Annotated in this window: 37 protein-coding genes, 6 tRNA genes and 1 riboswitch (1 of these 44 running past the window's edge); of the genes, 5 read left to right on the forward strand and 38 right to left on the reverse strand. The window is 60.1% G+C overall.

Annotated features, from left to right (window positions below):
* The 6 genes from rpmG to AAAV21_RS04535 all read right to left on the reverse strand — a co-directional run.
* Positions 1 to 84: the 5' portion of a 50S ribosomal protein L33 gene (rpmG, locus tag AAAV21_RS04510; RefSeq protein ID WP_022093895.1), read on the reverse strand. It extends 66 nt beyond the left edge of the window; only the first 84 of its 150 coding nucleotides appear in the window; its start codon is at positions 82 to 84; its stop codon lies off the left edge, out of view.
* Positions 85 to 363: 279 nt separating this feature from the next.
* Positions 364 to 1,554: an elongation factor Tu gene (gene tuf, locus AAAV21_RS04515; protein WP_117563790.1), complete on the reverse strand. Its 1,191-nt coding sequence runs from the start codon at positions 1,552 to 1,554 to the stop codon at positions 364 to 366.
* 96 nt (positions 1,555 to 1,650) lie between these two features.
* Positions 1,651 to 1,727 (reverse strand) — tRNA-Met (locus AAAV21_RS04520).
* 3 nt (positions 1,728 to 1,730) lie between these two features.
* Positions 1,731 to 1,806: transfer RNA gene (locus tag AAAV21_RS04525), tRNA-Thr, on the reverse strand.
* A 10-nt stretch (positions 1,807 to 1,816) separates the two neighbouring features.
* A tRNA-Tyr gene (locus tag AAAV21_RS04530) sits at positions 1,817 to 1,898 on the reverse strand.
* Positions 1,899 to 2,609: 711 nt separating this feature from the next.
* A tRNA-Thr gene (locus AAAV21_RS04535) sits at positions 2,610 to 2,684 on the reverse strand.
* 161 nt (positions 2,685 to 2,845) lie between these two features.
* On the opposite strand from AAAV21_RS04535, the gene AAAV21_RS04540 reads away from it, so the two are divergent.
* Entirely contained in the window at positions 2,846 to 4,186 is a 1,341-nt protein-coding gene (locus tag AAAV21_RS04540) for a DNA-binding protein (protein WP_349107750.1), read from the forward strand.
* 27 nt (positions 4,187 to 4,213) lie between these two features.
* Here the strand turns inward: AAAV21_RS04540 and AAAV21_RS04545 are convergent, their stop codons facing one another.
* The 6 genes from AAAV21_RS04545 to disA all read right to left on the reverse strand — a co-directional run bounded on the left by AAAV21_RS04545 (position 4,214) and on the right by disA (position 9,732).
* Complete coding sequence (locus AAAV21_RS04545) at positions 4,214 to 4,891, reverse strand: NYN domain-containing protein (RefSeq protein WP_055309418.1); 678 nt, start codon at positions 4,889 to 4,891, stop codon at positions 4,214 to 4,216.
* Between the two features lie 3 nt (positions 4,892 to 4,894).
* A complete protein-coding gene (gene rlmB, locus AAAV21_RS04550) occupies positions 4,895 to 5,815 on the reverse strand; it encodes a 23S rRNA (guanosine(2251)-2'-O)-methyltransferase RlmB (protein ID WP_349107753.1) in 921 nt (306 codons plus the stop codon).
* Positions 5,816 to 5,982: 167 nt separating this feature from the next.
* Positions 5,983 to 7,449 carry a cysteine--tRNA ligase gene (cysS, locus tag AAAV21_RS04555; protein ID WP_349107755.1) on the reverse strand — a complete coding sequence of 489 codons (1,467 nt, stop codon included), beginning with the start codon at positions 7,447 to 7,449 and terminating at the stop codon, positions 5,983 to 5,985.
* 3 nt (positions 7,450 to 7,452) lie between these two features.
* Positions 7,453 to 7,947: a 2-C-methyl-D-erythritol 2,4-cyclodiphosphate synthase gene (gene ispF / locus AAAV21_RS04560; RefSeq protein ID WP_006234975.1), complete on the reverse strand. Its 495-nt coding sequence runs from the start codon at positions 7,945 to 7,947 to the stop codon at positions 7,453 to 7,455.
* The gene (ispD, locus tag AAAV21_RS04565) at positions 7,937 to 8,665 is read right to left on the reverse strand and encodes a 2-C-methyl-D-erythritol 4-phosphate cytidylyltransferase (RefSeq protein WP_349107757.1); all 729 of its coding nucleotides are present in this window, start codon (positions 8,663 to 8,665) and stop codon (positions 7,937 to 7,939) included. Before ispD ends, ispF begins: the two co-directional genes overlap by 11 nt.
* Positions 8,665 to 9,732 carry a DNA integrity scanning diadenylate cyclase DisA gene (disA, locus tag AAAV21_RS04570; RefSeq protein ID WP_089572525.1) on the reverse strand — a complete coding sequence of 356 codons (1,068 nt, stop codon included), beginning with the start codon at positions 9,730 to 9,732 and terminating at the stop codon, positions 8,665 to 8,667. Before disA ends, ispD begins: the two co-directional genes overlap by 1 nt.
* A 347-nt stretch (positions 9,733 to 10,079) precedes the next feature.
* Here disA and AAAV21_RS04575 point away from each other — a divergent pair, with 347 nt between their 5' ends.
* The 3 genes from AAAV21_RS04575 (at position 10,080) to AAAV21_RS04585 (ending at position 12,523) form a co-directional block, all read left to right on the forward strand.
* Positions 10,080 to 10,658 (forward strand): manganese efflux pump MntP family protein, encoded by a 579-nt coding sequence (locus tag AAAV21_RS04575; RefSeq protein WP_349107760.1) that lies wholly within the window; start codon positions 10,080 to 10,082, stop codon positions 10,656 to 10,658.
* Between the two features lie 128 nt (positions 10,659 to 10,786).
* Positions 10,787 to 11,218 carry a helix-turn-helix domain-containing protein gene (locus AAAV21_RS04580; RefSeq protein ID WP_349107762.1) on the forward strand — a complete coding sequence of 144 codons (432 nt, stop codon included), beginning with the start codon at positions 10,787 to 10,789 and terminating at the stop codon, positions 11,216 to 11,218.
* The gene (locus AAAV21_RS04585) at positions 11,219 to 12,523 is read left to right on the forward strand and encodes a type II toxin-antitoxin system HipA family toxin (RefSeq protein ID WP_349107765.1); all 1,305 of its coding nucleotides are present in this window, start codon (positions 11,219 to 11,221) and stop codon (positions 12,521 to 12,523) included.
* 126 nt (positions 12,524 to 12,649) lie between these two features.
* On the opposite strand, the gene AAAV21_RS04590 is transcribed toward AAAV21_RS04585, so the two are convergent.
* From AAAV21_RS04590 to asnB, 17 genes are all read right to left on the reverse strand, one after another.
* Positions 12,650 to 14,107, reverse strand: coding sequence for an aminoacyl-histidine dipeptidase (locus tag AAAV21_RS04590; protein WP_349107767.1), 1,458 nt, complete (start codon positions 14,105 to 14,107; stop codon positions 12,650 to 12,652).
* 325 nt (positions 14,108 to 14,432) lie between these two features.
* Entirely contained in the window at positions 14,433 to 17,075 is a 2,643-nt protein-coding gene (locus AAAV21_RS04595; RefSeq protein WP_349107768.1) for an ATP-dependent Clp protease ATP-binding subunit, read from the reverse strand.
* A gap of 187 nt (positions 17,076 to 17,262) precedes the next feature.
* Positions 17,263 to 17,856 (reverse strand): DUF2798 domain-containing protein, encoded by a 594-nt coding sequence (locus tag AAAV21_RS04600; protein WP_349107771.1) that lies wholly within the window; start codon positions 17,854 to 17,856, stop codon positions 17,263 to 17,265.
* Positions 17,857 to 18,169: 313 nt separating this feature from the next.
* Positions 18,170 to 19,738, reverse strand: coding sequence for a threonine/serine exporter family protein (locus AAAV21_RS04605; RefSeq protein ID WP_349107773.1), 1,569 nt, complete (start codon positions 19,736 to 19,738; stop codon positions 18,170 to 18,172).
* Positions 19,739 to 20,058: 320 nt separating this feature from the next.
* The gene (gene lysS / locus AAAV21_RS04610; protein WP_349107775.1) at positions 20,059 to 22,023 is read right to left on the reverse strand and encodes a lysine--tRNA ligase; all 1,965 of its coding nucleotides are present in this window, start codon (positions 22,021 to 22,023) and stop codon (positions 20,059 to 20,061) included.
* A gap of 79 nt (positions 22,024 to 22,102) precedes the next feature.
* Positions 22,103 to 22,573, reverse strand: coding sequence for a transcription elongation factor GreA (gene greA, locus AAAV21_RS04615; protein WP_006234960.1), 471 nt, complete (start codon positions 22,571 to 22,573; stop codon positions 22,103 to 22,105).
* A 106-nt stretch (positions 22,574 to 22,679) separates the two neighbouring features.
* Positions 22,680 to 22,949 (reverse strand): twin-arginine translocase TatA/TatE family subunit, encoded by a 270-nt coding sequence (gene tatA / locus AAAV21_RS04620; RefSeq protein WP_040358998.1) that lies wholly within the window; start codon positions 22,947 to 22,949, stop codon positions 22,680 to 22,682.
* A 135-nt stretch (positions 22,950 to 23,084) separates the two neighbouring features.
* Positions 23,085 to 23,161, reverse strand: a tRNA-Pro gene (locus AAAV21_RS04625).
* A gap of 49 nt (positions 23,162 to 23,210) precedes the next feature.
* A complete protein-coding gene (gene ispE, locus AAAV21_RS04630; protein WP_349107778.1) occupies positions 23,211 to 24,107 on the reverse strand; it encodes a 4-(cytidine 5'-diphospho)-2-C-methyl-D-erythritol kinase in 897 nt (298 codons plus the stop codon).
* A gap of 2 nt (positions 24,108 to 24,109) precedes the next feature.
* Positions 24,110 to 24,406 carry a Veg family protein gene (locus AAAV21_RS04635; RefSeq protein ID WP_006234957.1) on the reverse strand — a complete coding sequence of 99 codons (297 nt, stop codon included), beginning with the start codon at positions 24,404 to 24,406 and terminating at the stop codon, positions 24,110 to 24,112.
* Between the two features lie 183 nt (positions 24,407 to 24,589).
* On the reverse strand, positions 24,590 to 25,036 hold the full coding sequence (gene dtd, locus AAAV21_RS04640; RefSeq protein ID WP_349107780.1) for a D-aminoacyl-tRNA deacylase: 447 nt from the start codon (positions 25,034 to 25,036) through the stop codon (positions 24,590 to 24,592).
* 3 nt (positions 25,037 to 25,039) lie between these two features.
* Complete coding sequence (gene rdgB / locus AAAV21_RS04645; RefSeq protein ID WP_022094898.1) at positions 25,040 to 25,681, reverse strand: RdgB/HAM1 family non-canonical purine NTP pyrophosphatase; 642 nt, start codon at positions 25,679 to 25,681, stop codon at positions 25,040 to 25,042.
* 143 nt (positions 25,682 to 25,824) lie between these two features.
* Positions 25,825 to 26,550: a ribonuclease PH gene (gene rph / locus AAAV21_RS04650; RefSeq protein ID WP_117790142.1), complete on the reverse strand. Its 726-nt coding sequence runs from the start codon at positions 26,548 to 26,550 to the stop codon at positions 25,825 to 25,827.
* A gap of 55 nt (positions 26,551 to 26,605) precedes the next feature.
* The gene (murI, locus tag AAAV21_RS04655) at positions 26,606 to 27,490 is read right to left on the reverse strand and encodes a glutamate racemase (RefSeq protein ID WP_349107783.1); all 885 of its coding nucleotides are present in this window, start codon (positions 27,488 to 27,490) and stop codon (positions 26,606 to 26,608) included.
* Positions 27,491 to 27,541: 51 nt separating this feature from the next.
* Positions 27,542 to 28,453 (reverse strand): HAD-IIB family hydrolase, encoded by a 912-nt coding sequence (locus AAAV21_RS04660; RefSeq protein WP_349107785.1) that lies wholly within the window; start codon positions 28,451 to 28,453, stop codon positions 27,542 to 27,544.
* A 107-nt stretch (positions 28,454 to 28,560) separates the two neighbouring features.
* On the reverse strand, positions 28,561 to 30,123 hold the full coding sequence (locus AAAV21_RS04665) for a UDP-N-acetylmuramoyl-L-alanyl-D-glutamate--2,6-diaminopimelate ligase (protein ID WP_349107787.1): 1,563 nt from the start codon (positions 30,121 to 30,123) through the stop codon (positions 28,561 to 28,563).
* Between the two features lie 112 nt (positions 30,124 to 30,235).
* Entirely contained in the window at positions 30,236 to 32,116 is a 1,881-nt protein-coding gene (asnB, locus tag AAAV21_RS04670; protein WP_349107790.1) for an asparagine synthase (glutamine-hydrolyzing), read from the reverse strand.
* Between the two features lie 187 nt (positions 32,117 to 32,303).
* On the opposite strand from asnB, the gene AAAV21_RS04675 reads away from it, so the two are divergent.
* A tRNA-Val gene (locus AAAV21_RS04675) sits at positions 32,304 to 32,379 on the forward strand.
* Between the two features lie 425 nt (positions 32,380 to 32,804).
* Here the strand turns inward: AAAV21_RS04675 and AAAV21_RS04680 are convergent.
* The 9 genes from AAAV21_RS04680 to AAAV21_RS04720 all read right to left on the reverse strand — a co-directional run bounded on the left by AAAV21_RS04680 (position 32,805) and on the right by AAAV21_RS04720 (position 42,171).
* A complete protein-coding gene (locus AAAV21_RS04680) occupies positions 32,805 to 34,088 on the reverse strand; it encodes an aminotransferase class III-fold pyridoxal phosphate-dependent enzyme (RefSeq protein ID WP_349107793.1) in 1,284 nt (427 codons plus the stop codon).
* Positions 34,089 to 34,157: 69 nt separating this feature from the next.
* Positions 34,158 to 35,138, reverse strand: coding sequence for an acetylglutamate kinase (gene argB / locus AAAV21_RS04685; RefSeq protein WP_349107795.1), 981 nt, complete (start codon positions 35,136 to 35,138; stop codon positions 34,158 to 34,160).
* 81 nt (positions 35,139 to 35,219) lie between these two features.
* On the reverse strand, positions 35,220 to 36,488 hold the full coding sequence (argJ, locus tag AAAV21_RS04690; protein ID WP_349107798.1) for a bifunctional glutamate N-acetyltransferase/amino-acid acetyltransferase ArgJ: 1,269 nt from the start codon (positions 36,486 to 36,488) through the stop codon (positions 35,220 to 35,222).
* A 134-nt stretch (positions 36,489 to 36,622) separates the two neighbouring features.
* Entirely contained in the window at positions 36,623 to 37,693 is a 1,071-nt protein-coding gene (gene argC / locus AAAV21_RS04695) for an N-acetyl-gamma-glutamyl-phosphate reductase (RefSeq protein WP_349107800.1), read from the reverse strand.
* Positions 37,694 to 37,947: 254 nt separating this feature from the next.
* A complete protein-coding gene (locus tag AAAV21_RS04700; RefSeq protein ID WP_349107803.1) occupies positions 37,948 to 38,358 on the reverse strand; it encodes a pyridoxamine 5'-phosphate oxidase family protein in 411 nt (136 codons plus the stop codon).
* A 44-nt stretch (positions 38,359 to 38,402) separates the two neighbouring features.
* Positions 38,403 to 38,849 carry a pyridoxamine 5'-phosphate oxidase family protein gene (locus tag AAAV21_RS04705; RefSeq protein ID WP_349107804.1) on the reverse strand — a complete coding sequence of 149 codons (447 nt, stop codon included), beginning with the start codon at positions 38,847 to 38,849 and terminating at the stop codon, positions 38,403 to 38,405.
* Between the two features lie 30 nt (positions 38,850 to 38,879).
* Positions 38,880 to 39,680 (reverse strand): energy-coupling factor transporter transmembrane component T, encoded by an 801-nt coding sequence (locus AAAV21_RS04710; RefSeq protein ID WP_349107805.1) that lies wholly within the window; start codon positions 39,678 to 39,680, stop codon positions 38,880 to 38,882.
* On the reverse strand, positions 39,680 to 41,584 hold the full coding sequence (locus AAAV21_RS04715; RefSeq protein WP_349107808.1) for an energy-coupling factor transporter ATPase: 1,905 nt from the start codon (positions 41,582 to 41,584) through the stop codon (positions 39,680 to 39,682). The genes AAAV21_RS04710 and AAAV21_RS04715 overlap by 1 nt, the downstream gene beginning before the upstream one ends.
* A complete protein-coding gene (locus tag AAAV21_RS04720) occupies positions 41,581 to 42,171 on the reverse strand; it encodes an ECF transporter S component (RefSeq protein WP_118098990.1) in 591 nt (196 codons plus the stop codon). The genes AAAV21_RS04715 and AAAV21_RS04720 overlap by 4 nt, the downstream gene beginning before the upstream one ends.
* Positions 42,172 to 42,176: 5 nt before the next feature.
* Positions 42,177 to 42,369: riboswitch (FMN riboswitch) on the reverse strand.
* Positions 42,370 to 42,787: the final 418 nt, after the last annotated feature.

Genomic DNA, 42,787 nt, shown 5'->3' on the forward strand with positions numbered 1-42,787 from the left:
ATCAGGCATGGTCGACTTGTTCTTGGTGGTCGTATAGTTGCGGCGCTTGCACTCAGTGCACGCAAGAGTAACTAGAGTACGCATGTATCCTGAACCTTTCATTTCCGCCCCGTACGGGCACGAGTTGTTACTTTATCAGCTCCACGTAAGTGCTGTCAATGAAAACCTCGAGTCAATTGGTTCTCGGTGGATCCATTCATATTAGGAACACATCAATGAAGCCATCGAAAGCTAATCGACGGTGCATCCAGGACCATTATCGATCCTCTCGACACCAGCAACGGCTCAATATCCATTGCAGAAAAGAACCCGGCACCCATATAAGTGCCGGGTTCTCTAAGTCAACTATATCAGAGAGCTAATTTACTCAATGATCGTGGAGACGATGCCCGAACCGACGGTGTGGCCACCCTCGCGGATAGCGAAGCGCAGGCCCTCCTCCATGGCGATCGGGTGGATGAGGTCGCCCTCGATGGTGATGTGGTCACCAGGCATAGCCATCTCGGTGCCCTCGGGGAGCTTGACCGTACCGGTAACGTCGGTGGTACGGAAGTAGAACTGAGGACGATAACCATCGAAGAACGGGGTGTGACGGCCGCCCTCCTCCTTGGTCAGAACGTAAATCTCACCGGTGAACTTGGTGTGCGGGGTAACCGAACCGGGCTTGCAGAGAACCTGGCCGCGCTCGATGTCCTCGCGCTTGATGCCGCGGAGCAGCAGACCGACGTTGTCGCCAGCCTCGCAGAAGTCCATGGACTTACGGAACATCTCGATACCGGTAACGACGGTGTTCTGGGTATCCTTGATGCCGACGATCTCGACGGGCTCATTGAGCTTGAGCTCACCGCGCTCGACACGGCCGGTAGCAACGGTACCACGGCCGGAGATGGTCATAACGTCCTCAACGGCCATCAGGAACGGGAGGTCGTTGTTACGAGCAGGCGTCGGGATGTACTCGTCGACGGCGTTCATGAGCTCGCGGATAGCGTCCATCCACTTGGCGTCGCCCTCGAGAGCGCCCAGAGCGGAACCACGGATGACGGGGATGTCGTCGCCGGGGAAATCGTACTCGGAGAGGAGCTCACGGGTCTCCATCTCGACGAGGTCGATGAGCTCGTCATCGTCGACCATGTCGCACTTGTTCAGGAAGACGACGATGTAGGGAACGCCGACCTGACGGGCGAGCAGGATGTGCTCGCGGGTCTGAGCCATGGGGCCGTCGGTAGCGGCGATGACCAGGATAGCGCCGTCCATCTGAGCAGCACCGGAGATCATGTTCTTGACGTAGTCAGCGTGGCCCGGGCAGTCAACGTGAGCGTAGTGACGGGCAGCAGTCTCGTACTCGACGTGGGAGACGGAGATCGTAATGCCGCGCTCGCGCTCCTCGGGAGCCTTGTCGATGTTCTCGAACGCAGTGAAGTCAGCCTTGCAGCCCTCGGTCTCGGAGAGAACCTTGGTGATGGCGGCGGTCAGCGTGGTCTTGCCGTGGTCGACGTGACCAATGGTGCCGATGTTAACATGCGGCTTAGTGCGCTCAAACTTCTCTTTGGCCATAAAGCCCTCCTCTAAACAGGTCGTCCCCGGACGGGACTTTGCCTTTATACCATAGTGGCCTCTCAACATACTATTGAGAAGCCACCGTGTTACCTATGGTAGCGGTGACTGGATTCGAACCAGTGACGCCACGGGTATGAACCGTGTGCTCTAACCAACTGAGCTACACCGCCGGATGGAGCCTGCAACCAGACTTGAACTGGTGACCTCTTCGTTACCAACGAAGTGCTCTACCGACTGAGCTATACAGGCACTTGACGGGTGGGAGCTATAGGATTCGAACCTATGTAGGCAGAGCCAACGGGTTTACAGCCCGTCCCCATTAACCACTCGGGCAAACTCCCAATCGTTCAAGTATCCGCAGGTCCTTTGGTCTTTTGGACCGCCGCCCCCGCGAACGAAAAAGATAATACGATGCAACCTTGGGGGCTGTCAACGAAAACCTCTAGATACACGGTACCGGGCGTATCTATATACCTTTGACCTGCAGTTTTGTTGAGTTTGGTTATGAAGAACGGTGGATTTGGCCGCGCTGGTGACATTTCCCGAGGTAACACTTTGGCACGGTGGAGTACACCTACAGCATCGACCTTTGATAACGACCCTCTCGCACTATTACATAGATCGCGATCAGGCTTCCACGACACGATTGAGCGTGGATAATCTCCCGTTTGAAATCGAGCGTGGATAATCTCCCGTTTGAAATCGAGCGTGGATAATCTCCCACTTTTGGCGTGCCACTGGGCCCAAAGTGGCAGATTATCCACGCTCATTCGTCCGAAAATCCACGCTTGATGAGGACGATGAGCCCCACCCCGGCTTCCGTCTCGATCTGTAACACTAAGAGGATTATTCCTCCTCTATCTGTTACAGATCGAGATGTTTCCCTGGCGGCTTGTCTGTTTATCTAAATCTATAACAGCAAGAACGGCTTTCAGCCTCTTCGTGTTACAGATCGAGACAAACCTGAAGCCTGGTGGAAGTTAAACCCGCTGACATGTCAACATAAATAGAAACGGGCCCTGTCCCACATAAGACAGAGCCCGAAACTTTCATGGAGCCAGTGACAGGAATCGAACCTGCAACCCACTGATTACAAATCAGTTGCGCTACCGTTGCGCCACACTGGCACACTTGGCGCTTTCGCGCGAAGCCAGTTAAGAATAAAGGAATTACGGACGGGGCGCAACAGACCCTTCGACCGACCACATCTCAAAACTATTCGTCAGAACGAATAGTTTTAATTACAATGGAATAGATAAAACTGTTCGTTCTAACGAAGGGTTTCGCGATGCTTACTACCAAGGAAGCCGCCGAACTGCTCGGCATCACTCCGCGCAGGGTGCAGGAGCTCATAAAAAACGGAGCACTTGAGGCCCGGAAGGCTTCTGGCGTGTGGCTTATCGACAAAGACAGCATCGACACGCGACTCCGCTCCATGACCAAAACGGGAGGACGTCCCCGCCGCGGCCACGGTAAGAGCGAGATCGCGTTCACCCTCATGAATCGCACGCACGAGGTCGCTCAGCTGGTCTACAGCACATCGCGAAAAGACTTTACCCACATCGGTGCCGACATCGATTACGCCCACGCCCCTATTGGAGTATTTGGCCCTAATAGCCCCATATCGCTCGACTCCTTCCGCATCTGGTGGCGCGGCCGCGGTATCCCGCTCGCACGCATTGGGCTAGCCTCCCTGCTTGCAGAAGCCGCAGTCGATGTTTCCGACGAACTTGTCCAGCGAAATCTCGGCCTCTCCCTATCCGATCAGTATTGGATTAGACCCCAAGGTTCCGGTCTCGCTTGGGAGGATATCAACTTCTTCAATAATGCCTTCGACGACGTCTCGTTGACCATTGCGCCCTTTGCCCCCGAGGGTAAAGCGGCCGTTGCAAAGCCCGACAACACCTCGGACGGCAATCTTCAAAAGTACTGGACATGCGAGGGCGGGCGTCGAATTCTGCATAAGGCAGGTGCGCACCTGAACCAAGAACCATATAACGAGCTGGTAGCGACCGCGCTCCATCGTCGCATCCTAAACGCCTGCGATTATGTGCCTTACTCGCTCGAGGGCACGGGCACTTCCGCCCTGAGCATATGCGATGTCTTCTTAACTGATGAAGAAGAGTATGTCCCTGCGTTCTATGTAAACCAGCACGCAAACGCAGATGAACGGCTAACCGACTACGAGCGATATGTAACAAACTGCGAGGAGCTCGGAGTGACAGGCGTCAAGGATGCCCTTGACCGCATGATCGTATGCGACGACATCATCGCCAACTATGACCGCCATTGGCGTAACTTTGGCCTTGTACGAAACGTCAACACGCTAACCTGCAGACCTGCCCCCATCTTCGATTCGGGCTCATCGCTCTGGTGCAACATTTCTCTTGAGGAGCTTCGGGCAGGAGAGCACAGTTTTACCAGCGCGCAGTTTCATTCAAGTCCCGCGAAACAAATGCTGCTTGTTGAGGATATGAGCTGGTTTGACGGCGACAAACTCGAAGGCTTCGTTGACGAGGCAATCGAGACTCTGTCCAGAAACGACGCACTCACGGCAAGGCTGCCATATCTAAAAGAGGCGCTTACATGGCGCCTCCGTAGAATGATCGACATCGCTGAATGGAGCTAGCGAGACAGCGTCGCGCCGTCAGCTCCCTTACCTCCCGCGCAACGCCTTGAGCTTGGCTAGGGCATCGGGGCTCAGGCGACTGCCCAGAGTCATCTTGATCTGCGGGGCTTCCTCTGCCTCGTGAACGTCGTTATCGATCTGTTTGATCTCGTCCACCAGCATGCGGCTCGAGATGCGCGTGACGCCCTTGCCCATGACGACGGCCTGAATCGTACCGTCGCTCGATACCACGGAGCACGCGCGGCCTTCCTCGCGTGCCTCGATGCAGAGCTTCTGCACCACGGTATCGGCAGAGACGCCCGTCGGCGAGAACTCGATGCGCACGCCGCGAGCCGGTAGGTTGGGGCGCTCGTTGGAGATGTTGCCCGCGCCGTCGAACACGATCACGGCCTCGTAACGGCCCTGGGCAAACGCCGCGACATCGTTGATAAGCGCAGTACGAGCCATATCGTGGACGTCGCTGGAATATGGATCGTCGGAATGGTCGTAGACGAGCTTTTCGTAGCGCGGTGTGCAGTGGATCACGTTGTAGCCGTCGACCACCAGCAGCTCGGGCTTATTGGAGTGCACCGTCGAGACCGGGTCGGCGATGGCCTGCGCAAACGCATTGCCGCCCACGCCATAGGTCGCGGCCGAAACAATCGGCTTGGCCGAGCCCTCACCAAAACGCTTGGCCTTGGACTTGGCGCGGTTCTTCTTGGACATGCGCTACTCCTCCCCCATGAGCTCGTCGGCATTGCGGCGCAGCCACTCAAAGCACAGCGCGGTGGTCGCCTGGGCAACATTGAGGCTCTCGGTCATGCCGCGCTGGGGAAGCTTGGTCAAAAAGTCGCATTTCTCGAGCACCAGGCGCGAGATGCCGTCGCCCTCGGAGCCCATGACGAGCGCCACGCGGCCCTCGAAGGGAGCATCCCAGCAACTGCCTTCGGCGTGCTCGGAGGCGCCGCCCACCCAAAAGCCGGCGGCCTTGAGGTCGTCAAGCGCACGGGCGATGTTGGGCACCTGCGCGATGGGCAGGTGCATGACAGCGCCGGCGGAGGTCTTGTAACTGCCGACGGTCACACCGGCGGCGCGCTTGTTGGCAATGATGACACCCGCCGCGCCCACGACCTCGGCGGAGCGCACGATCGCACCAAAGTTGCCATCGTCGGTCACATGGTCGAGCACGATGACGAGCGCAGGTCCGTCACCCGCGCGGTCGAGGATATCGGCGACATCAGCATAGGGGAAATTACCCACCTCGAGCGCAATGCCCTGGTGAGCGCCATGGCTCGACAGCGCATCGAGCTGCGCGCGCGGCACATACTTAATGCGGACACCCGCGGCGTTGAGGTCATCGACCAGACGAGACAAAGCAGCATCGCGCTCCCCGCCCTCGGCGATGAGCGCGCACTTGACGGGAAAGCCGGTGCGCAGGGCCTCGGCGGCAGCACGGCGACCTTCGATAAACTCGCCCTTGGGGACCTGAATGTTGTCGCGGTTGCGATCTCGCTGCGGACGCGCAGCCTGGGCTTGGGAGCGCTCGCGCTGGCCCTTGGAAGCGGCAGCGCGGTCATTGCGGCGAATCGGGCGCGAGCCAGAAGCAGTATGTTTGCCTCCACGCGGCGCACGCTTGCGATTGTCGGCCATAAAGCGACCTCCTAAATACAACTATCAAACGAAACAAATAGACCGACCGCCCGAGGTGCGGCAGATTGCCTTGAAAGAGGAGGGCATAGACCTTGAGGTCATGCCCGACGATTGAAAGGCAAGGTGCCGTGGCTCGGGCGGCCGGGTGCTTGGGAAACCCGCAGGGATTAGAGAGTCTTAATACGGGTGCCGGCGGCGGTATCCTCGATCGTCAGCCCGAGGTCCTTGAGCTGGTCGCGGATGGCGTCGGCCAGATCCCAGTTCTTGGCGGCGCGGGCCTCGGCACGAGCCTCGAGAATCTTGGCAGCGGCCTCGTCCACGTCGTCACCCGTGTAGGCAACCAAACCGGCGGCAACGCCCAGCAGGCCCAGCGGCAGCTCGACCTTGGGCTCGGGAAGCTCGACGCCAAATGTGTCGAGCAGCTCGACCAGCGTATCGGCGGCAGCAAGCGCGGCGGCTTTGTCGGCAGCATCGCCCGCCTGCTCCAGGTACTGGTTGCACTCGGTCACAAAGCCAAAGACAGCACCCATGGCACCGGCAGTGTTAAAGTCGTCGTCCATGCACTCCTTAAAGGCGGCACGGGTCTCGGCGGCCTTGGCGGCAAACGCCTCAGATGCTGCCTCATCGGCATCGGCCGCCGCATGGTTCGCGGCCCAGCGCAGGTTCTCGACCGTACCGGCGATACGCGTAAGCGAGTTCTCGGCACCCTCCAGGCGCTCCCAAGAAAAGTCGAGCGGCGAGCGATAGCTCGTCTGCAGCATCAGCAGGCGCAGGGCCGCGGCAGAGTGCTGTTCGAGCACCTCGGCCAGCGTAAAGAAGTTTCCGAGCGACTTGGACATCTTCTCGCCGTCTACCAGCAGCATGCCCGTGTGCATCCAGGTGTTGGAGAAACCCTGGTGCCAGGCGCAGGTGGCCTGGGCGCACTCGTTCTCGTGATGCGGGAAGGCAAGGTCGGAGCCGCCGCCGTGGATGTCGATCGGGGTGCCCAGGTAGCGGTGCACCATGGCGGCGCACTCGGTGTGCCAACCGGGACGGCCTTCGCCCCAGGGGCTCGGCCAGCTGGGTTCGCCGGGCTTAGCGGCCTTCCACAGGGCAAAGTCGAGCGGGTCGTTCTTGTCCTCGTTCTCCTCGATGCGCGCGCCAACCATGAGGTCGTCGATGTTGCGGCCCGAGACCTGACCATAGTTGGGATCGCTGCGCACGGCAAAGTACACGTCGCCGTTATCGGCGGCGTAAGCGTGGCCCTGCTCGACAAGCGTCTTGATCATGGCGATCATGGGGCCGATCTCCTTGGTGGCGCGGGGGCGCACATCGGGATCGAGCACGTTGGCAGCACGCATGATGCCGATGAACTTGTCGGAGAACTCCGTCGCGACCTCGGCGGCCGTGCGGCCCTGCTCGTTGGCGCGTTTGATGATCTTGTCATCGACATCGGTGAGGTTCTGGGCGAACGTGACCTCGTAGCCGCTCGCGATGAGCCAGCGACGAATCACGTCAAAGCTGATGAACGTGCGGGCATTGCCGATGTGGATGTTGTCGTAGACCGTGGGGCCGCACACGTACATGCGGACCTTGCCGGACTCGATGGGCTGGAACTCTTCCTTTTTATGGGTAGCGCTGTTGTAGATACGCATTCGTTACTCCTTAACGGTTTTTTGTAGCAGGCAGACGGCCCAGGCACCGATTCCCTCGCCCTGGCCTTCCCAACCGAGCTTTTCGGTCGTAGTGGCGGCGACGCCCACGTTTTCGACGTCAACGCCCAGAGCATGGGCGAGGTTGGCGCGCATGGCATCGCGGTGCGGGGTGATCTTAGGCTGCTGACAGGCAATGGTGCAGTCGGCATCGACAAACTCAAAGCCCAGCTCACGCGCATAGTCCATCACGCGGGCAAGCAGCACCATCGAGTCGGCACCCTCGTAGGCGGGATCGGTGTCGGGGAACAGTTTGCCAATGTCTCCCCCGCGGCAGGCGCCCAGAATGGCGTCGGCCAAGGCGTGCGCAAGCACATCGGCATCCGAGTGGCCCAGCAGGCCGCGCTCGTAGGGGATGTCAACCCCGCCGATGATACATCGACGCCCCTCCACCAGACGGTGAACGTCGTAGCCATGGCCAATGCGCAGGTTACTGAACATGGGGAAGGTCCTCTCCCTCGGCCATGCGACCGAGCAGAATCGCGGTTACGGGACGCAGGTCCTCGGGCACCGTCACCTTAAGGTTATCGCGCGGGCTCTGGACACAGCGAACGCGTCCTCCCATGCGCTCGACCAGTGACGAATCGTCCGTACCGATAAAGCCCTCAGCAATCGCCGCGGCATGGGCGCGTTTCATGGCGTCGACACTAAAGATCTGCGGCGTCTGCGCGGCCCAGTACAGCTCGCGCGGCGGCGTCTCGACGATGTTGTCGCCATCGACGATCTTGAGTGTGTCGATGGCAGGCTGGCCGCACACGACACCGTCGAGGGCACGGTCGCTCACGAGCACGTCGATAGCGTGATCGATGGCCTCGGTCGTAATGAGCGGACGAGCGCCATCGTGAATGGCGACGTATTCAAAGCCCGCCGGCACCGCGTGCACGCCTGCGCGGGTGGAATCCTGGCGGGTCTCGCCGGCATCGGCAAAGCTAATGGGCGTGTCATAGTCAAACGGGTCGATGGCCAGGCGGCGCATCTCGGCACGGCGCTCGGCAGGACACACCACCACGATGTGGCCGACCTTATCGCTACGATCGAACGCGCGGATGGACCAGCTCATAAGCGGACGGCCCGCTACATTGACGAGCTGCTTGCCACCGGGGTTACCAAAGCGCTGGCCGCTGCCACCGGCAACGACCACGGCGCATACGGGCGCCATTATGCGTTCCCCTGTTTGGTGCCCTTCATGCGGTACAGGGAGTCCGCAAGAATGGCAGGGTTGTTAACGCCAAAGTCGCCCAGGCGCTCCGGATCTTCGCTGATGTCATCCATGAGCTCCTGCAGCGAGCCGTACTCGTCGACAATCTTTTCGGCCACGCCGTCGCGCACGACGGACACACGCGAAAGCGTACGCAGGCCCAGCGGTGTCATGACGGAGTCCTCGTCCAGGTCGTCGTAACCCAGAACCGCCGCCACATGCTGCGGGTCGGACAGGTCCTTGGGCGTCATGCGGCTCAGGTTGGCGCGGATCTTCTCGGCGTTGGCCTCGGAGGAATCGCTCGCGTAGTCGCGAATCATCAGGTCGTACTCGGTATCCATGCTGGAGCCGGCGAGCTGCTCGAGCTGCATCTGCACGAGCTTGCCCTGGTTGCCCAGCTTGACAATGCAATCCTTAAGCTCGGTCTTTGCCTGCTGCATGATCTCGAAGCTCGAGAAAATACCGGTAATGTCGGCGAGCGTAACGTAGTCGTCGAGCTCGAGGGCCGTCAGGCGCAGCAGGGAGCGATCGAGCGACTGACGGGTGGTCTGGAGCGTGGCGACGAGCTGGTTGACCGAGCTCATGATGGTGGTGACGGGCTGGATCTCGTAGCTCTTGCCGTGAACGTACACGTTGACGACGGCACGACGGGCCGAGACCGAGATCACGATGGCGTCGGTGAGCACCGACATGCGAGCGGCGGTGCGGTGACGCATGCCCGTCTCGCTCGTGGCAAGCGAGGGATCGGGATTGAGGTGGAAGTTGGCGCGCAGGATCTGGGTGAGGTCGCCGTCGATAACGATGGCGCCGTCCATCTTGGAGAGCTCGAACAGACGGTTCGAGGTGAACGAAATGTTGAGCGGGAAGCCGTCGTTACCGGCAGCGAGCACGTTTTCAGTGTCGCCGACGCAGATAAGGGCGCCCAGGTGACCGGCGATGATCATGTCGAGGGCGGTACGGATCGGCTGACCAGGTGCCGTCAGGCGAATAGCCTGTTCCATACGCTTTTGCAGCTCGTTCTTATCCAAGGCATCGCTCCCATCGTATACGCTCCATAAACGCTAAATAGTCTCTCACGGTTTGTCCCCGCGGCGCTCGCGAAATCCGATGCTTACAGAATGAGCGAACACAGCTGAGAGCCCCAATCCAAATGAGCTGCTTATGTGGTAGCATCGGGATTCGCATAAATGAGGGAGTAGTCGCGTGATCGGGTTCGCCTCCGGTGGCGCGGTAAGTCAACACACTGGCCGATGCGGCCTGGCTTGCCTTAATGAACGAGACTCGTGGCTGTGCGCGCAACGCGTACGCCACGGGTCTTTTTTGTTACTCCCCCAAGAGGTACACGCGGGCCTGCCCGCAGAGAGGGAGCCAGACTATGGGACTCGCAGAGCTCGTGTTGCTCGCTGTTGGCCTTTCGATGGACGCTTTTGCCGTTTCCATCTGCAAGGGTCTCGGCATGAAAAAGATCAACCTTAAAGTCGCCGTGGTGCTCGGCCTGTTCTTCGGCGGATTTCAGGCCGGCATGCCCGTAATCGGATGGGCGCTCGGAAGTCAATTCATGGCCATCATCGGACCCATCGACCATTGGATCGCCTTTATCCTTTTGGCCTTTATCGGCGGCAAGATGCTGTGGGAAGCCTTTACCGAGGACGAGGATGAAGGCGACGACAAGGATGCCGAAAAGATTGACCTGAGCGAGTACCTGATCCTCGCCATCGCCACCTCAATCGACGCCCTAGCCGTAGGCATCTCGTTTGCCGCGCTCTCGGTCGACATCGTTCCCGCCGTATCGCTTATAGGCATCACAACCTTTATCTTCTCCATCGCCGGCGTGGCGATCGGCCATACCTTTGGCGCGCGCTACGAAAAGCCTGCCACCATCGTGGGCGGCGTCGTGCTCATTCTCATCGGGCTTAAGATCTTGCTTGAGCATCTGGGGATTTTGGCGCTGTGACGCCAAACACAATCGCTCAAAACTCAACGCCAGCACAAGGCCTCATGCAGAGTTTTGCATAATGCCTTTTCGTGCAGACTTTTGCATGTCATACTGATATGCAAAAGTCTGCACGTTAGGAGATCGCCATGGATACCCTTCCCATCACCACACCGCGTCAAGCTGGCATCTACGTGCGCCAAGCGCGCGAGGCACAGGGGATCACTCGTGCGACCCTCGCTAAAAAAGCCGGTGTTTCGGAGCGCCTGCTCGCATCGCTCGAGCTGGGCGACGCCACGGGCATTCGGCTCGACAAGTTACTGACCGTCTTTAACGCACTCGGCATAAGTCTCTTTGTGCAAAGCGATAACGACCCAATCGCATCACCCTTTAAACATCCGACGACGATAGCGGACCTCCCTATCGCGAACTCGAATGCCCTGCCCAAGCCAAGTGTAGGCAGACGACCCGCCCGACAAGGAACGCCATCTTCCTATGGTGCCTTGCTGGCCCAAATCGCAGCCGAGCAAGGCCTTTCCGACACTTCAGACCTCTCCTTTGGCTGTAAGGTTGTGAAATAAATGGCAGAGATGGAGCTTGCGACCCTCATTTGTGGCGAAATCGCAGGCACTCTCCGGCAAGACGAGCATGGACTCTGCAGCTTTGTATACGCCCCAACCTATCGCGGGGCACCGCTATCGCTAACAATGCCGCTTTCCAATCGCACGTATGGCCATAACATCGTCCGCCCGTTCCTATTTGGCCTTTTGCCCGACAGTCAAGAGCAGCGTCGCGCTATTGCCGCCGAGCATGACGTTGCATCCAACAACCCCGTCGCCCTCTTGTGCCATATCGGTCTTGACTGCGCGGGGGCCGTTCAGTTTTGTCGAACCGATCAATTAGACGCCGTCCGTGGCAGGGTCTCCGCATACCGCCCGCTTTCCAATTCTCAAATCGCTCACAAGCTTAAAGCAATTCGCGATGACGAAAGAGAGACATGGATGGGCTCCAACGAAAGCTGGTCCCTGGGCGGCAACCAAGGCAAATTTGCACTAGCTTGCCATGATGGCCAATGGTACGAATGTCTAGGGTCATCCCCCACTACCCATATCTTCAAAAATGGTGTCGTTGGGTTCAAACATCAGGCCTTAAACGAATTCGTCTGCATGAAAACGGCTCGGCGTGTTGGCATTCCAACTGCCAACGTCTCCTATTGCACATTTGAAGACGAAGCCGCACTCGTCGTTGAACGGTACGACAGAATGGACAATAACAGCGGAAGTATCGAAAGGCTGCATCAGGAGGACTTTTGCCAGGCGCTCGGTGTATTGCCAAGCCAGAAATACACCGCCGACGGAGGACCGACTACACGAGACATCCAAGAACGACTGATTAACACAGTCCCCCACCACATGAATCTTGTGCTTTTTACCTATATGTTGTTCTATAACGCCATTATCGGAGCGCCTGACGCACACGCTAAAAACTATTCGCTCATCCTAGGCAAAGGCACAAACGCGGCACTCGCACCCATGTACGATGTCGCATCGGGCTTGGCGTATGAGCGCATGCGACGTCGGGCACGCCTTGCTATGAGCGTTGGCGGCGAAAATCGTGTGGGGCGCATCGGTCCAGGTGCTATCCGCCGATACCACGGTATGGGCGACCCCGCTCTGGAGACGGCGCTCACCGATGCCGGGCTATCCGAGAAGTTTTGCTTTGCGACCATGATGGACCTCGCCTACGAGGTACCCATTTGCATGGAAGAGGTCATGGACGAATACGCCGACCTGCCCGGCATGGCGGACCTGCGCGAGCATATGCTCGGCCCCGTCCGCGAAAACTGCCAGCGAACCCTCGACCTCATCAAGGCGGATATGGGCTAGGCGCCAATCAATTCACATTTCTTAAAAGAAGAAAGGGGGCACCCGTCGCAAAAGTTCGGATGCCCCCTCTGATAATGTCATTTGCAATCCGCCAGCACATGGCTCGGACTGCTGCTAGCGCGACCTTTACGCAGCGAGGCGCTTGAGGACGTCGATGAGCAGCTCGTAGAAGCGCTCGGCAGAAGCGAGCTCCATGCTCTCGTCCGGGGTGTGGACATCGGAGAGCGTCGGACCCACGGCGATGGCGTCCAGGCCGTGCAGGGCCTCGGCAAACAGGCCGCACTCAAGGCCGGCGTGAATGGACTCGATGCGCAGCTCGGAGCCAAAGAGCTCGCGATAGCTCTCGACAAAGACGTCGCGGACCGGCGAATGCTCGGCATAGCTCCAGCCGGGATACTCGAACTCGAACTTGGCGTCGAAGCCCAGGACATCGGCCAACGTCTGCAGGCGGTCCTTGAACTCGTTCTGCAGCGAGGTGATCGAGGAGCGCGGGGACAGCATGATCTTGACCTCGTCGTCAGAAGTGGCAACAACACCGATGTTGGAGGAAACCTCGACGGAGCCGTCGGTGGCGACGTTGCGGCGGATCACGCCGTTAGGGGCAAGACGCAGGGCGCGGATGAGGGCAAGCGCGGACTTCTGGTCCATGGCCTCGACCTCGGCGTCGTCGGCAATCTCAACGGTGCAGGCAAAGCCGGGGTCGAAGACCTCGAGCTCGGCAGTGACGTCGGCGATGATGCCCTTTGCGATCTGGGCCGCGGCCTCGGCGGCAGCGTGGTCGGCGTAGACCAGAACAGCCTTGCACTCACGGTTGATGGCGTTGTCCTTGGTGCCGCCGTTAAAGCTAACGATGGCGGGCTCGCCGGCAACCATCAGACGGTCGATGATGCGAGCCATGATGAGGTTGCCGTTGCCGCGCTCCAGGTGGATATCGCTGCCGGAGTGACCGCCCAGCAGGCCGGAGATGTCGAGCGTGAGGGTGCTGCCGGTCTTGTGCTCACGCACGATGGGGCAGGTGTAGGTAACGACGACGCCGCCGGCGCAGCTAACGGTGGCCACGCCCTCTTCCTCGGAGTCAAGGTTAATCATGGTGCGGGCGCTAATCTGGGACTTGTCGAGCGTCTCGGCGCCGACCAGGCCAGTCTCCTCGTCGGTGGTGAATACGCACTCGAGGGCGGGGTGAACGATCGAATCGTCATCGAGAACAGTGAGCATCAGAGCGACGGCGATACCGTTGTCGGCGCCCAGGGTGGTGCCGTTAGCGGTGAGGACGCCGTCCTTGACGACCAGGTCGATACCGTCGGTCGTAAAGTCGTGCTCAACAGAGCCCAACTTGTCGCACACCATATCGATGTGGCCCTGCAACATCACGGTCGGGGCATTCTCGGCGCCGGCAGAAGCGGGCTTGCGAATGATGACGTTGTAGACCTCGTCCTGGTACACATCGAGGCCGTGCTCCTTAGCAAACGCAACCAAGAAATCGCTGATGCCCTTCTCGTTGCCAGACCCACGGGGGATCGCGCTGACCTCCTCAAAGAAATGGAACAGCCGGGCGGGCTCGTAGCCGGTAATCTTGTAATCCATGGTGCCTCCTTGGCGCAACTGGTTAGACAGTAAGACATGCGACTTGTATATTCCCAGACTTTGCGTGCATAAACCAGTCGAAAACGCCGAGCGCCCTTGCATCATCGGCTAACGGCGGGGAAACGCTACTTTATTAAAATAAAGCAGGCTAGACGGTCCGCGCCGAAGGGACGTTGGACCCTTCAACCAACTTCAACGCTTGATGAACGTTTATGCATACGCCATTGATATGTTTAATGAGATCTACTTTGAACGAAGGGGCCTTTCCAACAGAAAAAGGGCGCTCCTTTGGAACGCCCTCGTGGACACAAGGTTTTGTTACGCCCTACAGCGCGCCAGAGCCGGCTTGCATCATGCCGCCGGGGCCCGAGGTCACGCCGCCGCTCACGGGCGCGGCGTTGCCGGTGTGCGGTGCCGCCGGGGCGGTATCGCCACCGAGCGTGCCCGCCGGACGCGGCGCCGGGATCTCGCCCGTGCCGTGGCTAAAGACGAACTTGCCGTCGGCCACGTCGCACAGGACCGTATCGCCCTCGCCCCACTCGCCGGCCAGCAGCTCCTCGGACAACGGGTCCTCGATGAGCTTTTGGATGGCACGGCGCAACGGACGCGCGCCATTGGTAAGGTCGGTACCCTCCGCCACGATCTTGTCGTAGGCCGAATCGGTGAGCTTGATATTCATGCCGTTGGCGATCAGACGCTGACGTAGGTCGTCCACCAGCAGGTGCGCGATCTTGGTCAGGTTCTCGCCCGAAAGCTTCTGGAACACCACGATGTCGTCGATACGGTTGAGCAGCTCGGGGCGGAACAGGCGCTTGAGCTCGCCCATCGCACGGCCGCGGATCTCGCTCGAGGTAAGACCCTGCTCGCCCGTGGTACCAAAGCCAACGCTCGCATCCTGCGCGATCTCGCGGGCGCCCACGTTTGACGTCATGATGATCACCGTATTGCGGAAGTCGACCGTCTTGCCCTGACTATCGGTCAGGCGACCCTCCTCCAGCACCTGCAGCAGGATATTGAAGATGTCGGGATGCGCCTTCTCGATCTCGTCGAACAGCACGACCGAGTACGGATGACGGCGAACAGCCTTGGTGAGCTGGCCGCCCTCGTCGTGGCCCACATAGCCCGGAGGACTACCGATGAGCTTGGAGACCTCGAACTCACTGCCAAACTCTGACATATCGAAACTGATGAGCGCGTCCTTGCTGCCAAAGAGGTACTCGGCGAGCGTCTTGGCGAGCTCGGTCTTGCCCGTGCCGGTGGGGCCCAGGAAGATAAAGCTGCCGCCGGGGCGACGCGGGTCCTTGAGCGGCGAGCGGCTGCGGCGCACGGCCTTGGCAACTGCCTCGACAGCCTCATCCTGACCGATGATACGTGTCTTGAGCACGCTTTCGGCCTGCAGCAGGCGACGGCTCTCGCTCTCGGTAAGCGAGGACACCGGCACGCCCGAAGTCACGGACACGATATCGGCGATCTGGGAGACATCGATGGTGAGCGGGCTAGCGTCGAGCTCGGCCGTCCAGGCAGCCTTGGCCTCGGCGAGCTCAATCTCGGCGGCCTTCTGCTGCTCGGTGATCTCGGCGGCCTTGTTCATGTCGTCGCTCTCGGTGGCCTCCTGCGCGGCGGCCTTAAGCTCCTCCACGCGATGCTCGGCCTCGCGCACCGGCTCGGGCGCGCGGTTGGCGGCGATGCGGGCGCGGGCGCCGGCCTCGTCAATGAGGTCGATGGCCTTATCGGGCAGGAAGCGATCCTGGATATAGCGGTTGGACAAGTTCGCGGCAGCTTCGATGGCACCCTGCGTGTAGCGTACGTGATGGTGTTCCTCGTAGCGCGGCTTGAGCGCGGTCAGGATTTTGACCGTGTCCTCGACACTCGGCTCCTCGACATCGATCGTCTGGAAGCGGCGCTCGAAAGCCGGGTCCTTGGTGAGGTACTTGCGGAACTCCTCGGCCGTGGTGGCACCGATAATCTGGAAAGCGCCGCGCGCAAGCACCGGCTTGAGCATGGAGCTCGCATCGATAGAACCCTCGGCAGAACCCGCGCCGATGATGGTGTGCATCTCGTCGATAAACAAGATGACGTCGTCGGCTTCGGTTGCCTCCTGGATCACGTTCTTGAGGCGCTCCTCAAACTCACCGCGATACTTGGCGCCCGCGACAAGACCCGGCAGATCGAGCGTCCAGATATTCTGGTTCATGAGGTTTTCGGGCACATTGCCGGCAGCGATCTGCTGCGCCAGGCCCTCGACGATGGCCGTCTTGCCCACACCGGGGTCACCCAGGATAAGCGGGTTGTTCTTGGTGCGGCGCGAAAGGATCTCCATCATGCGCTGGACTTCCTTTTCGCGACCGATCACGGGATCGAGCTCGCCGTCGCGCGCCTTTTGCGTGAGGTTGGTAGCGAACTGCTTGAGCGTATCGGTGCCACTCCCCTTTTGCTGAGAGGCATCCGAGCCGCTAAAGAACGGCAGGCCTGCACCGGGACGACCGGCGCCGGCTCCGGCGAGCGGACGCTTCTTGTCCTGATCCTTGGCAGTAAGCTTTTCGATGGCCTTTTTGATAGAAGCAGACGACACACCTAGGCGCATGAGGATATCCATGGCCATGCCGTTGCCCTCTTCGACGATGCCGATGAGCAGGTGCTCGGTCGACACATACGTCTGGTTGTTCTCACGCGCCACGCGGAAGGAGCGCTCCATCACGCTAATGACGAGCGGCGTAAAGGCAAGCTTGGCAGCCTCGGTCTCCTCACTGGGCTCGGGAACCGTGGTCTGGACCTCCTTGAGGGTGTCCATGATGTCGTCGTAGGAGATATCAAGCGAGCGCAGCGCCTCGGCAGCGATACCCTCGTCCTCCTTGGCAAGCGCGAGCAGCAGGTGCTCGGTGCCCACCTTATTTGAGTGTAGATCGAGCGCCTCTTGCTTGGCCATGGACATGACCTTGCGCGCGCGATCGGTAAAACGGTCTAACATGCTAGTTCCTCTTAGACGAGCTAGTTTTTTCAAACGCAAAGCGCCGCCCCGCGGCAGCGCTTTGGTCTCTTTACCCATATGGAGTATATGTTAACCGTTGGGACCTTTCCCGCCCGTAGCCGCGCGACAACGTCTACAAAAAAGGAATTGCTCGGGTCCGTTTGGCGGTTTGGTTTTGAGCTGCTGTCTAGCAGGCGGGCTCGACACCCATGTCCTCGGCAACGTCATTGACAGCATCGGCAGCGGGAGCACCCGGCATGCGCACGAGCTCCATATGCTGCTCTTCGAAGACGGTTCCCATGGGAAAGGCGCGGCGGAAGACAAAGCGAGCAACCGGACCGGCCACCAGCAGGTTCCAGGGCAGGGCCATGATAAAGTTGCGCGGAATGTTGACGAACCACATCATCGGCAGCGCCTGCAAATTGGCAAGCGGGCCGCCGGGCATATGGAACAGGCCTTCGCACGCACCGTAGAGCGACATGATGATGACCATGGGAACGACCATGCAGGAGCTAACGGCGAGCGTCATGGCAAGAGGAGAGCTCTTGCCCGGCGTGACCAGGAATTTAAAAGCGAAACCCTTGGCGAGCGGGCTGGCGACGAACCAGTCGCAGCACATGGCAAAAACGTAGGCAACGGGGAAGCCGAGCCACGCGGCGGCAACAACCTCGCCGTTGATGACCCCACGCTGCAGAGCAACGTTGTAGATGCTCATCCAGAGCACCATGCAAAAGCACATGATAAAGGTGAACAGCAGGCTCTCTCGTTTGTTGATAGGCATAAAGGGCAGATTCCTCTCTGTGTTGTGCCGCGGCACCACGCAACAAAAACGGGCGGGCAAGATGGAGCTGTTGGGACTTCATCTCGCCCGCCCGTGATACGTGCGTCTGCGACTACTTATGTGGTGGAACCAGCCTAGCACGAAAACCCCGCGCTTCGTAAGCGTTGAGTTTATGAAGATGCAGGGCACCAATAATCCCCCGACCCCATAAGTTGCGGTGGAATACGGACTGTTTTGACCCTTTAAGCAGCAATTCAGTCCCTATTTCACCGCAACTCATTTGGTGCAAAGTAACCTGTCCCCCTTGCACCAATTAGCTGGTGTGGCGCCAGCGAGGGTCGGTGAGCGTACGCGCCACACCCAGGCCAACGGGCAAAAACGCCACGATGAGCACTGCACGCACAAACCAGCCGAGCATATTGATCGTGTCGAAGGTGCACATGTAATACATCGAGCGATACAGATACAAGCCCGGCACCATAATGACAATCGATGGCACCGTGAGGGCGATACGTGGGTAGGTGAGCCTGATTTCTGCCAGGCTTGCCAGCAAACCCGATACGAGCGCCCCGATAAATGCAGCCGCCTCGGGAGGCATTCCCGCGCTGAGGCCCAGGAAGGGAAGCATCGTCGGCCCATCGACAAGGGTCAGACGAAGGGTATTGGACACGGCGCCGATCAGCCCAGCTGCCGTGGCCATCTTTACCGGGCTGTTGAACATCACTGAGAAGCCGAATACGCCAACGAAGCTCATTACCACGCGCAAGAGCGTAAGGGCAAGCGGCGAAAGGCCGAGCGGCGCAAAGTCGTCCGGCGCCAGGCCAACACACTCGGCAACCATCCAACCTACGAGCGTCGCCATCACAATAATCGACACAGCATACGAAAGACGCTCAATGCCGCTTCGCATGTCGAGCTTAGCGATGTCGAGACCTGCCGTAATGAGAGGAAAGCCGGGGATCACAAAGAGCATAGCGCCGATATAGCCTTCTTGGTGCGACATTGTCCCCGGTATGACCTGGCCAAGACCGAGCAATGCCAGCAGATACGAGACGCAAGCGAGTGCAACGCCGATCGTCAGCGCGCTAAACTGGCCAAGGCCCTGCTTAAGAATATGGGAGCGAGCAAAGTTGCCGACACCAGCGCCCACAAATGCACAGGCCATCTCGATAGGGCCGCCGCCGAGCAAAAAGACGAAGGCGCCGCAAGCACAGGCCGCCGCAAGGCCCTGTTGCCAGGGAGTGTAATCAGGTTTTGAACTCTCAACGGTCTTGAGCATCTCGTGATACTCATGCACCGTAAAACGACGGCCATATGTCTCGATTTCCTTTAGGAAGCTCTCCATCATCCAAATGCGATGGGTATTGACGCCCGTTGTGGGCAAGCTGACGACTTCGTTAAAGCAGTGACCATCTTCAATACAAGTACACTCAAACGACAGAAGACTCAGGTCGACGTGAATCGTGACGCCGAGCACGGCGGCAACACGATTCATGGTATCGCGCACGCGCCAGGCACCTGTTCCGCTTGCCAGCATAAGCATGCCGGTGCGGCAGATGATGGATGACTTATCAGTGAGCGGCGCATCGACGGCAAGCTCATCGCCTGCCGTCACGATCTGGTGCCAGTCAGTTTTCATATGGAGCGCGCCGGCACGAACGCCGTGGTGCATGGGGACTCTTGAGAGCAACGAATCATGGTGCGAAGGCTGTGGGGGTTCCGTCGATTCGACCTCGTCCTCGTCGGGCTCTTCATCAACAAGGTCGAAAGCATCGAGCGACGCCGGCTCGCGACGGTCAATCAATTCCTCGTCCTCATCATCAAAGTAGTTGAACTGATCGAGCATGTCCTCTTCGATCGCACGCTCGCTCGCATCGTCCATCCCGGTGCTCCCTTCCCATCGACTAACCCCCATCCTAGGCAGCGACGGCTAAAGGAAACATAAAAGAGACGGCTGCCATGCGAGCCATGTGATCAATAGCCGTTGGGTAGTCGTTTAAGAACGTCCCCAATGACTATTGACGGCCAAGGCAACGCCGATGTATTGGCAACGTCAGCGAGCGGGCCGCATTTGAGACAAGGTGACGTGAAACGAAAGGGCGCTGACCTTCTGGTCGCGCCCTTGAAGTTGAACGTCAGATTGTCCAAATGCGGCCCGCGCAGCGTCGAGCCGTTACGCGGTTCGTAGAACCGCGTAACTAGTTAGTACATCTTTGCGCCGGCGGGGATGGAAGCGTCGAGCTGAATCAGGTTGAGGCGCTCCTCGCCCTCCTCCTCGTGGATAGCGCTGATCAACATACCACAGCTGGGGATGCCCATCATCTTGCGCGGAGGCAGATTGGTAATGGCAAGCAGGGTCTTGCCGACCAGGTCCTCGGGCTCATAGTAGCCATGGATGCCGGAAAGGATGGTGCGGTCGGTACCGGTACCGTCGTCGAGCGTAAAGTTCAGCAGCTTCTTGGACTTCTTGACGGCCTCGCATGCCTTGACCTTCACCGCGCGGAAATCGCTCTTGGAGAAGGTATCGAAGTCGACGAACTCCTCGAACAGCGGCTCAACGGCGATCTTGGAGTAATCGAGCGTGGGCTTAAGCGACGTAACGAACGGGCTCGCGGCGTTGCCGGCTTCTGCAGCCTTGGCGGCAGCGGCACCGGACTGGAAACCCTTCTCGGGCTTCATGTGCGGGAACAGCAGGACGTCGCGGATAGAAGCCTGGTTGGTGAGCAGCATGACCACGCGGTCGATACCAATGCCAATGCCGCCCGCGGGAGGCATACCGTACTCGAGGGCGCGCACGTAGTCCTCGTCATACTCCATGGCCTCATCGTCGCCGCCGGCCTTCTCGGCCATCTGGGCAGCAAAGCGCTCGGCCTGGTCGACCGGGTCGTTGAGCTCGGAGAATGCGTTGGCGTACTCGTGGCCGGCGATGACCAGCTCAAAGCGGTGGGTCAGACGCGGGTCGTCCTCAAAACGCTTGGCGAGCGGGCTGACCTCGATGGGGTAATCGCACACGAAGGTCGGGTTGACGATGGTGTCCTCGCCCAGCTCATCGTAAATCTCGGCGATGATCTTGCCGGCAGTCCACTCGGGCTTGATCTCCAGGCCCTTCTCGCGCGCGGCGGCAGCAAGCTCCTCGGCGGGCGTGTCGATGGTGACCTTCTTGCCGAGCACGTCAGAGACAATATCAGTCATGGGACGGCTTGCCCACTCACCGGAAAGATCGATAGTCTGGCCCTGATACTCGATGACCTCGGGGTTGCCGATGGCCTTGTTGGCAGCCTTGATGACGCCCTGGGCGAGCGCCTTCATGCCCTCGAGATCGGAGAAGGCACGGTAGGCCTCCATCGTGGTGAACTCGGGGTTGTGGGTGAGGTCCATACCCTCGTTACGGAAGATGCGGCCGATCTCGAAGACGCGCTCAAAACCGCCGACGATGCAGCGCTTGAGGTGCAGCTCGGTAGCGATGCGCAGGTAGCATTCTTGATCGAGAGCGTTGAAGTGCGTGATGAACGGCTTGGCCGTAGCGCCACCCTGGATGGTCTGCAGGATGGGGGTCTCGACCTCCATGTAGCCGTCGGACTCCATAAAGCGACGGAAGGTGGAGAGGATCTGCGAGCGCTTGCGGAAGGTCTCGCGAACATCATCGTTGGCAATGAGGTCGACGTAACGCTGACGATAACGGGTCTCCTTGTCCGAGAGGCCGTGGAACTTCTCGGGAAGCGGGCGAACGGCCTTGGAGAGCAGGGTCGCGCTCTTGGGGGCGACGGAAAGCTGGCCGCGCTTGGTGCGCACGACCACGCCGGTCACGCCCAGGATATCGCCCAAGTCGAGGGCCTTAAGCGTGCTCCAGGCCGCCTCGTCCATGTCGTTAATACGGCAGAACAGCTGAATCTCGCCAGTCGCGTCGCGGACGACGATGAACATGATCTTGCCCTGACCGCGCTTGGCAACCACGCGGCCGCCGATCTTCACGACGTCCTCGGTGTCCTCGCCATCGGCAAGCTCGGCATACTTAGCCTCGATGTCGGCAACGTAGTCCTCGATCTCGGAGTGCTCGGGGTACGGATTCTGGCCCGCCTCGAACAGGGAGGCGCGCTTGGCCAGACGGGTGGCGCGCTCGTCGTTGAGCGTCGATGCCTGATCGGCGACGTTCTGGTTCTCTGCCATAAGTTAGCTCCTCAAACTAAAACGCTCCCCAGGATTCGGTCCCAGGGAGCGAAAACATACCTTTACGCGGGACCGTGGTCTAGCGTGCAATCTTGGCGATGGTGTAGACGCGGGTCTTGCCAGAAGGCGTAACGACCTCGACGGAGTCGCCCTCACCGTGACCGATGATGGCGTGGCCGACCGGAGACTCGTTGGAGATCTTGTGCTCGAGCGAGTTGGTCTCGGTGGTACCGACGAGCGTGACTTCCATGACCTCACCGTTGGGATCAATCAACGAAACGGTGGAACCGATGGAGACGGTCAAATCACCCGTGGTGGCAGCAACCTGGGCGTTGGCGAGAATAGCCTGAATCTCGGCGATACGAGCGGCGTTCTGGGCCTGCTTGTCCTTAGCGGCATCGTACTCGGAGTTCTCCGAAAGGTCACCGAACGCGCGGGCTTCCTTGATGTCCTCGACGATCTCCTTGGCGTAATCGCCCTCACGCCAAGCGAGCTCCTCGACGAGCTTCTGGCGGCCCTCAGCGGTCAGTACGATCTGGCTTGCGTCCATACGGATATCTCCCCAACTATGATGTAACGATCAACTGTCAACAAAACGAAAAAGACCGGCTAGCCTGCGGGCAAGCCGGTCAGGTGCTCACCCCAAAGGGATGGGACTACTCTGCGTCCGCGTCGCCGTCCTCTGCCTTCTTTTTCTTGGCAGCAGCGAGCTTGGCCTCGAGGTCAGCGATCTCCTTGTCCTCCTCGGACTCCTCGACCACAACGTCCTCGGCCTGCTTGGACTCGCCCTTGTCGCCTTCCATGCCCTCACGGATGTTCTTGACGGTAGAGCCAAGCGACTTGCCGAGCTTCGGCAGGTTCTTAGGCCCAAAAATCAACAGGGCGACAATAAGGATAACTACCCACTCAAAGCCTTTAGGGAACATGTACTTTCCTCCCGGAATCAATGCAAACAAGCTCGATGGATTATACCGCAGCGGGCCTGCATGCAGCTTGGAATCACAACAAGAGCAACAATAGCTAAAAAAAGGGACCGCAAGAAGCGGTCCCTCCTCATGCTCTGGTCGGGTTGACTGGATTTGAACCAGCGACCCCTGCGTCCCGAACGCAGTGCTCTACCAAACTGAGCCACAACCCGTTAGCTCGACTATAGTAACAAAGATTTCCGCCATGTGCTAGAAAAATTTTTACTTCTTTGGCACTTCGATGCGAACCGTGTCGGAAATCAGCTCCGTTGCGCAGGCCCACCAGCCATTTTGCTGAGCGGATGCCGCGAGATTGGATGCCGTGGCTGCGGTGTCGCAAATGGCAAACGAGCAAGCGCCCGACCCACACACATCCACGGCAACAGTGCCGTCCTGCGCACGCAACCAATCGAGAACCGTTTGGATTTGAGGCTCCATTTGCGCAGAAATGACGCCCAAATTGTTGTGGATGAGCGTGTATGTCGTCTCGGCATCCCCAGCGCGCAGGGCCGAAGCGATTGCGCCAGGCCTGTCTGCCGGTACCGGGTTCTCATCAAAACGTCGATAGGCCTCAATTGTTGAAACGCTCGCCTCGCGCGGCTTGACCAGCACAACGGGCGTTGCGGGCAGCGCGGGATACTCGGTTGCCAGCACGTCTCCCCCGCCCACATAGAATGCGGGGCTCGCATGCAAAAAGAACGGCACATCGGCGCCAATACCGCGCGCGATGTCATCCAGCGCAGGATCGCCGCGATCGACGCCCCAAAGCTCCGCTAAGGCGACAATGACCGCCGCGGCATCCGTCGAGGGACCGCCCAGACCAGCACACAGCGGAATGTGCTTCTCGATCGTCACGCAAACGTTGGCCTCCCGACCATAACGCTCGGCCATAGCGGCCGCCGCACGATACGCCGTATTCTTTTGCATGGGAAAGTCGGATGCCGGAACCGTCTGGACGGTCAGCTCCTGCGCCGGGGCGACCGTCACGATATCGGCAAGACCGACGGCTGCCATCAGGGAATCGACCTTGTGGTAGCCGCGGTCGTCACGCTCGGTATGAACCCCCAGGTAGAGGTTGATCTTTGCCGGCGCAGAAAGGGTCAGGGACCAATCGGTCACCGTTAGTGCTCCTCGAGCTGATTGCCGAGCGGGGTAAAGATGTGCTCGCCGCTCTCGGGGTCGAACAGCTCGACCTGGCCGGTGAGGACATCGATATACTGGTAGGACTGGCGCGACTTGCGGCCACGGCGCTCGTCAACCTCGACGATAAAGACGGCGGGGTGAACACTCTTGATGGTGCCCATGCGCTCGACGACGCGGGTGCGGCCCATGTTGGCCTTCACCTTGACGCGATCGCCCACCATATCGGTCAGCTTCTCGTGGATGTCGTCGACGTGATTGACTTCCATCTCTTCCATGAACAGGGCCTCCAGAAGGTGCAATTCAAAAAGGGGATAATACCCCTAAGATAGACAAAACTCTAATACTATAGCACCCTGCTGTCGCCATACGCAAGTAGCTAAATAAGCCCCATCCCAAATACGTACCAGACGACGACCTCGCATGACCAGTTGTTATGCGGTTTGGTAAAACCGCGTAACCTAAAGGTTGTCTGTGTCCAGAACGATGGTGAATGGGCCGTCGTTGACCAAGTCGACTTTCATATCGGCGCCAAAGATGCCGTGCGCCACGTGTTCGACATCTTGACGAACGAGCGTCAGGAAGTACTCGTAGAGCTCGTTGGCGACATCGGGGGCGCCGGCATCCGTAAACGATGGGCGGCGGCCGTGACGGCAATCGGCGAACAGCGTGAACTGCGACACCACGAGAACCTCGCCGTCGACATCGGCAAGTGCCAGGTTGGTCTTACCGTTCTCGTCCTCGTTAATGCGCAAGCCCCGGAGCTTGACCCACAGCTTATCGGCCTCGGCGCGCGTGTCGCCATGGCCCACGCCCAGCAGCACCAGATAGCCGCGCCCAATTTTGCCCACGCACTCGCCGTCGACTGTCACGCCAGCATTGAGCACGCGCTGCACCACCGCACGCACGGTCTACTCCTCGCCCGTCAGTTTGGCAGACAGGTGCTCGAGCGCATGGAATCGATGACTGATGGCGTTCTTCTCGTCCGCCGTCAGCTCGGCCATGGTCTTGCCCGGCGTGTCGACCGGCAGGAACAGCGGGTCGTAGCCAAAGCCGTGATCGCCGCGGCCCTCGTGCGCGATAACGCCCTCGCAGGCGCCCTCGCCATAGGTGACCAAACCGTCCGTGTCGATGAGCGCGACGACGCTCATAAAGCGCGCAGTGCGGTCCTCGTCGGCCACGCCCTCCAGATTCACGAGCAGCTTGGCATTGTTGGCGGCATCGTCGCCGTGCACGCCCGCGTAGCGCGCGCTATACACACCCGGCTCGCCGTCCAGCGCGTCGACGACCAGGCCCGAATCATCGGCAATGGCCATGAGCCCCGTCTCTTCGACGGCAGCCTGCGCCTTGATGATGGCGTTCTCCAAAAACGTCGTGCCGTTTTCCTCGGGGTCCTCAAAATCACCTAGCTGGCCGAGCGCCACAAAGCGCACCTCGGGCATGACCTTGCCCAAAATGGCCTCGATCTCGGTGAGCTTATGGGCGTTGCCGGTTGCCACGACGATAGTCGCCGCCGGATCGAGGGTGTCGATGTCGATCTTCTCAAGTGCCATGAGTGGTCTCCTTGTCTCTATAGCAATGCCGCGCCGAGGACGACGAGGGCCCCTACCTCTCCCCTCTCAATCAACGGCAGTCTTGTGTCTAGACGTCTCCGCAGATAAAACCTACCAAAATAAACCTGTCCCTTTTTGGCAGGTTAGGCGAGGGCTTGGCGTTGAAGCTCGATGAGCTCGGCGATACCCTTGTCGCCCAGGTCGAGCAGGGCGTTGAGGCGTTTGCGGTCGAAGGGCGCCTGCTCGCCGGTGCCCTGGAGCTCGATCATCTCACCGGTGTCGGTGGCGACGAGGTTCATGTCGACTTCGGCATGGCTGTCCTCGGAATAATCGAGGTCAAGCAGCGTATTGCCGTCGACAACGCCCATGGAGATGGCAGCCACCTGGCCGGTAAGCGGGATGCGCTCGATCTTGCCTGCCTCGACCCACATGGCGAGGGCGTCGTGCAGCGCCACCCAGGCGCCGGTAATGCTCGCCGTACGCGTACCGCCATCGGCCTGGATCACGTCGCAGTCGACGGTGACGGTGTACTCGCCGAGTGCTTTCATGTTGACGACGGTACGCAGGCTGCGACCAATGAGGCGCTCGATCTCCATGGAGCGGCCTTTGCGGTTGGCGTGCTCGCGCTTGCAGCGCTTGCCGGTCGATGCCGGCAGCATGGCGTACTCCGCCGTTACCCAACCGGCCTTGGCGCCCTTGCGCCAGCCCGGCACGCCCTCCTCGATGGTGGCAGCGCACAGCACGCGCGTATCACCAAACTCGGCCAGGCACGAACCGTGGGCGTGCTTCATGACGCCGCGAGTAAGCTTGATGGGGCGCAGCTCATCGGCGGCGCGGCCGTTGGCGCGGTTGACCTGCATGTACTCCATAGAAATATCCTTTCGGCAAAAGGTGAACGTGAGCCTTTGGTCGGTGACCTTACATCTATTTCAGCTCATCGATATCGATATGTTCGATGCTCTTGAGCGGCTGACCAAAGATAAAGCTGCCCGCCACCGCAAACTCGGCAATGTTATCGGCCGTCGTCGCAAAGCGATGCTGCGGCTCGGCTGCGTCGCCCGCCAGCTGCTCGCGGCGCGTGAGGATATCGGTCAGCTCGCGCGTGGTCTCCTCGGCGGAGCTCACCACGCGCACTCCGGGACCCAGCGTATGGCGAATAGGCCCCACGAGCAGCGGAAAATGCGTGCAGCCGAGTACCACAGTATCGATACCGTGGCCGCGCAGCGGCTCAACCGTGGCACCCACCAGCGCACGCACGGCAGGCGTATCGAAGATGTCCTCGTTCTCAAGCCACTGTTCCTGCAGATGTGCACCCGAGGCGAGCTCGTGTTCGACAACCTCGACAAAGCTCGAGGCAGGACAGCCGTATACATCGACGCCGGCATCCAGGTCCTGAATGGCGCGCGTGTAGGCGCCCGAGCGAATGGTGAGGTTGGTGGCGAGCACGCCCACCCGGCGCGTGCGGGTGCTGTTGATTGCCGCGCGTGCGCCCGGTGCGATCACACCGATCACGGGAACGTCGAGCACCTGCTGGGCCAGACGCAACGCCGCGGCCGTTGCCGTGTTGCAGGCGATGACCATAATCTTGACGTCGTGCTTCGACAGCCAACGACCCGCCTGCAACGCAAACGAGCGCACCTCATCCTCGGTGCGGGTGCCGTAGGGGCAGCGCTTGGTGTCACCAAAGTAGTAGACGGACTCGTGCGGCAGCGCCGTCGCGATGGCGCGCGCAACCGTCAGACCGCCCAAACCAGAATCGAACACGCCTATCGGGCGCGTGTCGCCTGCCGGATTCTCGATATCGGACATTACCTCACCAGTCTCTCTCGAAAAGACATGTCCAAGTGCGGTGGCGGCGCGCTACGAACGCGCCGCGACCAGCAGCTCTGCCGTCGCCGCCCAACCGTCGACAATTTTGCCACGCGTAACGAAAGCGTTCTCGCAAGCAGCCAGGAACTCGGGCGCGCCGGCGCTGGTCAGGCCATTCTCGACCAGGCAGAACGTGCCCACGTGATCGGCCATGTAGAAGTCGGACTCGGAGTCGCCGAGCGCGAGCGTCTCTTCGCGCTCGATCCCCAGGTGCTCGCAGAAGCGCGCAATGGCGACGCCCTTGTTGAGGCCGGCGGGATTGATGTTAAACGCGCGGCCATCCTCGACGCGCTCGAGCTCGAGCGTCGTCGGCTTGGACAGATGCGTCAGGTGACCGTTACAGGCCCAGACCAGGCCGCAGCCGGCCTCGTCCAGGATGGCCTGGACCTCATCGTCGGGCACATCGCCGCGCATGCCGACGGTGACCTCGCGGTACTTGTAGCCGGTCGACATGTCGTTGTGATACTCGATCTTGTGCGGCCAGCGGACGAGAATCTTCTCGCACACGCCGGTCTGCTCGATCACCTGGTGCGGCGTGAGGCCGCAAGAAGGGTCGTAGGGCATATCGCCGGTCAGATACTCCCAATCGTTGGCCTTGAGGTCGTACATGACCAGGCCACCCATCTCGCCGATGTAGGAATTGAGGCCGAGCACGCGCGCATCCTCGTGGATCATGGTGCGGTTGCGGCCCGAGGTGGGAACCACCTGAATACCAGCGCGAGCGAGCGCCACGACGGCCTCGACGAGTTTGGTCGAGGGGTTGCCGTCGTTGTCGCGCAGCACGCACGAGCCGGGTGCGAGCATGGTGGCGTCCAGGTCGGTAAAGACGTACTTGACCTTGGCCAAGCGCTCGCGCATCTCGCCCGAAAGCTCGGCAACGGTCGGCAGGGTGTTGTGGGACATGGTTACTCCGTTTACGTAGAAGGGTTTGGACTTGGACGGCATGTTTTGATTGAGGGAACACGCTTATGGCGACAGCGCACTCAGGGCGCCGCCGCCATCATGGTTCATTAGTCAAACTGGGTAACATCGATCAGGCGATTGGCCAACGAAAGGTCGCTCTCGATGGGCACGAACTCGTCGCCCACGTGCATGAGCTCCTCGTCACCCTTTGCCAGCAGCAAGACAATGGTGGGAGCATCGGCGTTGACGTACTCCTCGCGCGCCGCCTTGAACGCCGCATGCACAGCGGCTTCGCGATCGAGAATGATCTTGTTCGGCGTATCGTCGGGAACATGTTCGGCAAGCTCGCGACAGACCTTCATCGGGTCCTCGTGAGCCGGGTCCTCGTTGGTAAAGATCATCAGGTCGGAATATGGTGCGGCCTCGCGCGGAAGCTGCTCGCGGCGCTCCTGCGCCTTGCCGCCGGCAGCGCCAAACACTGCAATGACTGGACTAGTGGGAAACGCGCGCTTAACCGACGAGAAAAGCGATCGGAACGAAAGCTGGTTGTGCGCATAGTCAACGACGCAGATCACGCGGCCGTCCTTCGACTCCACGACCTCCATACGGCCCGGCACACGCAGTTTGGAGAGGCCCTTCTTGATAGCCTCGATACCGATGCCGATCTCGCGCGCGGCGGCGATAGCGACCAGCGCGTTCTCCACGTTAAAGTCTCCCGCGATACCCAGCAGGACCTTCTCCCCCGCCTCGGGCTCGTCGGCGCTCATGCCATGCAGGTTAAACTCGATGCTAAAGCCGACCATGCGGACATCGCTTGCCCACAGGCTCGCCTCGGGATGTTCGACGCCAACGGTCACCAAGCGCTCGGCCGTCGACGCGGCCTCCAGCACGCGTTCGACTTCATCGGTGCCCAGATTCACTACGGCGGTCTTAGCCTGATCAAAGATCCTGAGCTTGCTCTCAAAATAATCCTCAAACGTGGGGTGTTCGATCGGCGAGATGTGGTCGCGGCCGATGTTGAGGAAGCACGCCACGTCAAACGGCAGATTCTCGACGCGTTGGTACTTGAGCGCCTGGCTCGAGACCTCCATGACCATGGACTGGCGACCGGACGTGCGGCAGTTGGCGATATGGCGCCAGACCTCGGGGGCCTCGGGCGTAGTATTGGTGCTCTCATAGCACTCGATGCCATCGTCGGTACTCACCGAGCCGATCATGCCGCAGGACTCGCCCGCCGCCTTGATAATCGACTGGAGCATAAAAGCGGCAGTGGTCTTTCCCTTGGTACCGGTGATGCCCACGATCTTGACGTCGTGGTCGGGACGGTCGTAGACCTCCGGCGGCAACAGGGCCATGGCCGTGCGAACGCTATCAACAACCAGCATCGCAGCACCGCTCTCCTGCGCCAGCGGTTCCAGAGACTCGACCAGCGACTCCTCGCACACAAATGCGACGGCGCCCGCATCGAGCGCCATGCTCAAAAACGCGGGCTTAAAGGCAGCGCCTTTGCAAAAGAACACGTCACCTGCCGAGACCGCGCGCGAATCAAACGAGCAGCCGGTCACGGCACGCTCGTCAACCTGCTCCGATGCGCGCAGCTCGCCGCACACATCGAGAAGCTTGGCAAGCGTATCGACCGTGGTCACGGTCGCGGAATCCGAATGGTGCATCTTTCACCTTTCTCAGCCATTTGGCAGGGACGGTTTTTATAGTAACTGAAACGCACCCACGCAAAAACGGCTCCCGGAGGAGCCGTTACGCGCAGGCGTTCGTAAGCCGAGGCTAGGCAGCCTGAACAGCGGGCTGGTCCTCGTCGATAAAGAAGCGCTTGTACCACACCAGGAACACGAGCGGCGTATAGATCTTGCGCTGGAAATCGCCCTTGCCCGCAAAGTGCAAATCGAGCAAGTGCATGAGCTCGTCGGTATCGAAGAACTCGCTTGCCCACGGCGCGGTGAAGTACTCCTTGACATAGTCGTACCACTTTTGCTCGCGCAGCCAGTAGACAATCGGCACCGGAAAGCCCACCTTGGGACGGGTGGCCCACTCATCGGGCAGCGACTTGTTGGCAGCGTGGCGGAGTACCTGTTTGTTGCCGTTCTCGTTGATGCGGTAGCGGTCGGGAATGTGCTCGGCGAACTCCATGACTTTACGGTCCAGGAAGGGCACGCGCAGCTCCAGCGAGTGCGCCATGCACATCTTGTCGGCCTTGAGCAGAATGTCGCCCGGGAGCCACATGTTCATGTCCAGGTACTGCTTCTTGACCAGCTCGGGCTGGCCCTTCACGCGTGCGTAGATGGGTGCAGCGAGCTCAAAGGCGCCGTCGCCGGTGTTGTACTCGGGCTTGAGCACGCCGTCGACCTCGCGCTCCGGCCATACCAGAGCCTGTCCCAGGAACGACTTCTCGGGGATCTCGGCACCCTTGACCAGGAAGTTATGTCCCTTGAAGTACGGCATATGCAGCGCCAGGTTACCGAGCGCGCGACGGATGGGCAGCGGCACCATCTTTTTGTACTTGCGGACCGGAACCGTGTCCTCGTAGTAGGCGTAGCCGCCAAAGAGCTCGTCGGCGCCTTCGCCCGAAAGCACGACGGTGACGTCCTTGCGGGCCATCTCGGCCAAGAACCACAGCGGCACGGAAGACAGGTTGGACTGCGGCTCGTCCATGTGATACTGGATGTCCTCGAGCGCACCGAAGAACTCGTCGGCGGTAATCATCTTGCAAACGTTCTCGACGCCGAGCTTGTCAGAAAGTTCCTTGGCGTAGTTAGTCTCGTTGAAATTCTTGTAATCGAAACCCACCGAGAAGGTCTTGTCGGGCATGAGGCAAGCGGCGATGTAGCTGGAGTCGACGCCGCCGGAGAGGAACGACGCGACCTTGACGTCGGCGATGCGATGGGCCTCGACGCTCTCGTGCACGACCTCATCCAGCTCGTCGACGTACTCCTCGAACGGCTTCTCGACGGCAGAGTAATCGCAATCCCAGTAGCGCTCGATGTTCATCTTGCCGGTCGGGATGTCTACGGTAAAGTAATGCGCCGGCGGCAGCTTGTAGACACCCTCGAAGAAGGTCTCCTCGGTTGCCGAATACTGCAGCGTCATGTACGGACGCAAGGCCTTTTTGTTGACCGCCTTGTGGAAGTGCGGGTAGTCCAGGAAGCTCTTGATCTCGGAACCAAAAAGCACGCCCGGAGCGCCGTCGCCCGCATCGGCCATGGGATAGTAGTAGAGCGGCTTGATGCCAAAGATATCGCGGGCGCCAAAGAGCTTGTTCTTCTTCTTGTCCCAGATGACGAAGGCGTACATACCGCGCAGGCGATCGAGGACGGCCTCGCCCCACTCCTCGTAGCCGTGTAGGAGACTCTCGGTGTCGGCGCCGCAGTGGAACTTGTAGCCCTTGGCCTCGAGCTCGGAGCGAAGCTCCTGGAAGTTGTAGATCTCGCCGTTGAAGACGATAACGACGCTGCCGTCCTCATTGGCCATAGGTTGAGCGCCTGCCTCGGTCAGGTCGAGGATCGACAGGCGGCGGAAGCCGAGGGCAACGCGGCCGTCGATAAACTGACCGCCCATGTCGGGACCGCGATGGACGATGCGGTCCATCATCTTGGTGAGCACCTCGGATTGGTTATCCGTCCCACCGACAAAACCGACAAAACCGCACATATACTATCCCCTCTGCTGTTGCTGGGCATCAAATCGAATCAGTAGCTTTTGAGTATACCCGAGGGCGTAAAGAGGGGCGGAATGTTCAGGCAATCTCAACTGAATCAGCTCCGCGCCGACACGCGCCGGTTACCTTTAATGGATATGAGGTGAATGGGGCGATTGTTTTGCTATACTCTCCCCGCACGGGCGATTGGCGCAACGGTTAGCGCAGGTGCTTTACACGCACAAGGCTGGGGGTTCGAATCCCTCATCGCCCACCACCGATTTATTAGGCCTCCAGCGATGGAGGCCTTTTCTTTTTCGGGCCCAGCGCATGGGATTCGAACCCGCCAGCACGTCTGTCACAAAGGCCGTGGCCAGAAAATGGCAAAAATGAGTACTGTTACCTTGCTTACAACATATCAAAAGATAGTATTTGCTTAAGTTACGCAACATATGTCCATTATAAGGACTAACAATTGGATCAAAATCGTGCATTCATCGCCATTTCGACTTGCCATCTGGTCTTATTAGTCCAAAATTGCTGCGACCAAATCGGTAACAGTACTCATATTTAATGTTTTTTGACCAGCTGGTCTCCCTGCCTTAGCAAATCTAAGGCAAAACGGGCTCCAGACCGCCGAATCGTGCCGCATATGGCACGTCCGCAGTCCGGAACCCGGTCCAAATTGAGTTATTGCGCCCGTTAGCCCAAGACACCCGCCAGGATCTCGATTAGGCTTTCCACGTCGGCCTCTTCGCACACGAGCGGCGGCAGGAAACGCAGCGTATGAGCACCTGTAGCGTTAATCACGGCACCGGCGGCCAGCGCGCGGGCAACAATATCATGCGCATCGCCCGCAGTATCGTCCAGATCACAGCCGAGCATCAAGCCGCGGCCACGCACCTCGGTCACGTGCGGCAGCTTGGAGAGCTTTGCCTCCATATAGGCGCCTACCTTGACAGCATGGTCGGCATAATCGCCGCGCACGAGCGCGGAGAGCGTCGCGGCACACGCCGCGACGGCCAAGCAGCTACCGCCAAAGGTCGAGCCGTGGTCGCCCGGCTTAAACACGTCGGCAATCTCCTTCTTAGCCACGACGGCACCCATGGGCACGCCGTCGGCAATGCCCTTGGCAAGACTCATAATGTCGGGTTCCACGCCATAGGTCTGGAACGCAAACGGCTTACCCGTGCGGAAGATGCCGCACTGGACCTCGTCGGCGATAAGCACGGCGCCCACTTCGTGTGCCAGGTCGCGCGCTGCCGCCATAAACTCCTCGGTCATGGGGTGCACACCGCTCTCGCCCTGGATCGGCTCGAGCATCACGGCACAAATTTCACTCCCCAGCTGCTTAAAGATCGCACGCAGTTCATCGATATCGTTGGGCGTACAGGCCACAAAGCCACCCGGCAGCGGGCGGAAACTATCCTGCAGCCAATCCTGCATGGTGGCGGCAATGGTCTCGAGCGTACGGCCGTGGAAGCCGCCGCGCATGCACACGATAGTGTTGCCGCCGTTACCGGCACGCTTGGAGTACAGGCGTGCGAGCTTCATCGAGCCCTCGTTGGCCTCGGCGCCGGAGTTGGCAAAGAAGGTCTCCCAAACCTGCTCATCCGCAGCCGGAGCACCAAGAGCAGCTGCCGTGGTCTCATCGCCGGCGGCAATGGCATCGGCAAGCACGCGCGCACCATCTACGTCGTCGTTGGCAAGCTTGGACAGCAGCGCCGCGACCTGTCCGCGCTGCTCGATGTAGAAGTAATTGGAGACATGCATGAGCTTTTTGGTCTGTGCCTCGAGCGCCGAGAGCACAGCCGGGTCGCCATGACCTAGGCTGCACACGCCGATGCCGGCAAGAAAGTCAAGGTACTCACGGCCATCGTCGCCGGTGAGTTTCATGCCGTGGCCCTCGACAAACTCGACCGGAGAGCGGCCAAAGGTATGCATAACGTAATGGGATTCAAGCGATTGCTGAGCTGCAAGTGACATGGGATGCCTTTCGTTGAGCGCCGGACGGCGCAGGCCTATGGGTGCAGGAATGGGGCGGCTGCGGGTCAGTTAGACCGTCTGAAGCTTCTCGACCTCGTCGAGGTTCTCGGCCAGACGCGCAGCAAACGTCGAAAGCGGATGTGGATGCGTATCGAACTCGTAAGCCGTCTCGGTGGAGTGGATCACGGTACCGACGCCGGCGTCGGTCAGCAGCTCCAGCAGCAGCGAATGCGGCGTGGTACCGTTGATGATGTGAGCGCGAAATACGCCTCCGGCAAGCGCATCGACGGCAGCACGCAGCTTGGGAATCATGCCCTTATCGACCTCGCCGCCGTAGAGCATCTCATTGACCTCGTCGAGCGTTAGGTTGGAGATAAGTGAATCCTTGTCGCTAAAGTCCTTGTACAGGCCGTCGACGTCGGTCAAAAAGATCGCCTTATGCGCATGCAGCGCCGCCGCAACGGCACCGGCGGCGGTATCGGCGTTGATGTTGAAGAAACCGCCGTCCTCCCCCGCCGCGACGGTAGCGATGACGGGGATGTACTCGCTATCGAGCAGGCGCTCGATATAGTCGGTGTTAACGTGCGTCACTTTGCCCACGCGACCGAGCTCGGGGTCGAGCGGCTCGGCGATGAGCGTGCCAGCATCGCTGCCCGACACGCCCACGGCCAGGTTGCCGTGGTGGTTGATGGCGGCAACCAGCTCCTGGTTAACCTTGCCGCCCAGCACCTCGCGCACGATATCCATAGTCGCCGGCGTGGTCACGCGCTGGCCGTTCTTAAACTCGACGGGGATGTCGTAATGGCTCAGCGCCTCGTTGATAGCCTTGCCGCCGCCATGCACGATAACGGGGCGCATGCCGATGATCTTAAGCAGGACGATGTCGCTCATCACGTCGCGGCGCAGCTGCTCGTCGACCATGGCGGCTCCGCCATATTTGATAACAACCGTCTTGCCGGTCAGGTTCTTAATCCACGGCAGCGCTTCGAACAGCAGCTGCGCGGTTGCTTCGTTGGATTCGCTCGATCGACAATCGCGTGCGAATTTCATAATCTGCCTCGTCTTTCGTATCGTTATCGCGCCGTGCTCCGCTGTCCGCAATCGCGGCAAGATGCGCAGCGTGCCTGGAATCTAGGAACGGTAGTCGCCGTTGATGGAGATGTACTCATGCGTGAGGTCGCAGGTCCACACGGTCGTTGCTGCATCGCCTGCGCCCAGGTCGGCCGAAATCACGATCTCGGGCGCCTCAAAACGTCGCAGGGCCTCGTCCTCGTCAAAGGGAACGGTCAGGCCGTCGCGGCAGACGGGCATGCCCATCATGTCAATGGAAACGTCTTCCTGATTAAACTTCACGCCGCACTTGCCAAGCGCCATAGCAACGCGGCCCCAGTTGCAGTCGTGGCCGGCGATGCAGGTCTTAACGAGCGGCGAGTTGGCAACGGCACGGGCGGCGATATCGGCCTCCTCGTCGTTCACGGCGCCGGTAACGTTGACCGTAACAAGCTTGGATGCGCCCTCACCATCGGCGGCGATATTGCGCGCCAGGCTCTCGCACACCTCGTGCACGGCAAATGCCAACTCGTTAAAGGCATTGGAGCCCTCGACGATAGGCTCGGCATCTGCGGCAGCGGCGCCGGAGGCAAGCATGATGCAGGTGTCGTTGGTCGAGGTGTCGGAATCGACCGTTACCTTGTTAAAGGTCTGCTTGACGGTCGAGAGCAGCAGGGCATGAAGTGCCGCAGGCTCGACGGGGGCATCGGTGGTGATAACTGCGATCATGGTGGCCATGTTGGGCATGATCATACCCGAGCCCTTGCACATGCCGCCTACCGTATAGACATTGCCCGCATGACCCGCAGCCTCACTGACGTAGGATACGGCGTACTCCTTGGAGTGTGTGTCGGTCGTCATGATGGCGCGAGCGGCATCGGCGCCACCGTGGGCGGAGAGCGCCTCGTAGGCAGCAGGAATGGCGGTCTCAAACGTGTCGATCGGCAGAATCTGGCCAATCACACCCGTGGAGGCAACCAGAATCTGCTGGGGCTCGCAGCCGATGACCTGCGATGCGATGCTGCACGTCTCGCGCGCGCATGCAAGGCCGGTCTCACCCGTGGCGGCGTTGGCATTGCCTGAGTTGACCGAAACGCCGGCAATGATGCCATAGCCCTTGTCCGCGCCGCCCAGGTTGGCACGGCTCACCTGCACGGGCGCCGCGCAAAAGCGGTTGGTCGTAAACACGCCGGCGCCGGGGCAGGGCTTATCGGGCACGACGAGCGCGTAATCCAGACGCTCGGGGTTCTTGCGGAACCCAGCGTGAATGCCTGCAGCTTTAAAACCAGCCGCAGCCGTAACGCCACCCTCGACGGCGCGAATCTTGATATCAAACAGCTCGGTATTCATCGTCTTTATGGCTCCTTATGTCAAACAAAAAACGGACATCGGTTGGTGCGCCATGCCAGTCGTGATCATGAGACCAGCTTAAGAGTGGCGCCCCACTCGATGCCCGACTACCAAATCGTTAACAATCGAATGTGCTACACCGGGCACGCCACTGTGGGCAAGCCTCGTCGCTCGTCAAAACCAAAGACGATGTTGGCGCACTGGACCGCCTGGCCTGCTGCACCCTTGCACAGATTGTCGATGGCGCCCGTAGCCACCAGAACGCCCGCACGCTTATTGAGCGCGAGGCCGATCTGGGCGGCGTTGGTGCCGACGACCGAAGCCGTCTTGGGTTGCTGACCGGCATCGAGCACACGCACAAAACTGCGTCCGGCGTAAAACTTCTTGTAGTGGTCGACGACGTCCTCAAGGGTCAAGGTATCGATAGCCTGCGGCGTAAGCGGCATCGTCACCGTAGAGAGCAGGCCGCGCTTGAGCGGCGCCAGGTGCGGAGTAAAAACGACGCGGTCGGTCAGGCCAAGGATTTGCTCAATCTCGGGCGTGTGGCGATGCTTGCCCACGCCGTAGGCCTCCAGGTTCTCGTCCGCGCTGCAAAAATGGGTGCGGGCGTTGCAGGACTTACCGGCGCCCGTCACGCCGCTAATGGCATCGACAATCACGGGGCCGTTCTCGGCCACCCAGCCCGCGCGCACGGCAGGAGCGGCGGCGAGGCTCGTTGCGGTGGGATAGCAGCCGGCGCAGGCAACCAGCACGGGCTTGCCGTCGGCATGGTCGGATGCGGCGGTCTCCAAGTCTTGGCAGAACAGCTCGGGCAGACCGAAGGCACGGGTCTTGAGCAGCTCGGGGCTCGTGTGCTCGGCGGCATACCATGCCTCAAAGACAGACGCGTCGCTCAGACGGTAATCGGCCGAAAGATCAAAGCAGGAGACGCCCGATGCGAGCAGCGCGGGCACCTGTGCCATGGCAGCCGTGTGCGGCACGGCAAGAAAAACCGCATCGCAGCTCTTGAGCTCGGGGGCGTCATGCGTGGTGAAAACCAGATCGCTCACGCCAGCAAAGCTCGGATACACCGCGGACAGCGGCTGACCGGCATCGGCGTTGGACGTAATGGCAACAAGTTCAAACTCGGGATGACCGAGGACGAGGCGAATGAGCTCGGCGCCGGCATATCCAGCCGCACCGACGATTCCAACCTTTACAGACATATCAGACTCCTTGTCTGCAGTTATGCACCAATGCGCATCCCGCAGCCGTCGTTATGAAGTGGGTTGAAACTTTAACACCAGAAGATGCATGAATACGTAAATAGCTTGCATATTCATGCATTGAAACATTCCCGACACATTCGCTTGAAGGAATTGACAAATAGAGCGGGACCGTATTGACCGGCGCTCCTAACGGCGCCGGGCAATACGGGCCCGCCCATGCGAAAACCAAGTTGTTAGGATGAGCCAGCTGGCTAGAGCTCGACTGGCACCCATTCGTCGTGATTGCAGATAAATGCCTCGGGATTCTCGACGCTAAAGAAGACGAGCGCGGGGTCGTTAGGCCCCTCATAGTGCTCGCTCAAGCGCTCAAGATGCTTCCATCCGGCCTCGCGCATATCGGGAGCGGCCTGGTCATCTAGGCCGGCACGCCCGCGCAAGATGAGCCAGCCATGGCCCGGCCACCAACTCGTGGCCTCAAAGCGCTGATTTTGCAGCAGCTCTTGCCACACATCCTTGGTGCGCGCCGTCACAAACCACAGCTTGTCGTCCTGAATCTGAGCAAACGAAAACGGACGCACATGCGGCTGTCCGTCAACGCTCGTCGCCAAATACCATGCCGGCACCGACGTCAGATACTCCAACACCGTATTCAATCCGTCCATGTGTCCTCCTGTACCAGCTAGTTTGGGAGCCTGGTTTGTGCGAGCTAGAGCTCCAGGCGCTCTTCGCTGCCGTCGATATCGCAGAAGCGCGCGGCAATGTTGCGGACCGAGAAGAACGCAAGGCGGCCGTCGTTGGCACTGTCGTGTTCCTCGCCGATGCCCACCATGTGCTTAAAACCCGCTTGACGCACCTTGTCGCTCACGACTGCATCATCCTCGAGCGCGGCCTCGCCAGTTAACACGATCCAGCACTCCCCCGGCTTCCAGCCCGATACCTCAAACTTGGGATTCGCGCTCAACTCCGCCCACACGTCCTTGTCGCGCGACGTGCAAAACCACAGCTTACCGTCATCGACCATGGCAAACGAAAACGGCCTCACGCGGGGCTGATGCCCATCGCTCACATCGGTCGTGGCAAGATACCACGCCGGAATGCGCCTGAGATACGAGCAGGCGCGCTCGAGCTGAGCCGTGCGATCGATGTCGGTCATAGCGACCCCTTTCTTGCGCTCGAATCGAGCTTAGACGAGTTGAAGATTGATAACGACAACGCATGTCACCAGCAGCGCCGTCGCCACCGCGGCCAGCGCATCCCCGCTGCCAAAGGCTAGCGTATGCAGGCGCGTGCGGCCCTGCTCGCCGTGATAGCAGCGCGCATCCATGGCGGCCGAAAGCGTCTCGGCATGACGGAACACGCCCGTGAACAGCGGAATCGCCACGCTACCGAGCATGCGCACGCCGCCGAGCGGGCCACCCGTCACGCGCGCGCCGCGGCTTGCCTGCGCGTCCGCCGTCTGCTTCATCTCAGTGGCGAACTGCGGCATAAAGCGCAACGCGATGCCCATGATCATGCCGAGCTCATGCGCAGGGAGCCCCACGCGCGCAAACGGTGCAAGCAGACGCTCAAAGCCCGCGGTGAGGTCGAGCGTGGGCGTGGTGAGCGTAATGGCGCTCATGCCGGCCATCATCAGGGTCAGGCGGCACGCCATAAAGGCGGCAGAACGCAGTGAGCCCTCGCTTATCTGCAGAAAGCCGAGCTGCCACAGGATGCGCCCACTCTGATCGGTAAACAAGTTGAGCACCGCGACCACGACGACGATTGCCAGCAGCGGCGCCATCGACGACAGAACGCGACGAACCGGCACCCGAGACACGGCATAGATCAGCACAACGAAAATTGCGACAGGGGCCAATCCGCGGAAGCCGCCGACGGTCAGCGTCGTGATCAAAAACACAAAGCCCAGGAGCAGCTTGGTGCGCGGATCCAGGCGGTGGATTGCACTATCGCCGGGATAGTAGCTGCCAAACGAAAACGCCTCCATCAGCAGTTCTCCTCTCGCGGGGCCGTCTTGGGTTTAGCAATGTCCGAGACGTTAGAAGAACCGCCTGAGCGACCGATCGGCAAATCTGCCAACTCGTCGGCCAACGACTCAACCGTATAGAGCCCGCCGCGACGCAGCGGCACGCCCGCTTCCGCGAGCGCCAACGCCATGCGCTGGGCAGCGGGAACACCCAAGCCGATTGATTTAAGCTCATCCGCATGCGCAAAAACCTGTGCGGGCGTTCCCTCGGCAAACACCGCGCCCTCGTTCATCACGATTATGCGGTCACAGCAATTTGCCAGGTCATCCATGCTGTGCGAGACCATGACAACGGTCAGGCCCTCGCGATGGAGCCGATCGATGAGCCCCAGGAAATCCCTGCGCGCGGCCGGATCGAGCCCCGCCATGGGCTCATCGAGCACCAGGACCTCGGGCTCCATGGCAAGCACGCCGGCAAAGGCCACGCGACGCTGTTGGCCGCCCGAAAGCTCAAAGGGACTCTTGTCGCCTATCGCTGCAAGGTCGAGGCCCACGCGCGCAAGCGATGCTGCGACACGGCGCTCAACCTCGTCTTGCGGCAAACCAAGGTTGCGCGGGCCAAACGCCACGTCCTGCGCCACGGTCTCGGCAAACAGCTGACGCTCGGGATATTGAAACACCACGCCGACCTTGGCCTTAACCGCGGCGGCATCTTTCTTGCTTGATAAGTCGAGCCCCAGCGCGCAAACGCTTCCCTCCTGCGGACGAATCAGCCCGTTGAGATGCTGGACCAGCGTCGACTTACCCGAACCGGTATGACCTGCTAAGCCCAGGAACTCGCCGCGACGCACCGTCAGCGATACATCGCGCAGCGCCCACGGGCTGCTGGGGTCGTTTCCCCAGAGAGCCTGTTTGCTCGATTTGCCCGCAACGGCCGAGCGCTTATGCCAGCGGCGGCGCTCGCGGGCGCTCAGCGAGTAACTATGCGAGAGGTGCGAAATCTCGATGACGGGCTCCGACGCGGCTGTCCCGTCGGTTGCAGAGGAGGCGTTGTCGAGCACACGAGAATCGGATGCAGAAGGCCGCCCTGCGGTGTCTTCCCCACTCCAGTCGGCATATGTCTGCGCAATCTCGGCGACCATATCCACCTCGCGCACCTGCGCATGAACGGGCACGCCCTTCGCACGAAGCGCCGTGCCCAAGCAGCACGACGCCGGCATATCCAAGTTGAACTGCGCAAGTTCGTCCGCCCGTGTCAAGATTTCCTCGGGCGTACCGAGCATGGCAACGCGCCCCGCCCGAAATACCGCAACACGATCGGCCTCGGCGGCCTCTTCCATAAAGTGCGTAATCATCACGATGGTCATGCCGCGATCGTGCAACGCGTGGCAAGCCTTCATGAGGCCCTTGCGTCCACGCGGATCGAGCATCGAGGAGGCCTCATCCAAAATGAGCACGCGCGGTTCCATGGCGAGCACACCGGCAAGCGCCACGCGCTGCTTTTGGCCACCCGAAAGTGCATGGGTCTCGTGGCGCTCAAAGCCCACCAGGCCCACGCCCTTCAGCGCCTCGCGTACACGCTGCGCAATTTGTGCCGATGGCACGCCAAGGTTTTCGGGACCAAACGCAACGTCATCTTCGACAAGTGTTGCCACCAGCTGGTCGTCGGGATTCTGGAACACCATGCCTGCGGTCGAACGAATGTCGTAGACCAGCTCGGGATCGGACGCATCCATACCGTTGATACGTACCGTGCCCGCATCGGGCTGCAGCAGCGCATTCAGATGCTTGGCAAACGTCGACTTGCCCGACCCATTGCCACCGAGGATGCAGAAAAACTCCCCGTCCTCGATGTTCAGATCGACACCGTCGAGTGCCGACACGGCACCGTCATAGCTAAAGGAAACGCCCCGACACTCAATCATGCGCGGCCTTTGACCTGGTCCTTTTTAGGCGTGATGAGGTTGGAGACTGCTTTATACACCGCTAGCGTCAACACCGAGTTAAGCACGGTCTTGATAAGGTTGAACGGCAGCACGGCAGGAATCATAAGCGGGGCGATCACATCGACCGAGCCATACCAGAACCATACGCCAATGGTAAGGTTTGCGACCATAGACAACGCCGTAGCGGCAATGACGCCGAGCACCAGGCCAATCACTGCACCCTTATAGGTATGCATCTTCTGGTAGACGATAGCCGCGGGCAGAATGTAGCCCAGCGTGGCAACCAGGTTCATAAGCGCGCCGACCCAGTCACCCGTGGTGAGCGCATGGATAACGATCGCCATAGCGGCAACAGCGGTACCGGCACCGGGGCCATACGCAAACCCGCACACCATCGCCGGCACCAGCGACGGGTCATACGTCAAAAACGGCGCCGAGGGAAGGATGGGTAGCTGCACATACATAAACAACGCGCTCAAGGCACACATCAGCGCCATGGTAACGAGCTGTTTGGTGCTCCACCTATTCGTGTTCTCAAAATGGATATGCTGCGACTGTTCAGACATAAGATCACCTGCCTCTTTCATCCGGACTCTAACCGTTGGTACTGGGATCTCACCAGTTCAGCCGGCATGCGAACCAACACACGCTCGGGTCGCGGACTCATCGGCTCGGTCGCAGACGCCTCGCCTGCTCCGCGGCACCCCTTTGGCACCGCCCGATTTACCGCCAGTGGGGAATTCCACCCCGCCCTGAAACAGCAATTGCAAGTGTAGCACGAGCAATCGTTCGCGCAAGTATGCCGAGGGTAATTTTTGCCGGGAGAAACGCTCCAGAAATGCGCCCGGGACAGAACAGCGCACCAACCCCATCCCCCACCCATCCCAAAGTGACGCGCTTTTCGCGGCAAAGCCGCGAAACAGCAAAAGGGACGAGCCACCGCAACAACCCCGTCCTCCACCCACCCCAAAGCAGCGCGCCTTTCGCGCAAAGCGCGAAACAGCGAAGGGGACACGTACCCCTATCGACCACGTCCTTCTCCGCGAGCCGACCTCAAGGCCGTAAACGCAGGGGATCCGGGGGCGTGACGGGGGTTTCTCTCCGGAACATTCCGCACTGATATTTTCTGTATTGAAGACGTCGATGATGCACCCGTATACCATTGACGTCGACACCATCAGA

Origin of the sequence: Collinsella sp. CLA-AA-H302, assembly GCF_040093305.1 — a bacterium.
Taxonomy (GTDB): Bacteria; Actinomycetota; Coriobacteriia; order Coriobacteriales; family Coriobacteriaceae; genus Collinsella.

What these genes read in the sequence shown, in the direction of transcription:
- tuf (WP_117563790.1), bottom strand. Translation starts at nt 1,554, where the DNA reads ATGGCCAAAGAGAAGTTTGAGCGCACTAAGCCGCATGTTAACATCGGC.
- AAAV21_RS04540 (WP_349107750.1), top strand. Translation starts at nt 2,846, where the DNA reads ATGCTTACTACCAAGGAAGCCGCCGAACTGCTCGGCATCACTCCGCGC.
- AAAV21_RS04545 (WP_055309418.1), bottom strand. Translation starts at nt 4,891, where the DNA reads ATGTCCAAGAAGAACCGCGCCAAGTCCAAGGCCAAGCGTTTTGGTGAG.
- rlmB (WP_349107753.1), bottom strand. Translation starts at nt 5,815, where the DNA reads ATGGCCGACAATCGCAAGCGTGCGCCGCGTGGAGGCAAACATACTGCT.
- cysS (WP_349107755.1), bottom strand. Translation starts at nt 7,449, where the DNA reads ATGCGTATCTACAACAGCGCTACCCATAAAAAGGAAGAGTTCCAGCCC.
- ispF (WP_006234975.1), bottom strand. Translation starts at nt 7,947, where the DNA reads ATGTTCAGTAACCTGCGCATTGGCCATGGCTACGACGTTCACCGTCTG.
- ispD (WP_349107757.1), bottom strand. Translation starts at nt 8,665, where the DNA reads ATGGCGCCCGTATGCGCCGTGGTCGTTGCCGGTGGCAGCGGCCAGCGC.
- AAAV21_RS04575 (WP_349107760.1), top strand. Translation starts at nt 10,080, where the DNA reads ATGGGACTCGCAGAGCTCGTGTTGCTCGCTGTTGGCCTTTCGATGGAC.
- AAAV21_RS04580 (WP_349107762.1), top strand. Translation starts at nt 10,787, where the DNA reads ATGGATACCCTTCCCATCACCACACCGCGTCAAGCTGGCATCTACGTG.
- AAAV21_RS04585 (WP_349107765.1), top strand. Translation starts at nt 11,219, where the DNA reads ATGGCAGAGATGGAGCTTGCGACCCTCATTTGTGGCGAAATCGCAGGC.
- AAAV21_RS04590 (WP_349107767.1), bottom strand. Translation starts at nt 14,107, where the DNA reads ATGGATTACAAGATTACCGGCTACGAGCCCGCCCGGCTGTTCCATTTC.
- AAAV21_RS04595 (WP_349107768.1), bottom strand. Translation starts at nt 17,075, where the DNA reads ATGTTAGACCGTTTTACCGATCGCGCGCGCAAGGTCATGTCCATGGCC.
- AAAV21_RS04600 (WP_349107771.1), bottom strand. Translation starts at nt 17,856, where the DNA reads ATGCCTATCAACAAACGAGAGAGCCTGCTGTTCACCTTTATCATGTGC.
- AAAV21_RS04605 (WP_349107773.1), bottom strand. Translation starts at nt 19,738, where the DNA reads ATGGACGATGCGAGCGAGCGTGCGATCGAAGAGGACATGCTCGATCAG.
- lysS (WP_349107775.1), bottom strand. Translation starts at nt 22,023, where the DNA reads ATGGCAGAGAACCAGAACGTCGCCGATCAGGCATCGACGCTCAACGAC.
- greA (WP_006234960.1), bottom strand. Translation starts at nt 22,573, where the DNA reads ATGGACGCAAGCCAGATCGTACTGACCGCTGAGGGCCGCCAGAAGCTC.
- tatA (WP_040358998.1), bottom strand. Translation starts at nt 22,949, where the DNA reads ATGTTCCCTAAAGGCTTTGAGTGGGTAGTTATCCTTATTGTCGCCCTG.
- AAAV21_RS04635 (WP_006234957.1), bottom strand. Translation starts at nt 24,406, where the DNA reads ATGGAAGAGATGGAAGTCAATCACGTCGACGACATCCACGAGAAGCTG.
- rdgB (WP_022094898.1), bottom strand. Translation starts at nt 25,681, where the DNA reads ATGGCACTTGAGAAGATCGACATCGACACCCTCGATCCGGCGGCGACT.
- rph (WP_117790142.1), bottom strand. Translation starts at nt 26,550, where the DNA reads ATGGAGTACATGCAGGTCAACCGCGCCAACGGCCGCGCCGCCGATGAG.
- murI (WP_349107783.1), bottom strand. Translation starts at nt 27,490, where the DNA reads ATGTCCGATATCGAGAATCCGGCAGGCGACACGCGCCCGATAGGCGTG.
- AAAV21_RS04660 (WP_349107785.1), bottom strand. Translation starts at nt 28,453, where the DNA reads ATGTCCCACAACACCCTGCCGACCGTTGCCGAGCTTTCGGGCGAGATG.
- AAAV21_RS04665 (WP_349107787.1), bottom strand. Translation starts at nt 30,123, where the DNA reads ATGCACCATTCGGATTCCGCGACCGTGACCACGGTCGATACGCTTGCC.
- asnB (WP_349107790.1), bottom strand. Translation starts at nt 32,116, where the DNA reads ATGTGCGGTTTTGTCGGTTTTGTCGGTGGGACGGATAACCAATCCGAG.
- AAAV21_RS04680 (WP_349107793.1), bottom strand. Translation starts at nt 34,088, where the DNA reads ATGTCACTTGCAGCTCAGCAATCGCTTGAATCCCATTACGTTATGCAT.
- argB (WP_349107795.1), bottom strand. Translation starts at nt 35,138, where the DNA reads ATGAAATTCGCACGCGATTGTCGATCGAGCGAATCCAACGAAGCAACC.
- argJ (WP_349107798.1), bottom strand. Translation starts at nt 36,488, where the DNA reads ATGAATACCGAGCTGTTTGATATCAAGATTCGCGCCGTCGAGGGTGGC.
- argC (WP_349107800.1), bottom strand. Translation starts at nt 37,693, where the DNA reads ATGTCTGTAAAGGTTGGAATCGTCGGTGCGGCTGGATATGCCGGCGCC.
- AAAV21_RS04700 (WP_349107803.1), bottom strand. Translation starts at nt 38,358, where the DNA reads ATGGACGGATTGAATACGGTGTTGGAGTATCTGACGTCGGTGCCGGCA.
- AAAV21_RS04705 (WP_349107804.1), bottom strand. Translation starts at nt 38,849, where the DNA reads ATGACCGACATCGATCGCACGGCTCAGCTCGAGCGCGCCTGCTCGTAT.
- AAAV21_RS04710 (WP_349107805.1), bottom strand. Translation starts at nt 39,680, where the DNA reads ATGGAGGCGTTTTCGTTTGGCAGCTACTATCCCGGCGATAGTGCAATC.
- AAAV21_RS04715 (WP_349107808.1), bottom strand. Translation starts at nt 41,584, where the DNA reads ATGATTGAGTGTCGGGGCGTTTCCTTTAGCTATGACGGTGCCGTGTCG.
- AAAV21_RS04720 (WP_118098990.1), bottom strand. Translation starts at nt 42,171, where the DNA reads ATGTCTGAACAGTCGCAGCATATCCATTTTGAGAACACGAATAGGTGG.